48 protein-coding genes and 1 tRNA gene are annotated in these 56,844 nt (G+C 70.1%); 28 read left to right on the top strand and 21 right to left on the bottom strand.

The annotated features are described in order from the left end of the window. Nucleotides 1–50: 50 nt before the first annotated feature. From ACFY1E_RS42475 to ACFY1E_RS42440, 8 genes are all read left to right on the top strand, one after another. On the top strand, nt 51–539 hold the full coding sequence (locus ACFY1E_RS42475; RefSeq protein WP_389086483.1) for a PaaI family thioesterase: 489 nt from the start codon (nt 51–53) through the stop codon (nt 537–539). A 48-nt stretch (nt 540–587) separates the two neighbouring features. Beyond that, on the top strand, nt 588–827 hold the full coding sequence (locus ACFY1E_RS42470; protein ID WP_389086481.1) for a hypothetical protein: 240 nt from the start codon (nt 588–590) through the stop codon (nt 825–827). After that, a complete protein-coding gene (locus tag ACFY1E_RS42465; protein WP_389086524.1) occupies nt 824–1,441 on the top strand; it encodes a Tat pathway signal sequence domain protein in 618 nt (205 codons plus the stop codon). The genes ACFY1E_RS42470 and ACFY1E_RS42465 overlap by 4 nt, the downstream gene beginning before the upstream one ends. Nucleotides 1,442–1,727: 286 nt before the next feature. Then, nucleotides 1,728–2,954 carry a branched-chain amino acid ABC transporter substrate-binding protein gene (locus tag ACFY1E_RS42460; protein ID WP_389086479.1) on the top strand — a complete coding sequence of 409 codons (1,227 nt, stop codon included), beginning with the start codon at nt 1,728–1,730 and terminating at the stop codon, nt 2,952–2,954. A gap of 114 nt (nt 2,955–3,068) precedes the next feature. Continuing rightward, nucleotides 3,069–4,001, top strand: a complete 933-nt coding sequence (locus tag ACFY1E_RS42455) for a branched-chain amino acid ABC transporter permease (RefSeq protein WP_389086476.1) — start codon at nt 3,069–3,071, stop codon at nt 3,999–4,001. Nucleotides 4,002–4,006: 5 nt separating this feature from the next. After that, nucleotides 4,007–5,833: a branched-chain amino acid ABC transporter permease gene (locus tag ACFY1E_RS42450; RefSeq protein ID WP_389086474.1), complete on the top strand. Its 1,827-nt coding sequence runs from the start codon at nt 4,007–4,009 to the stop codon at nt 5,831–5,833. Between the two features lie 6 nt (nt 5,834–5,839). Further along, nucleotides 5,840–6,736: an ABC transporter ATP-binding protein gene (locus ACFY1E_RS42445; protein WP_389086471.1), complete on the top strand. Its 897-nt coding sequence runs from the start codon at nt 5,840–5,842 to the stop codon at nt 6,734–6,736. Then, nucleotides 6,733–7,449 (top strand): ABC transporter ATP-binding protein, encoded by a 717-nt coding sequence (locus tag ACFY1E_RS42440; RefSeq protein WP_389086469.1) that lies wholly within the window; start codon nt 6,733–6,735, stop codon nt 7,447–7,449. Before ACFY1E_RS42445 ends, ACFY1E_RS42440 begins: the two co-directional genes overlap by 4 nt. A gap of 85 nt (nt 7,450–7,534) precedes the next feature. On the opposite strand, the gene ACFY1E_RS42435 is transcribed toward ACFY1E_RS42440, so the two are convergent. After that, nucleotides 7,535–8,191 carry a response regulator gene (locus tag ACFY1E_RS42435; RefSeq protein WP_115908746.1) on the bottom strand — a complete coding sequence of 219 codons (657 nt, stop codon included), beginning with the start codon at nt 8,189–8,191 and terminating at the stop codon, nt 7,535–7,537. A gap of 103 nt (nt 8,192–8,294) precedes the next feature. Here ACFY1E_RS42435 and ACFY1E_RS42430 point away from each other — a divergent pair. Further along, nucleotides 8,295–8,367 (top strand) — tRNA-Leu (locus ACFY1E_RS42430). Between the two features lie 105 nt (nt 8,368–8,472). Beyond that, a complete protein-coding gene (locus tag ACFY1E_RS42425; protein ID WP_389086466.1) occupies nt 8,473–9,231 on the top strand; it encodes a transcriptional regulator in 759 nt (252 codons plus the stop codon). A 10-nt stretch (nt 9,232–9,241) separates the two neighbouring features. Here the strand turns inward: ACFY1E_RS42425 and pyk are convergent, their stop codons facing one another. Next, entirely contained in the window at nt 9,242–10,678 is a 1,437-nt protein-coding gene (gene pyk / locus ACFY1E_RS42420) for a pyruvate kinase (protein WP_389086464.1), read from the bottom strand. Nucleotides 10,679–10,821: 143 nt separating this feature from the next. Continuing rightward, on the bottom strand, nt 10,822–11,538 hold the full coding sequence (locus ACFY1E_RS42415) for an SIMPL domain-containing protein (RefSeq protein ID WP_389086462.1): 717 nt from the start codon (nt 11,536–11,538) through the stop codon (nt 10,822–10,824). Nucleotides 11,539–11,687: 149 nt separating this feature from the next. Between ACFY1E_RS42415 and ACFY1E_RS42410 the strand changes: the two genes are divergently transcribed. Beyond that, the gene (locus ACFY1E_RS42410) at nt 11,688–13,502 is read left to right on the top strand and encodes a bifunctional metallophosphatase/5'-nucleotidase (protein ID WP_389086459.1); all 1,815 of its coding nucleotides are present in this window, start codon (nt 11,688–11,690) and stop codon (nt 13,500–13,502) included. Here the strand turns inward: ACFY1E_RS42410 and ACFY1E_RS42405 are convergent. The 7 genes from ACFY1E_RS42405 to ACFY1E_RS42375 all read right to left on the bottom strand — a co-directional run bounded on the left by ACFY1E_RS42405 (nt 13,499) and on the right by ACFY1E_RS42375 (nt 21,854). Continuing rightward, nucleotides 13,499–14,656 carry a GDSL-type esterase/lipase family protein gene (locus tag ACFY1E_RS42405; protein WP_389086457.1) on the bottom strand — a complete coding sequence of 386 codons (1,158 nt, stop codon included), beginning with the start codon at nt 14,654–14,656 and terminating at the stop codon, nt 13,499–13,501. The genes ACFY1E_RS42410 and ACFY1E_RS42405 overlap by 4 nt on opposite strands. Nucleotides 14,657–14,706: 50 nt before the next feature. Continuing rightward, a complete protein-coding gene (locus ACFY1E_RS42400; protein ID WP_389086455.1) occupies nt 14,707–16,140 on the bottom strand; it encodes a lysine N(6)-hydroxylase/L-ornithine N(5)-oxygenase family protein in 1,434 nt (477 codons plus the stop codon). Between the two features lie 95 nt (nt 16,141–16,235). Further along, complete coding sequence (locus tag ACFY1E_RS42395; RefSeq protein WP_389086453.1) at nt 16,236–17,606, bottom strand: pyridoxal phosphate-dependent decarboxylase family protein; 1,371 nt, start codon at nt 17,604–17,606, stop codon at nt 16,236–16,238. 100 nt (nt 17,607–17,706) lie between these two features. After that, complete coding sequence (locus tag ACFY1E_RS42390) at nt 17,707–18,126, bottom strand: NmrA family NAD(P)-binding protein (RefSeq protein ID WP_389086522.1); 420 nt, start codon at nt 18,124–18,126, stop codon at nt 17,707–17,709. Between the two features lie 133 nt (nt 18,127–18,259). After that, the gene (gene pepN / locus ACFY1E_RS42385) at nt 18,260–20,755 is read right to left on the bottom strand and encodes an aminopeptidase N (RefSeq protein WP_389086450.1); all 2,496 of its coding nucleotides are present in this window, start codon (nt 20,753–20,755) and stop codon (nt 18,260–18,262) included. Nucleotides 20,756–20,811: 56 nt separating this feature from the next. Beyond that, entirely contained in the window at nt 20,812–21,363 is a 552-nt protein-coding gene (locus ACFY1E_RS42380; RefSeq protein WP_389086448.1) for a two-component system response regulator, read from the bottom strand. Nucleotides 21,364–21,503: 140 nt separating this feature from the next. Further along, on the bottom strand, nt 21,504–21,854 hold the full coding sequence (locus ACFY1E_RS42375) for a chorismate mutase (RefSeq protein WP_389086446.1): 351 nt from the start codon (nt 21,852–21,854) through the stop codon (nt 21,504–21,506). A 325-nt stretch (nt 21,855–22,179) separates the two neighbouring features. Here ACFY1E_RS42375 and ACFY1E_RS42370 point away from each other — a divergent pair, with 325 nt between their 5' ends. Together ACFY1E_RS42370 and ACFY1E_RS42365 are read left to right on the top strand one after the other, a co-directional pair. Then, a complete protein-coding gene (locus ACFY1E_RS42370; RefSeq protein ID WP_389086443.1) occupies nt 22,180–23,928 on the top strand; it encodes a beta-galactosidase family protein in 1,749 nt (582 codons plus the stop codon). 103 nt (nt 23,929–24,031) lie between these two features. Then, complete coding sequence (locus tag ACFY1E_RS42365) at nt 24,032–24,913, top strand: hypothetical protein (protein WP_389086441.1); 882 nt, start codon at nt 24,032–24,034, stop codon at nt 24,911–24,913. Nucleotides 24,914–25,076: 163 nt separating this feature from the next. On the opposite strand, the gene ACFY1E_RS42360 is transcribed toward ACFY1E_RS42365, so the two are convergent. Next, complete coding sequence (locus ACFY1E_RS42360; protein ID WP_389086439.1) at nt 25,077–26,522, bottom strand: MFS transporter; 1,446 nt, start codon at nt 26,520–26,522, stop codon at nt 25,077–25,079. A 133-nt stretch (nt 26,523–26,655) separates the two neighbouring features. Here ACFY1E_RS42360 and ACFY1E_RS42355 point away from each other — a divergent pair, with 133 nt between their 5' ends. Further along, nucleotides 26,656–27,180: a MarR family winged helix-turn-helix transcriptional regulator gene (locus ACFY1E_RS42355; RefSeq protein WP_389086436.1), complete on the top strand. Its 525-nt coding sequence runs from the start codon at nt 26,656–26,658 to the stop codon at nt 27,178–27,180. A 6-nt stretch (nt 27,181–27,186) separates the two neighbouring features. Here the strand turns inward: ACFY1E_RS42355 and ACFY1E_RS42350 are convergent, their stop codons facing one another. After that, the gene (locus ACFY1E_RS42350) at nt 27,187–28,092 is read right to left on the bottom strand and encodes an SDR family oxidoreductase (protein ID WP_389086434.1); all 906 of its coding nucleotides are present in this window, start codon (nt 28,090–28,092) and stop codon (nt 27,187–27,189) included. A gap of 1 nt (nt 28,093) precedes the next feature. Next, a complete protein-coding gene (locus tag ACFY1E_RS42345; protein ID WP_389086431.1) occupies nt 28,094–28,852 on the bottom strand; it encodes an SDR family oxidoreductase in 759 nt (252 codons plus the stop codon). A gap of 99 nt (nt 28,853–28,951) precedes the next feature. Here ACFY1E_RS42345 and ACFY1E_RS42340 point away from each other — a divergent pair, with 99 nt between their 5' ends. From ACFY1E_RS42340 to ACFY1E_RS42325, 4 genes are read left to right on the top strand one after another with little or no spacing between them, the layout of a single operon-like run. Then, entirely contained in the window at nt 28,952–29,740 is a 789-nt protein-coding gene (locus ACFY1E_RS42340; protein ID WP_389086429.1) for an enoyl-CoA hydratase family protein, read from the top strand. Further along, nucleotides 29,737–30,573, top strand: coding sequence for a CoA transferase subunit A (locus tag ACFY1E_RS42335; protein WP_389086427.1), 837 nt, complete (start codon nt 29,737–29,739; stop codon nt 30,571–30,573). The genes ACFY1E_RS42340 and ACFY1E_RS42335 overlap by 4 nt, the downstream gene beginning before the upstream one ends. Beyond that, nucleotides 30,570–31,289: a CoA-transferase subunit beta gene (locus tag ACFY1E_RS42330; protein ID WP_389086425.1), complete on the top strand. Its 720-nt coding sequence runs from the start codon at nt 30,570–30,572 to the stop codon at nt 31,287–31,289. Before ACFY1E_RS42335 ends, ACFY1E_RS42330 begins: the two co-directional genes overlap by 4 nt. Beyond that, nucleotides 31,289–32,347 carry an NAD(P)H-dependent flavin oxidoreductase gene (locus tag ACFY1E_RS42325; protein WP_389086519.1) on the top strand — a complete coding sequence of 353 codons (1,059 nt, stop codon included), beginning with the start codon at nt 31,289–31,291 and terminating at the stop codon, nt 32,345–32,347. Before ACFY1E_RS42330 ends, ACFY1E_RS42325 begins: the two co-directional genes overlap by 1 nt. Here ACFY1E_RS42325 and ACFY1E_RS42320 read toward each other — a convergent pair. The 3 genes from ACFY1E_RS42320 to ACFY1E_RS42310 are packed head-to-tail and all read right to left on the bottom strand — an operon-like array spanning nt 32,331 to nt 34,944. After that, on the bottom strand, nt 32,331–33,488 hold the full coding sequence (locus ACFY1E_RS42320) for an acetyl-CoA C-acetyltransferase (RefSeq protein ID WP_389086422.1): 1,158 nt from the start codon (nt 33,486–33,488) through the stop codon (nt 32,331–32,333). The two genes, ACFY1E_RS42325 and ACFY1E_RS42320, sit on opposite strands and share 17 nt — an antisense overlap. A 26-nt stretch (nt 33,489–33,514) precedes the next feature. Continuing rightward, complete coding sequence (locus ACFY1E_RS42315; protein WP_389086420.1) at nt 33,515–34,126, bottom strand: TetR/AcrR family transcriptional regulator; 612 nt, start codon at nt 34,124–34,126, stop codon at nt 33,515–33,517. 26 nt (nt 34,127–34,152) lie between these two features. Beyond that, entirely contained in the window at nt 34,153–34,944 is a 792-nt protein-coding gene (locus ACFY1E_RS42310; protein ID WP_389086417.1) for an SDR family oxidoreductase, read from the bottom strand. A gap of 48 nt (nt 34,945–34,992) precedes the next feature. Here ACFY1E_RS42310 and ACFY1E_RS42305 point away from each other — a divergent pair, with 48 nt between their 5' ends. Both ACFY1E_RS42305 and ACFY1E_RS42300 read left to right on the top strand, forming a co-directional pair. After that, nucleotides 34,993–36,132, top strand: coding sequence for an acyl-CoA dehydrogenase family protein (locus ACFY1E_RS42305; protein WP_389086415.1), 1,140 nt, complete (start codon nt 34,993–34,995; stop codon nt 36,130–36,132). Nucleotides 36,133–36,313: 181 nt separating this feature from the next. Further along, nucleotides 36,314–37,297: an acyl-CoA dehydrogenase family protein gene (locus tag ACFY1E_RS42300; protein WP_389086412.1), complete on the top strand. Its 984-nt coding sequence runs from the start codon at nt 36,314–36,316 to the stop codon at nt 37,295–37,297. On the opposite strand, the gene ACFY1E_RS42295 is transcribed toward ACFY1E_RS42300, so the two are convergent. Beyond that, complete coding sequence (locus tag ACFY1E_RS42295) at nt 37,272–38,921, bottom strand: cytochrome bc complex cytochrome b subunit (RefSeq protein ID WP_389086410.1); 1,650 nt, start codon at nt 38,919–38,921, stop codon at nt 37,272–37,274. The two genes, ACFY1E_RS42300 and ACFY1E_RS42295, sit on opposite strands and share 26 nt — an antisense overlap. A gap of 104 nt (nt 38,922–39,025) precedes the next feature. Continuing rightward, nucleotides 39,026–39,751 (bottom strand): vWA domain-containing protein, encoded by a 726-nt coding sequence (locus tag ACFY1E_RS42290; protein WP_389086408.1) that lies wholly within the window; start codon nt 39,749–39,751, stop codon nt 39,026–39,028. Nucleotides 39,752–39,885: 134 nt separating this feature from the next. On the opposite strand from ACFY1E_RS42290, the gene ACFY1E_RS42285 reads away from it, so the two are divergent. Further along, nucleotides 39,886–40,797: a rhomboid family intramembrane serine protease gene (locus ACFY1E_RS42285; RefSeq protein WP_389086405.1), complete on the top strand. Its 912-nt coding sequence runs from the start codon at nt 39,886–39,888 to the stop codon at nt 40,795–40,797. Nucleotides 40,798–40,838: 41 nt separating this feature from the next. Further along, entirely contained in the window at nt 40,839–41,741 is a 903-nt protein-coding gene (locus ACFY1E_RS42280; RefSeq protein WP_389086403.1) for a chitosanase, read from the top strand. Between the two features lie 122 nt (nt 41,742–41,863). On the opposite strand, the gene ACFY1E_RS42275 is transcribed toward ACFY1E_RS42280, so the two are convergent. The 3 genes from ACFY1E_RS42275 to ACFY1E_RS42265 form a co-directional block, all read right to left on the bottom strand. Further along, nucleotides 41,864–43,327, bottom strand: coding sequence for a glutamate synthase subunit beta (locus ACFY1E_RS42275; protein WP_389086400.1), 1,464 nt, complete (start codon nt 43,325–43,327; stop codon nt 41,864–41,866). Further along, entirely contained in the window at nt 43,320–47,921 is a 4,602-nt protein-coding gene (gene gltB, locus ACFY1E_RS42270; protein ID WP_389086398.1) for a glutamate synthase large subunit, read from the bottom strand. Before gltB ends, ACFY1E_RS42275 begins: the two co-directional genes overlap by 8 nt. 403 nt (nt 47,922–48,324) lie before the next feature. Next, nucleotides 48,325–49,056 (bottom strand): VIT1/CCC1 transporter family protein, encoded by a 732-nt coding sequence (locus ACFY1E_RS42265; protein ID WP_389086395.1) that lies wholly within the window; start codon nt 49,054–49,056, stop codon nt 48,325–48,327. Between the two features lie 273 nt (nt 49,057–49,329). Here ACFY1E_RS42265 and ACFY1E_RS42260 point away from each other — a divergent pair, with 273 nt between their 5' ends. The 6 genes from ACFY1E_RS42260 to ACFY1E_RS42235 are packed head-to-tail and all read left to right on the top strand — an operon-like array spanning nt 49,330 to nt 56,815. Beyond that, nucleotides 49,330–50,445, top strand: coding sequence for an ADP-ribosylglycohydrolase family protein (locus ACFY1E_RS42260; RefSeq protein WP_389086393.1), 1,116 nt, complete (start codon nt 49,330–49,332; stop codon nt 50,443–50,445). Beyond that, entirely contained in the window at nt 50,442–52,124 is a 1,683-nt protein-coding gene (locus ACFY1E_RS42255) for an ADP-ribosylglycohydrolase family protein (RefSeq protein ID WP_389086391.1), read from the top strand. Before ACFY1E_RS42260 ends, ACFY1E_RS42255 begins: the two co-directional genes overlap by 4 nt. An 8-nt stretch (nt 52,125–52,132) precedes the next feature. Next, complete coding sequence (locus ACFY1E_RS42250) at nt 52,133–53,299, top strand: ADP-ribosylglycohydrolase family protein (protein ID WP_389086388.1); 1,167 nt, start codon at nt 52,133–52,135, stop codon at nt 53,297–53,299. Continuing rightward, nucleotides 53,287–54,738 carry an ADP-ribosylglycohydrolase family protein gene (locus tag ACFY1E_RS42245; RefSeq protein WP_389086386.1) on the top strand — a complete coding sequence of 484 codons (1,452 nt, stop codon included), beginning with the start codon at nt 53,287–53,289 and terminating at the stop codon, nt 54,736–54,738. The genes ACFY1E_RS42250 and ACFY1E_RS42245 overlap by 13 nt, the downstream gene beginning before the upstream one ends. After that, nucleotides 54,735–55,628, top strand: coding sequence for a ribokinase (gene rbsK, locus ACFY1E_RS42240; RefSeq protein ID WP_389086383.1), 894 nt, complete (start codon nt 54,735–54,737; stop codon nt 55,626–55,628). Before ACFY1E_RS42245 ends, rbsK begins: the two co-directional genes overlap by 4 nt. Beyond that, nucleotides 55,625–56,815, top strand: a complete 1,191-nt coding sequence (locus tag ACFY1E_RS42235; protein WP_389086381.1) for a CaiB/BaiF CoA transferase family protein — start codon at nt 55,625–55,627, stop codon at nt 56,813–56,815. The genes rbsK and ACFY1E_RS42235 overlap by 4 nt, the downstream gene beginning before the upstream one ends. Nucleotides 56,816–56,844 lie beyond the last annotated feature (29 nt).

The following is a 56,844-nucleotide window of genomic DNA, read 5'->3' as shown; positions in this document are numbered from 1 at the left end:
GTTTGCTCAGGCAGGCTGGACGAGTGACCAGGACGAACGGAGCAGGGCCCATGGGCGAGCAGCAGTACGTGAAGTTCCCGCAGGAGGTCATCGACGAGTACGCCGCGCTCGGCGTCGACCTCCTGGCCCTCTTCTCCGCCGGACACCTCGGCACCCGCATGGGCGTGGAGATCCTCGAGGCCTCCGCGGACCGCGTCGTCGGCACCATGCCCGTCGAGGGCAACACCCAGCCGTACGGCCTGTTGCACGGCGGCGCCTCCGCCGTCCTCGCCGAGACCCTCGGCTCCGTCGGCTCGATGCTCCACGGCGGCAGCTCCAAGATCGCAGTCGGCGTCGACCTGAACTGCACCCACCACCGCGGCGTACGCTCCGGTCTGGTCACCGGCGTCGCCACGCCGGTGCACCGCGGCCGCTCCACCGCCACGTACGAGATCGTGATCAGCGACGAGGACGGCCGGCGCGTGTGCAGCGCACGCCTGACCTGCCTGCTGCGCGATGTGCGGCCCGGCGACGGGGCACACATCGGCACCGCCGACTGACCCTCCCGCCTCTGGCCCGACCCGCCGATCAGGCCATAGCGTCATGCCATGAGAACGGGAGGAGCCCTGCGGGCGGGGGCGGTGCCGGGCTGCGCCTACGGGGGTTACCGGACGATGGACCCGCCCGACGGCCGGCACGACATCCTGCGGGACGTCGTGAACACGACCACAGCCACCAGGAAGCGCCAACGCGCCCAAGCAGCCCACGAGTTGATCGGGCGTCGGGCGGCCGAGGGCTGCCGGGACCGGTACCGCTCCGGCAGTCCGAGCAGAAGGGCGTGGCAGTGAGCGGCGTGGGCCCCGTCGAACCGGGCGAGGGCACCCGCTCCTGGGACGCCCCGGAGGCACGCACCACCTTGCCTTCCCGCCGCCCGCGCGGACGCCTCCCGCAGTGGTACGACCGGCACCGGCGCGCCACGCTCAGCGCCGTCATGGCCGCCGTCCTGCTCGCGACCGGCGGCTACCTCTATCTCACCAGGCCGCGCAAGCCACCGGCCCCCGCCCCGCCGTACCCGTCCCAGGTCGTGGACATCACCTACATCGACCCCGTGACCGCACCGAAGCCGGCGCAGCCCGACAGCTTCAGCTTCGCGGTGGACCTGAGCGTGCTGTCGGGCCCGCCGGTCACCGTCAGAGACATCGACCAGTCCTATGCCGGCCTGTCCCTGACCACGCAGCCCCACACACCGTTCCGGACACAGGCGGGAAGAAGCCGCAGGATCGTGATCACCATGCACGTCACGCAGTGCCGGAAAGCACCGGAAAGCGCCGGACTCCCTTTCCTGGACGTAACTCTGCGTAATACGCGCGCAATAGAGGTCCACAGTTTCATCCTGGGGCAGCGTTACGCACAGCACCTCACAACCGCCCTGCAAGCCATCTGCAACCACAGCTCCAGGTAATTACCAAAACACTTGAAGCACCTGACAGCACCCGGTGAGTCCTGCATGTTCTCAGAATGCGGACAGGGCGAATCGGCTGGAATTCCGCTGTTCCACCCACCCAGCACCGCTCTGCATTACGCGATGTCATAACAAGACAGTCACAGCCTCACCCAGACCCTCCTCCAGACTTCCTCAACCCGCTTAGAGTCACGGCCAGTCACCGTGCTGCCGGAGTGTCACTCCGACCCGGCGCCACGACTCGGCCACTTCCAGGAGGGAGTGCCGTCCAGGGAAAGGACTGACCGTGCGTCAACGTTCGCTCATCGCCATAACCGCCACGCTGGCAGCGGGAGCACTCACCCTCACCGCCTGCGGCTCGCGCGACAGCAGCGACAAGGGGGGCTCCAGCGGCGGCACCACCGTCACCATCGGTGTCGACGCCCCGCTGACCGGCGACCTGTCCGCTCTGGGCCTGGGCATCAAGAACTCCGTGGACCTGGCCGTCAAGACGGCCAACAAGGAAAAGATGGTCGACGGCATCACCTTCAAGATGGTGGCCAAGGACGACCAGAAGCAGGCCTCCGCCGGACAGCAGAACGCCACCGCCCTGGTCGCCGACAAGAGCGTCCTCGGCGTGGTCGGCCCGCTGAACTCCGCCGTCGCCCAGGCCATGCAGAAGGTCTTCGACGACGCCAAGCTGGTCGAGGTCTCCCCGGCCAACACCAACCCCACCCTGACCCAGGGCACCAACTGGCAGACCAAGAAGGTCCGCCCCTTCAAGTCGTACTTCCGCACCGCGACCACGGACGCCATCCAGGGCCCCTTCGCCGCGCAGTACGTCTACAACACCAGCAAGAAGACGAAGGTCTTCGTCATCGACAACAAGGGCACCTACGGCGTCGGCCTCGCCGCCACCTTCACCGACGAGTTCAAGAAGCTCGGCGGAAAGGTCGTCGGCACCCAGCACATCAACGCCGACACCAAGGACTATTCCTCGGTCGCCACCCAGGTCAAGAACTCCGGCGCCGACGTCGTCTACTTCGGCGGCGAGTACCCGAACGCAGGCCCGCTCAGCAAGCAGATCAAGGCAACGGGCGCCAACATCCCCGTGGTCGGCGGTGACGGCATCTTCGACCCGACCTACATCAAGCTGGCCGGCCCCAAGAGCAACGGCGACCTCGCCACCTCCGTCGGCGCGCCCGTCGACACCCTCCCCTCCGCCAAGAAGTTCGTCGAGGACTACAAGGCCGGCGGCTACTCGGAGGACTACGGCGCCTACGGCGGCTACTCCTACGACTCCACCATGGCCATCGTCCAGGCCGTGAAGAAGGTCGTCGCCGACAACGGCGGCAAGCTGCCCTCCGACGCACGCGCCAAGATCACGGCAGCCATGCAGAACGTCTCCTTCGACGGAGTGACCGGCAAGGTCTCCTTCGACGAATTCGGTGACGCCACCAACAAGCAGCTCACCGTCTACGCCGTCAAGAACGGTGCCTGGGCGGCCGTCAAGTCCGGTACCTACACCGGCTGACCCTCACCCGCACCACTCACGAGCCGCGCGGGGCGCTGTTCCACAAGCGCCCCGCGCGTTCTCGCATCCGGCCCCATCCGTCGAAAACATCCGAATAGTCTCGGAGGACATGCGGTGAACGAACTGCCGCAGCAGCTGGTCAACGGCCTGCTACTGGGATCCATGTACGGGCTGGTCGCCATCGGCTACACGATGGTCTATGGCATCGTCCAGCTCATCAACTTCGCCCACGGTGAAATCTTCATGACCGGCGCCTTCGGCGCTCTGACGGTCTACCTGTACGTCCTGCCGGACGGCACATCCATGTTGATCGCCCTGCCACTGATGCTCATCGGCGCCATCATCGTCTCCGTCACGGTCGCCGTGGGAGCGGAACGGTTCGCCTACCGCCCTCTGCGCACTGCCCCCCGCCTCGCGCCCCTCATCACCGCCATCGGCCTCTCCCTCGCCCTCCAGCAGGCGGTCTGGGCCTGGTACCCGCACGCCAAGTCCTCGATCACCTTCCCCGAGATCGACGGCGGGCCCTTCCACATCGGCGACATCACCATCCAGACCGGCGACATCTTCCTGCTCATCGCCGCCCCCATCAGCATGGCCGTCCTCGCCTACTTCGTCATGAAGACCCGCACCGGCCGCGGCATGCAGGCCACCGCCCAGGACCCCGACACCGCCAAGCTCATGGGCATCAACACCGACCGCATCATCGTGGTCGCCTTCGCCCTCGGCGCCACCTTCGCCGCCGTCGGAGGCGTCGCCTACGGCCTCAAGTACGGCGAGATCGACTTCCGCATGGGCTTCATCCTCGGCCTCAAGGCCTTCACCGCAGCCGTCCTCGGCGGCATCGGCAACATCTACGGAGCCATGATCGGCGGCGTCGTCCTCGGTGTCGCCGAAACCCTCGCCTCCGCATACATCTCCAACATCCCCGGCATGGAAAAGTTCGGCAGCCAGTCCTGGGCCGACGTCTGGGCCTTCGTACTCCTCATCCTCGTGCTCCTCTTCAGGCCCCAGGGCCTGCTCGGCGAGCGCGTCGCGGACAGGGCGTGACACCGATGACAACACAGACCACCGCACCCGAAACCCCGGGCACCCCCGCCGCGTCAACCCCGACCGGCCTCATCGGCATCCCGACACCCATCGGCCGCGCCCTCGCCACCGGCGGCGGCATACTCACCGTCATATCCACGTTCATGTCCTGGACATGGACCGCCAAATTCCCCGGCGACCTCACCGTCTACGGCTACCCGGGCGGCCTCCAGGTCCTCGTCCTCATCGGCGGCGCCCTCACCACCCTCCTCGGCCTCGCCGGCTACGGAATCAAGGGCCTCCGCCACCTCGTACCCGCCGGCGGCGACGCCGCCCTCAGATTCGCCGCCCTCGGCTCCTTCGCCACCGCCTGGTACACGGTCATCGCGATCAGCGACGAACTCGGCGGCCTCGTCAACCTCGACCCAGGCGGCTTCCTCGTCGCCATCGCCACACTCGCCGCGCTCATCGGCGCCCTGGCACTGCCCTTCCAGCACCCCGAGCCCGACCCGATCGACCCGGACGACGAAGCCTGGGAAAAATTCAGGAACAAGGCCGCCCACAAACGGGACACCATCAAGGCCGCCTTCGCCGCAGGCTCCCCCCGCCCCGTCGGCAAACTCCCCGCCTACGTCGAGATCCTGATCATCGCCGGCGTCCTCGCCCTCAGCCTGCTCGTCTTCACCTACGGCATCGGCACCGAGTACGACGAACTCTTCATCGGCTTCCTCATCACCGCCGGCTTCGGCTTCGCCGCCCTCAACAAGGCCGGTCTCGTCGCCCAGGCCACCCAGATCACCGCCCGGCACCAGAACATCACCGTCTGCGGCGCCTTCGTCGCAGCGGCCCTGTTCCCCTTCACCCAGACCGACGACCAGTACGCGACCCTCGGCGTCTACATCCTGATCTTCGCCACCGTCGCCCTCGGCCTCAACATCGTCGTCGGCCTCGCCGGCCTCCTCGACCTCGGCTACGTCGCCTTCCTCGGCGTCGGCGCCTACGCCGCAGCCCTGGTCTCCGGCTCCCCCAGCTCACCCTTCAACGTGCACTTCCCGTTCTGGGCAGCCGTCCTCGTCGGAGCACTGGCCTCACTCGTCTTCGGCGTCGTCATCGGCGCCCCCACCCTGCGACTGCGCGGCGACTACCTGGCCATCGTGACACTGGGCTTCGGAGAGATCTTCCGCATCACCGCCAACAACCTCGACGGCACCTCCGGCCCGAGCCTCACCAACGGCTCCAACGGCATCTCCTCGATCCCGAACCTGAAGATCCTCGGCTGGGACCTCGGCGCCCCCCACGACATCCTCGGCTTCACCATCGGCCGGTTCGCCAACTACTTCCTGCTGATGCTGATCATCACGGCCGTCGTCGTCCTCGTCTTCCGACGCAGCGGCGACTCCCGCATCGGCCGCGCCTGGGTCGCCATCCGTGAGGACGAGACCGCCGCCCTCGCCATGGGCATCAACGGCTTCAAGGTCAAACTCATCGCCTTCGCCGTCGGCGCCTCCCTCGCCGGCCTCGCCGGCACCGTCCAGGCCCACGTGACCTACACCGTCACCCCCGAGCAGTACCAGTTCGCCGGACCCATCCCGCCCAACTCCGCCTTCCTGCTCGCCGCGGTCGTCCTCGGCGGCATGGGCACCATCGGCGGCCCCCTCATCGGCGCCTCCCTGCTCTACCTCATCCCCAACAAGCTCCAGTTCCTCGGCGACTACCAGCTCTTCGCCTTCGGCCTCGCACTCATCCTGCTGATGCGCTTCCGCCCCGAAGGCCTCGTCGCCAACCGGCGCCGCCAGCTGGAGTTCCACGAAGAGGCCGAAGCTCCCACCGTCCTGAGCACGACAGGGGCCTGACCACACATGACCACCGACACCACCACCCAGGACAGCACCCCCGGCGCCACCACCCCCGGCGAAACCGTCCTCGACGCCCGCGGCGTCACCATGCGCTTCGGCGGCCTCACCGCCGTACGAGGCGTCGACCTCACCGTCAACAGCGGCGAAATCGTCGGCCTCATCGGCCCCAACGGCGCAGGCAAGACAACCTTCTTCAACTGCCTGACCGGCCTCTACATCCCCACCGAGGGCGAAGTCCGCTTCAAAGGCAACGTCCTGCCACCGAAGTCCTTCAAGGTCACCGCCGCAGGCATCGCCCGCACCTTCCAGAACATCCGCCTTTTCGGCAACATGACCGTCCTGGAAAACGTCCTCGTCGGCCGCCACACCCGCACCAAGGAAGGCTTCTGGTCCGCCGTCCTGCGCGGACCCGGCTTCCACCGCGCGGAAAAAGCCTCCCGCGAACGAGCCATGGAACTCCTCGAGTTCATCGGCCTCCAACACAAGGCCGACCACCTCGCGCGCAACCTGCCCTACGGCGAACAGCGCAAGCTGGAGATCGCGCGCGCCCTCGCCAGCGAGCCCGGCCTGCTCCTCCTCGACGAGCCGACAGCCGGCATGAACCCGCAGGAGACGCGCGCCACCGAGGAACTCGTCTTCGCCATCCGCGACATGGGCATCGCCGTCCTCGTCATCGAGCACGACATGCGGTTCATCTTCAACCTCTGCGACCGCGTCGCCGTACTCGTGCAGGGCGAGAAGCTGGTCGAGGGCGACAGCGCAACCGTCCAGGGCGACGAACGCGTCATCGCCGCCTACCTCGGAGAACCCTTCGACAACGCCCCCGGCGACGCAGAAGCCGCCGAGGTCGAAGCAGCAGAGAACCAGGCCGACGCGCCCGGCAAGGAGAACGACCGATGACCGCACTCCTGGAGGTCGAGGACCTCCGCGTCGCCTACGGCAAGATCGAGGCCGTCAAGGGCATCTCCTTCAAGGTCGAAGCGGGCGAGGTCGTCACCCTCATCGGCACCAACGGCGCCGGCAAGACGACCACCCTGCGCACACTCTCCGGCCTGCTCAAGCCGGTCGGCGGCCAGATCAAGTTCGACGGCAAGTCGCTCAAGAAGATCCCCGCCCACCAGATCGTCTCCCTCGGCCTCGCGCACTCCCCCGAGGGGCGGCACATCTTCCCCCGCATGACGATCGAGGACAACCTCCGCCTCGGCGCGTTCCTGCGCAGCGACAAGGCGGGCATCGAGAAGGACATCCAGCGGGCCTACGACCTCTTCCCGATCCTGGGAGAGCGCCGCAAGCAAGCCGCGGGCACCCTCTCGGGCGGCGAACAGCAGATGCTGGCGATGGGCCGCGCGCTCATGTCCCAGCCGAAACTGCTGATGCTCGACGAACCGTCCATGGGCCTCTCCCCGATCATGATGCAGAAGATCATGGCGACGATCGTGGAACTCAAGGCCCAGGGCACGACCATCCTCCTGGTCGAGCAGAACGCCCAGGCAGCACTCTCACTCGCCGACCACGGCCACGTCATGGAAGTCGGCAACATCGTCCTCTCCGGCACCGGCCAGGACCTCCTCCACGACGAATCCGTACGCAAGGCATACCTCGGCGAGGACTGAGTCCGGTCTTCACGGTGGTACGACGAGGCCCGCGCCCCTGGTTCCCCAGGGACGCGGGCCTCGATCTGTGTGCGGTCGCCGGAGGTCAGCCCTTCGCGGCCTTCTTCTCGTCCGCGTCCTGAATGACCGCCTCCGCAACCTGCTGCATCGACATCCGACGGTCCATCGACGTCTTCTGGATCCACCGGAACGCCGCCGGCTCCGTCAGCCCGTACTCCGTCTGGAGGATCGACTTCGCCCGGTCCACGAGCTTGCGGGTCTCCAGGCGGAGGGTGAGGTCGGCGACCTCCTTCTCCAGCTCCTTCAACTCCGTGAACCGCGAGACAGCCATCTCAATGGCCGGCACGACATCACTCTTGCTGAACGGCTTCACGAGGTACGCCATCGCGCCCGCGTCGCGGGCCCGCTCCACGAGGTCTCGCTGCGAGAAGGCCGTAAGCATCAGGACGGGGGCGATGCGCTCCTCGGCGATCTTCTCGGCCGCCGAGATGCCGTCCAGCTTGGGCATCTTCACGTCGAGGATCACGAGGTCGGGCTTGTGCTCGCGGGCCAGCTCGACGGCCTGCTCGCCGTCACCGGCCTCGCCGACGACGCTGTAGCCCTCTTCCTCCAGCATCTCTTTGAGGTCGAGCCGGATCAGGGCCTCGTCCTCGGCGATGACGACACGGGTCGTCAGCGGAGGCACGTGCGACTTGTCGTCGTCGGGCGCGTCTACGGGCTGGGGCGACTCGGGGGCGGTCACGGGGGCTCCTCGTTCACGGGCAGGGGTGCTGCTGACAAGAGCCTACCTAGCTGCGATAAGGTAGGAGCACAGCGGGTGACCGCTGACCTTTGTTTTAGAGGAAGCCCCGGTAGTCCAGCGGAAGAGACACGGTGCTCAAACCACCGACAGCGTGGGTTCGAATCCCACCCGGGGCACTTTTCCTTCGATTCGAAGGCGCCACCTGAAAGCGGATGTCCACGTTCTCGTGAACATCCGCTTTTTGCTGCGTGTCGTCACGATCACTCCCGCACGGTGTTCACATGTACGACATCAGCACGCGCAGGCGAGCACTGGCGCTGGTCTCCCAAGGGCGCAGCCTGAACTCCGTGAGCAAGGAGACGGGCATCTCGCGTGCCGCGATCCGCTCTTGGCAGGACCGTCTCGATCCCCTGCCACGCATGACGCCCCCGGCCCCCGAGACTCCCGCTGACGACATCGCGTACGCCTACCTGTTGGGCCTCTATCTCGGCGATGGTTGCATCAGTGCCCACCCACGCGGCACGGGGTACTACCTAAGGATCGCGTGCGCCGACGCGTGGCCCGGCCTCCTCCGGGAGTGCCGCGAGGCCATCCTGAAAGTGATCCCCGGCATCGGGGTCTGCATACTCCAGAGACAGGGCTGCGCAGCGGTGACGAGCTACTCCCGGCAGTGGCCCCATCTCTTCCCCCAACACGGCCCCGGCAAGAAACACGAGCGTCCGATTACCCTCGTGCCATGGCAGCGGGAAATCGTCGACGCCCACCCTTGGGAATTCATCCGCGGCCTCATCCACTCCGACGGCTGTCGCATCACCAACTGGACGACCCGCCTCGTAGCCGGTGAACGCAAGCGCTACGAATACCCGCGGTACTTCTTCACCAACGTCTCGGAAGACATCCGCCGACTCTATACCGACACCCTCGACAGGCTCGGTGTCGAATGGACCCAATGCACGCGCAACGGCACACCGTTCAACATCTCGGTAGCCAAGAAGGCCTCCGTCGCCCTGCTCGACGCCCACGTAGGCCCCAAGTACTAACTTCAGCCCCTTACTTGGGACTGTCGTCCTCCCCAATGTGATGCACCCGCACCATGTTCGTCGACCCCGAAACCCCCGGAGGCGACCCCGCCGTAATCACCACGACGTCACCCTTCTGGCAGCGGCCGTACTTGAGCAGCAACTCGTCCACCTGCTCGACCATCGCATCCGTCGAGTCCACATGCGGCCCGAGGAACGTCTCCGCACCCCACGTCAGACTCAGCTGCGACCGCGTCGCCGGCTCCGGCGTAAAAGCCAGCAGCGGGATAGGTGAGCGATAACGTGAAAGTCGACGAGCGGTGTCGCCCGACTGGGTGAAGGCGACCAGGAATTTCGCGCCCAGAAAGTCGCCCATTTCCGCCGCCGCCCGGGCGACCGCGCCGCCCTGGGTGCGGGGCTTGTTCCGTTCCGTAAGGGGTGGGAGGCCCTTCGCTAGGATGTCCTCCTCCGCCGCCTCGACGATCTTGGCCATCGTCTGGACCGTCTCGGTGGGGTATTTGCCGACGCTGGTCTCGCCGGAAAGCATCACCGCGTCCGTGCCGTCGATGACGGCGTTCGCGACGTCGCTGGCCTCCGCGCGCGTGGGGCGGGAATTCTCGATCATCGAGTCGAGCATCTGGGTGGCCACGATGACCGGCTTGGCGTTGCGCTTCGCCAGTTTGATGGCGCGCTTCTGGACGATCGGGACCTGCTCCAGGGGCATTTCCACGCCCAGATCCCCACGCGCGACCATGATGCCGTCGAAGGCGGCGACGATGCCGTCGATGGCGTCCACCGCCTGCGGCTTCTCCACCTTGGCGATGACGGGGAGCCGGCGCGCCTCTTCGTCCATGATGCGGTGCACGTCTTCGATGTCGCGGCCGCTGCGGACGAAGGACAGCGCGATGACGTCGAAGCCCGTGCGCAGGGCCCACCTGAGGTCTGCTTCGTCCTTGGGCGAGAGGGCGGGGACCGAGACCGCGACGCCCGGCAGGTTCAGGCCTTTGTGGTCGGAGACCATGCCGCCTTCGATGACGCGGGTGTGGACGCGGGGGCCGTCGACGTCGGTGACTTCGAGGCAGACTTTGCCGTCGTCGACGAGGATGCGTTCGCCGGGGGTGACGTCGGTGGCGAGGCCGGGGTATGTGGTGCCGCAGGTGTGGCCGTTGCCTTGGACGCCTTCTTCCACCGTGATGGTGAAGGTGTCGCCGCGTTCAAGGAGTACGGGGCCTTCCGTGAAGTGGCCGAGGCGGATCTTCGGGCCTTGAAGGTCGGCGAGCAGTCCGACGCTGCGGCCGGTTTCGTCGGCGGCCTTTCGCACGCGCTGATAGCGCTCCTCGTGTTCGGCGTGGGATCCGTGGCTGAGGTTGAAGCGGGCCACGTCCATTCCGGCTTCTACCAGGGCTTTGATCTGGTCGTACGAGTCGGTGGCGGGCCCTAGTGTGCAGACGATCTTTGCTCGGCGCATGGTTCGAGCGTAGGCCTTACCGGCGGGTAGAGAATTTGGCGTGCGTGACTACTCAACAACCTTTGGATGAAGGCTTGTTGACAAGTATTGAATTGTGCAGATGCATGCTCTGATGAGCATTCGAACGGCTTCGGAACGGACTTCTACAGCCGTGGCGGGGTCATGGTGAATCGGGCATTGACGGCGGCGTGGACATGTTGGCGTTGGGGTTCGAGGTCGAGGGGTGCGGCGGTGTCTTCGGCGGCTGCACCGTAGGCCATGGAGCGCATGCGGGTGCCGGGGGCGGGTGGGTAGGGCTGGGGGTTTTCGGCTCCGATGTCGGCGAGTTCGACGAGGGCCGCGAGTGAGGTGCCGAGGGCCTCGGCGTACTCCCTGGCTCGTTGGACTGCTTCTTTGACCGCTTGTTGGCGGGCTTGGCGGTGGGCGGGTGAGTCGGGGCGCAGGGCCCACCAGGGGCCGTCGACTCGGGTGAGGTCCAGGTCGGCGAGGCGGGTGGTGAGTTCGCCCAGGGCCGTGAAGTCCGTCAGTTCGGCGGTGATGTGGACGCGGCCGTGGTAGGCGTGGATGCGTTCGCCGCGGCCTTTTTCCTTGAGTTCGGGGCTGATGGAGAAGGCGCCTGTTTCGAGGTGTTCGACTGCGTCGCCGTAGGTCTTGATGAGGTCGAGGGCGGTGGTGTTGCGGCGGGTGAGGTCGTCGAGGGCGGTGCGGCGGTCTTTGCCGCGGGAGGCGACGGTGATGCCGAGGCGGGCGATTTCGGGGTCGACTTCGAGGCGGGCTTCGCCGCGGACGGCGATGCGGGGGGCTTCGGGGGTGCCGTAGGGGACGGCGGGCTGGGGGGCTTCCGGTGAGGGGGTGGTCATACGCCCCACTCTGTCACTTCTTGGTCGGCTGGAGTCGTGTGGTTGACCGCTTCGGTCATCCAATCGCAACCTGCCGGACCTGTTGCGGTCGGTCATGCGCAGGTCAGAATCTACGCGCGTTGTTGACTCTTCCCATAGGAGACCTAGACATGCCCTTGAACCGCCGGAAGTTCCTGCAGAAGTCCGCGGCGACCGGAGCGGGGGTGGCGGTGGCGAGCGCCGTCGCGGCTCCGGCGGCACGGGCGGCCGAGGCCACGGCGGCGGACAAGCCCGCCAGGCGGTACTCGCTCACCGTGATGGGCACGACCGATCTGCACGGCCACGTCTTCAACTGGGACTACTTCAAGGACGCGGAGTACGCCGACAAGGCGGGCAACGCGCAGGGTCTGGCGCGTATCTCGACGCTGGTGAACCAGGTGCGCGCGGAGAAGGGCCGCTGCAACACGCTGCTGCTGGACGCGGGCGACACGATCCAGGGCACCCCGCTGACGTACTACTACGCGAAGGTGGATCCGATCACCGCGGAGGGTGGTCCGGTGCATCCGATGGCGCAGGCGATGAATGCGATCGGGTATGACGCGGCGGCGCTGGGCAATCACGAGTTCAACTACGGTATCGAGACGCTGCGGAAGTTCGAGGAGCAGTTGCATTTCCCGCTGCTGGGTGCGAATGCGCTGGATGCGAAGACGCAGCGGCCGGCTTTCCCGCCGTATGTCATCAAGAAGTTCCGGGTGCCGGGGCTGCCGTCGGTGAAGGTGGCGGTGCTTGGTCTGACGAATCCCGGTATTGCGATCTGGGACAAGGCTTATGTGCAGGGCAAGTTGGAGTTTCCGGGTCTGGAGGAGCAGGCCGCGAAGTGGGTGCCGAGGCTGAAGTCGATGGGCGCTGATGTGGTGGTCGTCTCGGCGCACTCCGGTTCCTCGGGTACGTCCTCGTACGGTGACCAGTTGCCGTATGTGGAGAATTCGGCGGCGCTGGTGGCTCAGCAGGTGCCGGACATCGATGCGATTCTGGTGGGTCACGCGCATGTGGAGATCCCGGAGTTGAAGGTCACCAATGCCAGGACCGGGAAGACGGTGGTGCTGTCCGAGCCGCTGGCGTACGCGGAGCGGCTGTCGCTGTTCGACATCGAGCTGGTCTTCGCGAAGGGCCGGTGGAGCGTGGAGTCCGTGTCGTCGAAGGTGCTCAACTCCAACACCGTCGCCGACGACCCGAAGATCACCAAGCTGCTGTCGGACGAGCATGCGAAGGTCGTCGAGTACGTCAACCAGGTCGTGGGTACGGCGACTGAGACGCTGACGACGGTCGAGGCGCGGTACAAGGACGCGCCGATCATCGACCTGATCACGAAGGTGCAGGAGGACGTCGTCAAGGCGGCGCTGGCGGGCACGTCGTACGCCTCGCTGCCCGTGATCGCGCAGGCCTCGCCCTTCTCCCGTACCTCGGAGATCCCGGCCGGCGAGGTGACGATCCGGGATCTGTCGAGCCTGTATGTGTATGACAACACGCTGGTCGCGAAGGTGCTGACGGGTGCGCAGCTCAGGGCGTATCTGGAGTATTCGGCGGAGTATTTCGTGCAGACGGCGCCGGACGCGGTGGTGGACGTGGAGAAGCTGACGAACGCGAACGGCCGCCCGGACTACAACTACGACTATGTGTCGGGTCTGTCGTACGAGATCGACATCGCCCGGGCGGCGGGGTCGCGGGTCAGGAATGTGACCTACAACGGTGCCGCGCTGGACGATGCGCAGAAGTTCGTGTTCGCGGTGAACAACTATCGGGCCAACGGTGGTGGTGCGTTCCCGCATGTGGCGTCCGCGCCGGAGGTGTGGTCGGAGTCGACGGAGATCCGTACGCGGATCGCGGAGTGGGTGACGGCGGAGGGTGTGCTGGATCCGAAGGACTTCGCGTCGGTGGACTGGCGGCTGACGCGGGCTGGTGTGCCGGTTTTCCAGGGCTTCTAGGGCTTCTGGAGCTTGAGCAGTGACAGGTCCACGGCGTCGGCGACGGCTTTTGCGCCGGCGTCGTTGATGTGGAGGCCGTCGCCGCTGTTGAACTCGGGGCGGATGCGGTCCGGGGCGGTGGGGTCGGCGACGGCGGCCGCGATGTCGATGACGGCGTCGAAGGGGTGGTCGGTGCCGAGGAGCCAGGCGTTGACGTCGCGGCGTACGGTCTGGCCGGTTTCGGTGTCGTAGCCCTCGTAGACGGTGCCGCGGTAGGGGCCGATCGTGGAGCCGATGACGGTGAGTCCGGCGGTGTGCAGTCGGTCGGCGAGGGTGGTCAGGCCTGCGGTGAATGCGGCGGCGGTGGGGCCTTCGGCGGGTTCGGGGTGGGCGATGAGGCCGGGGAGCCCGAAGTCGTTGAGGCCGATGTGGATGAGGACGTGGCTGACGCCGGGCACGGCGAGGACGTCGTGGTCGATGCGGGCGAGGAGGTGTTCGCCGATCTCGTCGGTGAGGAGGCGGTTGCCGGAGATTCCCTGGTTGACGATCCAGCCGCGGGTGAGTCGGCGGCTGAGCTGGGCGGGGAAGCTGTTGTCGGTGCCGGGGGTGGTGAAGGCGCCTTCGATCCAGGAGTCGCCGAAGGCGACGGCGATGCGGGTGTCGGCGGGGGCGAGGACGTCGATGCCGGTGAGGAAGTGGCCGGTGGGCAGCTCTTCGGCGTTGTGGAGGAGTTCGGCGGAGAGGTGGTTGCCGGGGACGGCGTGTCCGGTGTCGTAGGGCACTGCGCTGTAGGTGCTGAGTCCTGTGTCGCCGGGGAGGTAGAGGCTGATGGTGAGTTCTTCGCCGGCGCTGACGGGGAGTTCGACGGGGTCGCTGGTGATGTCCTCGCCGACGGGGACGGTGACGGTTTCGGCGCCGGAGAAGTGCAGGGGTGTGTCGCTGGTGGGGTCGATGCCGCTGCCGTGGGTGCGTACGGCGAGGTGGGCGCCGCCGATGTCGAGGGGTTCCTTGCCGTAGCGGTTGCTGAGCCGTAGTCGTAGTGCTTCGCCGCCGCCGGCGAGGCGGATGGACTGTCTGACGGTCTGGTCGGAGAAGCCGCGGGGTTCGAGGAGGTGGAAGGCCTCGTGAGGGTTGATGACGGCGCTGCGGTGGGCTGCGATCCAGGTCGTGGTCATGGCTGGCTCCAACGTCACCGCCGCCGGAGTTCTTCCTGCCTGTGTGTGGCTCATTGCCTGTCGTCGACGAGGGGGGTGAGGACGGGTGCCCGGCGGGCGCGTGGGATGTGCGGGTGTTGCTGCTGGTCGAGTCCGAAGGTGGTGAAGGCGGTCCGGGCGGGGAGGGGGTAGGTCTCCTTTCCGGTGAGGGAGTTGAGGATGGTGGCGGAGCGCCAGGCGGCGAGGCCGAGGTCGGGGGTGCCGACTCCGTGGGTGTGGCGTTCGGCGTTCTGGACGTAGATGTGGCAGTCGGCGGCGCTGATGGCGGGGTCGAGGGCGAGGCGGAAGCGTTCGTCGATGCGGGGGCGGTGGCGGCTGTCGCGGCGCAGGTAGGGGTCGAGGCCGGCGAGGAGGCGGTCGAGGGGGCGTTCGCGGTAGCCGGTGGCGAGGATGACCGCGTCGGTGGTGAGGCGGGAGCGGGAGTCCTGCTGGGTGTGCTCCAGGTGGAGTTCGACCTTGGTGGTGGCGAGGCGGCCTGCGGTGCGGACGCGGACGCCGGGGGTGAGGACGACGTCGGGCCAGCCGCCGTTCAGGGTGCGGTGGTAGAGCTCGTCGTGGATGGCGGCGATGGTGTCGGCGTCGATGCCTTTGTGGAGTTGCCACTGGCTGGTGACGAGGCGGTCGCGGACGGCTTCGGGGAGGGCGTGGAAGTAGCGGGTGTAGTCGGGGGTGAAGTGTTCGAGGCCGAGTTTGGAGTACTCCATGGGGGCGAAGGCCTCGGTGCGGCCGAGCCAGTGGATTCTTTCGTGGCCGGCGGGGCGGGCGCGGAGCAGGTCGAGGAAGATTTCGGCGCCGGACTGTCCTGATCCGATGACGGTGACGTGGTCGGCGGTGCGGAACGTGTCGCGGTGGGCGAGGTAGTCGGCGGAGTGGACGACGGGTACGCCGGGGGCTTCGACGAGGGTTTTGAGTGGTTCGGGGATGTGGGGTTCGGTGCCGATGCCGAGGGCGATGTTGCGGGTGTGGGTGCGGCCGAGGGCTTCGGCTTCTCCGTCGGGGCCGAGTTGGGTGTAGTCGACTTCGAAGACGTCGCGTTCGGGGTTCCAGCGGACGGCGTCGATCTGGTGGCCGAAGTGGAGTCCGGACAGGCCCGCTGCGACCCAGCGGCAGTAGGTGTCGTATTCGGCGCGCTGGATGTGGAAGTGCTCGGCGAAGTAGAAGGGGAAGAGGCGGTCGCGGGATTTGAGGTGGTTGAGGAAGGTCCAGGGGCTGGTGGGGTCGGCGAGGGTGACCAGGTCGGCGAGGAAGGGGACTTGGATGCGGGAGCCGTCGATGAGCAGGCCGGGGTGCCAGGCGAAGGAGGGGCGCTGGTCGTAGAAGGCGGTGTCGAGTTCGGTGAGGGGGTGGGCGAGGGCGGCGAGGGAGAGGTTGAAGGGGCCGATGCCGATGCCGACGAGGTCGCGGGGCGCGTCGGGCTCGTGGTGTGGGTGCGGGGGCGTGCTCATCGGGGTGGTTCCTTCCACGGGTCTTCGGCGGAGTCTGCGGAGTCTTGGGTGGGTGCTTCGACTTCGCGGGCGGCTTTCGTCTCGGGCGGCTTTTCTCAGGCGGGTTCGTCGGCGGCCTTTTCGACGAGGGCGAGGAGGGTGGCGACGTCGTCGGGGCGGGTGTCGGGGTTGAGGAGGGTGGCTTTGAGCCAGAGGCGGCCGTCGAGGCGGGCGCGGCCGAGGACGGCGCGGCCCTGGTGGAGGAGTGTTCGGCGTACGGCGGCGACGGCGTCGTCGGTGGTGTGTGCGGGCCGGAACAGGACCGTGCTGATGGTGGGGCGGTCGTGGAGCTCGAAGCCCGGATGGTCCTGGACGAGGGCGGCGAACTCCTCTGCCCGGTCGCAGACTTGGTCGACGAGTGCGCCGAGGCCGGTGCGGCCGAGGGTTTTGAGGGTGACGGCGATCTTGAGGACGTCGGGGCGTCGGGTGGTGCGCAGGGAGCGGCCGAGGAGGTCGGGGAGGCCGGCTTCGGTGTCGTCGTCGGCGTTGAGGTAGTCGGCGTGCTGGTGGAGGGCGGTGAGGTCGTGGGGGTCGCGTACGGCGAGGAGACCGGCTGCGACCGGCTGCCAGCCGAGTTTGTGCAGGTCGAGGGTGATGGTGTGGGCGTGGTCCAGGCCGGTGAGTTTGGTGCGGTGGCGGTCGCTGAGGAGGAGGCCTCCGCCGTAGGCGGCGTCGATGTGCAGACGGGCGTGGTGGGCGGTGCACAGGGCGGCGATCTCGGGGAGGGGGTCGATGAGTCCGGCGTCGGTGGTGCCGGCGGTGGCGGCGACGAGGTGGGGGCCGGGGAGGGTGGTGAGGGCCTCGTCGAGGGCGGTGGGGTCGAGGGTGCCGGTGGGGGCGGGGATGGTGACGGGGTCGGGCAGGCCGAGGAGCCAGGCGGCGCGGGGCAGTGAGTGGTGGGCGTTCGCGCCGCAGATCAGGCGGAGGCCGGTGCCGTGTTTCTCGCGGGCGAGGAGGAGGGCGAGTTGGTTGGATTCGGTGCCGCCGGTGGTGATCAGGGCGTCGGCGGGTCCTGCGTAGACCTCGGCGGCGAGGCCGCGGGTGACGAGCGTTTCCAGCTCGGATGCCGCGGGGGCCTGGTCCCAGGAGTCGAGGGAGGGGTTGAGGACGCTCGCGGCGAGGTCGGCGGCGGTGGCGACGGCGAGGGGCGGGCAGTGCAGGTGGGCGGCGCACAGCGGGTCGGCGGGGTCGGCGGCGCCTTCGGCGAGGGCGTGCACGAGCGTGTGCAGGGCGTCGGGGTCGCCGTGTTGTGGCAGTACGTCGCCGAGGGCGGCCCGTAGGCGCGCGGCGACGGCGGCGGGTCCACCGGCGGGCAGGGGGCCGCCACGTGCGTGTGCGCCCTGGTGGAGTGCTTGGAGCACGGTGTCGAGCAGCGGCCGCAGGGCGTGGGGGCCTTCGGGGCCGGAGGCCAGGCTCTGTGTGCTCATGGGTTCCTCCCGGGCGCGCGGGCAGAGGGGGGTTCCAGCTTGTCGGTGGATGCGTGCGCGTGCCCGAGAGGTTCAACGATCGGAACCCGAAAGGGTGTCCTTACGGGTTTCCAACGGGGGAAACGTGTTGCGGTTCAGGTGTTTTGTGGGGTGTTGGGGTATTGGGGGCCGTTGAGGTAGGGGGGCCTTTGCCCGATGTCAGGTGGTGCTCTCCCCCATGGGTGTGCCACCAGCGGGCGTTGGTGGCGAACGCGTTGGGGCGCAGAGGAGAGCAGGACGACGCGCCGGACGCCGGCCGCGCGGGCCGCCGCCGGCAGGTCGGTGCCGGCCTGGATGTAGAGGAAGAGCTTGGTCGCTCCCTCGAAAAGGGCCTGCGGCCGGTCGTGCTGGAGCCGCACCACCTCGGTCCCGGCGGGAGTGCGGTCCGCTGCGGATCACGGGTCAGGGCCCGCACCGGCCGCCCGTCGGCGACGAGGCGTTCGACGAGGGCACAGCCGACGTTGCCCGTGGCGCCGGTCACCACGATCACGGGGTTGGCTCCGGAGGAGATTTCGGGCTGATCGTCCTTCGCCCGGTCGGGCCCGGGAAGGACGATCAGCTCCCCGCATCATCGTCAGGGACCGCCGCAGCCGCGACGTCGTACGTTCCCGGTCCTATGCCTGCCTCACCCGCAACGCCCGTGCCAGGTCGTCGAGTTCGTCGGCCAGGGTGCGGCGCAGGGCGGGGATCGGGTCGGCGGTGTCGAGGCACTCTTGGCCGAGGTGCAGGTTTCCGGTGTCGACGGCGTGGGCGGGGAAGGCCCAGCGGCCGACGGCGGTGGCGATGGCGGGGCCGCGGCGGGCGGCGACGGCGACGGCGTCCTCGTAGTAGCGGGGCACGTACTCGCGCACCAGGTCGGCCTGTTCGGGCTGCCAGAAGCCGCGGGCGGTGGCGATGAAGAGGTAGTTCGACAGGTCGGTGCGCTCGTCCGTGCCGAACATGGCCTGCCAGGCCGTGGCCTTGGCCTCGGCGTCGGGCAGGGCGGCGCGGCAGCGGGCGGCGCCCTCCTGGCCGGTGGCGGAGGGGTCGCGGTCGAGTTCGGCGGCGATGGCCTGCTCGTCGGTGGCGCCGAGGACGGCGAGGCGGGCGAGGACGCGCCAGCGCAGTTCGGGGTCGAGTTCGGGGCCGCCGGGGACGGTGCCGTCGGCGAGCCAGGCGGCGATGGTGTCGGGGTGGGCGGCGACGTCGATGAGGTGGCGTACGGCGATCAGGCGCAGGCCGGGGTTGTCGCCGTCCTCGGTGCGGCGGATGAGGTCGCGGCACAGGGAGGTGAGGGTGGTCAGTGCTGCCGGGCGCTGTTCGGGGGTGAGGTAGCGGTCGGCGACCCTGGTGGTGGCGAAGGCGAGGACGCCCTGGACGAGGGCCAGGTCGGTTTCGTACGGGAGGTGGGTGCGGGCGGTGTCGAGGTAGGCGGTGGGCGGGAGCTGGCCGTCGCGGACGGCGTCGCGCAGGGCGTTCCAGACGACGGCGCTGGTGAGGGGGTCGGGCAGGCCGGAGAGGCTGGTGCGGACGGCGTCGAAGGACTCGGGGTCGAAGCGGATCTTGGCGTAGGTGAGGTCGCCGTCGTTGAGGAGGAGCAGGGCGGGGCGTTTACCGAGGGGCTCGGGCGTGGTGTGGGGGATGTCGAGGTCGAGGCGGTCGCGCAGGACGAGATGGCGGCCCTCGTCGGCGACGTCCGGGTCGTAGAGGCCGACGGCGATGCGGTGGGGCCGGCTGCCGGTGTGTTCGACGGTGAGGGTGCAGGTGCCGTCGTCGCCGGGGGTGACCACGGGGGTGAGGGTGTCGACGCCGGTGGTGCGCAGCCAGGCGTCGGCCCAGGCGTGGACGTCACGTTCGGTGGCGGAGGCGAGGGAGTCGATGAAGTCGGCGAGGGAGGCGTTGGCGAACCTGTGGCGGGCGAAGTGGGTGTTGATGCCGGCGAGGAAGTCCTTCTCGCCGAGCCAGGCGACGAGTTGGCGTAGTGCGGAGGCGCCCTTGGCGTAGGAGATGCCGTCGAAGTTGAGGAGGGCGGAGGCCGTGTCGTTGACGTCCTCGGGGGCTACGGGGTGGGTGGACGGGCGCTGGTCGGCGTCGTAGCCCCAGGCCTTGCGGGCGACTCCGAAGTCGGTCCAGGTGTCGGTGAAGCGGGTCGCTTCGGTGAGGGTCTGGTAGCCCATGTACTCGGCGAAGGACTCGTTCAGCCAGATGTCGTCCCACCAGCGGAGGGTGACGAGGTCGCCGAACCACATGTGGGCCATCTCGTGGGCGATGACCATGGCGCGGGTCTGGCGTTCGGTGTCGGTGACGGCGGAGCGGTAGACGAACTCGTCGCGGAAGGTGACCAGGCCGGGGTTCTCCATGGCGCCGGCGTTGAACTCGGGGACGAAGGCCTGGTCGTAGGAGTCGAAGGGGTAGGGCTCCTCGAATTTTTCGTGGTAGCGGTCGTAGCACTGCTTGGTGATCTCGAGGAGTTCCTCGGCGTCCGCGTCCAGGTGGGGGGCGAGCGAGCGGCGGCAGTGCAGGCCGAAGGGCAGGTCGCGGTGTTCGGTGCGCACGGAGTGCCAGGGGCCGGCGGCGACGGCGACGAGGTAGGTGGAGATCAGGGGGGTGGTGGCGGCCTGCCAGCGGCCTTCGCCGAGGTGGTCGGTGATGCCGTTGGCGAGGACGCTCCAGCCTTCGGGGGCGGTGACGGTGAGGTCGAAGACGGCCTTGAGGTCGGGCTGGTCGAAGGCGGCGAAGACGCGCTGGACGTCGTCCATGAACAGCTGGGTGTAGACGTAGGTCTCGCCGTCGGTGGGGTCGGTGAAGCGGTGCATGCCCTCGCCGGTGCGGGAGTAGCGCATGCTCGCGTCGAGGCGCAGTTCGTGCTCGCCGGCGGTGAGGTTCTTCAGGGGCAGGCGGTTGCCGTCGAGGGTTTCCGGGTCGAGGGGCTGTCCGTCGAGGGTGGCGGTGCGCAGGTGGGCGGGCTTGAGCTCGACGAAGGTGTCGGCGTCCGTGCGCGCGGTGAAGCGGATGACGGTGCGGGAGTCGAAGGTCTCGTCGCCGGTGGTCAGATCGAGATCGATCGTGTAGCGGTGGACGTCGAGGAGCTTGGCACGGGTCTGCGCTTCGTCGCGCGTCAGAACGGACATGCAGGTAATGCTGCCCGATGGCACTGACAAGGCACAGGGGCGGACCGGTACGCGCCCTATGTCCGCTCCTCTTCGAGCTCCCCGCCCCGCGCCTGGCTCAGGCGCTGGGCAGGAAGGCGGGCGTCGGGGTGGGGCAGGGCGGCCGGGCGGTGGGCGGGGTCGTCGGCGTCGGTGTGGTCCTTGACGAGGGCACGCAGTTCGCGGACCTCCTGCTCGAGGGCGAGGTGGCGGCGGTGGGCGTCGTACAGGTAGCGGACCTTGGTGCGCAGCGACCAGGGGTCTATGGGTTTCATGACGAGATCGGCGACGCCGAGGGCGAAGGCGCTGGAGGTCAGTAACTGGTCGGGGCCGAAGCCGGTGAGGAGGATGACCGGGATGTGCTGGGTCTGCTCCACGCGGCGCATGTAGCGCACCACGTCCAGGCCGCTGACGCCGGGCATGCGGACGTCGAGCAGCAGGAGGCCGACCTGTCCGCGGAGGACCTGCTTGAGGGCCTCGTCGCCGTTGGTGGCGCGGCCCAGCTGATAGCCCAGCGGGGCCAGGGCGCTCTCCAGGGCGTACAGGGTGTCCTCGTGGTCGTCGACGATGAGGATCTTGGCTTCCGGCATGGCCCGTCGTCCCTCCCGCGTGGACAACCAGCTTATGTCCGAGGTGCTGACGTGCCGTGGCCGTCAGCTGACAAGGAGTGCACAGCGCAGCATGCCCCGTGCGGGCCCTTCTGTCACGTCCTCGGCGGCATCCATCGAGGTCAATTCGCCGTTTTTGCGGAGCCGTTCACGGTGTCGTCCGCGATGCGTTCGTGGTGGCGGATCACTTCGGCGATGATGAAATTCAGGAACTTCTCAGCGAATGCCGGGTCCAGTTTGGCGCTTTCGGCGAGGGCGCGCAGCCGTTCGATCTGGCGGGCCTCTCGGGCGGGGTCGGCGGGCGGCAGTCTGTGGGCGGCCTTGAGGTGGCCGACCTGCTGGGTGGCCTTGAAGCGTTCGGCGAGCATGTGGATGACGGCTGCGTCGATGTTGTCGATGCTGTCGCGCAGCCGGGCGAGTTCCTCGCGGACGGCGGGGTCGACGTCGCGGGTGCCGGTGTTGCTGGTGGTCATGGGCGCCCAGCCTACGTGGCGTGCGTGGGTTCGATCATCGGTGGATCGTCGGGGTCGGGGATGCGGTTGCTCCAGCCGCCGGGGACGGCGCGGTACTGCTGGGAGGCCGAGGCGGTGGTGGGCCGGTCCGGGCGTGGAGAAGCGCATCCAGGTGTGGGACATCGGCGTGCTCGTCCCGGCGTCGTCCGGGCCGCTGCCGGCCGTTGTGCACCCCGTCGGCGAACGCCGTCGTCCGGGTCGTCGACCGCCGGGTCGTGTTTCCGTCCGAGCAGCGCTGATCTTTGTCCATGGACGTGATCGGTGCCGAGGGGTGAGGCTGGGGTGCATGACCGAGTTCGAGGTGGGGGAAACGGATTTCCTGCTGGACGGGCGGCCGGTGCGGCTGCTGTCCGGGGCACTGCACTACTTCCGGGTGCACGAGGAGCACTGGGGTCACCGGCTGGCGATGCTGCGGGCGATGGGCCTGAACTGCGTGGAGACGTATGTGCCGTGGAACCTCCACGAGCCGGCGCCGGGCACGTACGACGACGTGGAGGCCCTCGGCCGTTTCCTGGACGCGGCCCGCAAGGCGGGGCTGTGGGCGATCGTGCGGCCAGGGCCGTACATCTGCGCCGAGTGGGAGAACGGCGGGCTGCCGCACTGGCTGACGGGCGAGCTGGGCACGCGCGCGCGTACCCGTGACGAGCGGTTCCTGGCCCACCTGGAGCGCTGGTTCGGGGTGCTGCTGCCGGGGATCGTGGACCGGCAGATCGACCGCGGCGGCCCGGTGGTCTTGGTGCAGGTGGAGAACGAGTACGGCAGCTACGGCTCGGACGCCGAGTACCTGCGCCGCCTCACCGACCTGCTGCGGGAGCGGGGCGTCACAGTGCCGCTGTGCACGTCGGACGGCCCGGAGGACCAGATGCTCAGCGGCGGCTGCGTCCCTGGGGTGCTCGCCACGGTGAATTTCGGCTCCCGCGCGCGTGAGGGCTTCGGGACGCTGCGCCGGTACCGCCCCGAAGGGCCGCTGATGTGCATGGAGTTCTGGTGCGGCTGGTTCGACCACTGGGGCGGCGAGCACATCACCCGTGGCGCCGACGACGCCGCTGCCGCCCTGCGGGAGATCCTGGAGTGCGGGGCCTCGGTCAATCTGTACATGGCGCACGGCGGGACCAGCTTCGCCGGCTGGTCCGGCGCCAACCGGGGCGGCGGCGCGCTGCACGAGGGGCCGCTGGAGCCGGATGTGACGTCGTACGACTACGACGCCCCGATCGACGAGTTCGGCCGCCCGACGCAGAAGTTCTGGCGGCTGCGTGAGGTCCTCGCCGAGTACGCCGAAGGTCCGCTGCCCGAACTGCCGCCCGCGCCCGCGCGGTTGGGGGCGTCGGCCGGGGTGAGCCTGGACGGGTGGGCTCCGTTGGGTGTCGTACTGGAGGCCCGGGGAGGGCCGGAGACCTCGGGGCCCGTGCCGCCCACCTTCGAGGAGCTGGACGTGGACCGGGGGCTCGTGCGGTATGCGGTGACGGTGCCCGGGCCGCGGCAGCCTTACCCGCTGACCGCGCGCGGCCTGCGGGACCTGGCGGTGGTGTACGTCGACGGCGAGCGGGCCGGTGTGCTCACCGAGGGCGACGAGCGGCTCAAGGAACCGATCGCCGGGCACGCGCGCGTGGAGCTGTGGGTGGAGTCCCTGGGGCGCGTCAACTACGGGCCGCGCAGCGGGGAGCCCAAGGGGATCACCGGGGGGCTGCTGCACGAGCGGCAGTATCTGCACGGGGTACGCGCGCGTGGGCTGCGCCTGGATGCGCTGGACGACATCGGGGACGTCCCCTTCCAGCCGCTTGCCGGGGACGGTGCTCCGGGGCTGTACCGGGGCTCCGTCACGGTGCGGGGCGCCGGGGACGCGCGGCTCGAACTGCCGGGCTGGACCCGCGGATTCGTCTGGGTCAACGGGTTCAACCTGGGCCGCTACTGGTCGGCGGGCCCCCAGCGCTCCCTGTACGTGCCCGGTCCGGTGCTGCGCGAGGGCGAGAACGAGGTGTGGCTGCTGGAGTTCGAGGAGGCGGCAGCGGGGGCCGTGCTCCTGCGGGACCTCTAGCGATCTTCAGGGCGGGCGGGTCGACGGGGCGGGCGAGCGGGGGAAAATCCGCTCACCTCCCCGTACAGTGGAATCGGGTTCAGGGCGTCTTGGGGGTTCGGGCGTGGCGAACGGCGGACCGGTCGAGCACGGCTACCCACACCTGGAGACGGTGCGGGCCGCCATCACCGCGCTCTACAAACGGTTGTCGTACGACACCATCCAGACCTTCTCCACCAGCGTCCTGCCCGTCGACGTGGCCTTCTGCGACACCGACGACCTCTATCTGGGCGCACAGCGGGTGGCCCGCGAGCTGGTGCGGCACTACCGGCTGCCGGACGCCCGGCTGATCGTCAGCTTCCGCGAGATGCAGCACGCGGCGAACGTCGAACTCGCCGCGGGCCCCGAGTACTTCGTCGAGCTGAACGACCGCTTCCGCACCCACCGCCGTGACATCGGCGCGGCCCTGGCGCACGAGATCATGCATGTGTATCTGCACCGCCTGGACCTGTCCTTCCCCGGCACCCGCGACAACGAGATCCTCACGGACACCGCGACGACCTACCTGGGCGCGGGCTGGCTGCTGCTGGACGCCTACCGGGAGGACTCGGCCTCCTCGCAGAAGCTCGGCTATCTGACCCCCGAGGAGTTCGGCTACGTCCTGGCGAAACGCGCGCTGGTCTTCCACGAGGACCCGTCGGTCTGGTTCACCAGCCCCCAGGCCTACGAGGCCTACACCCGGGGCATGGCCGAGGCCCGCCACGACGAGCAGCAGCCGCCGCTGACGGCCGCCGGCTGGGCGGGCCGCCGCCGCTACGCCCGCGACCGCCGCCACGCCCCGGGGCCGCAGCCCGGCGTGCCCTACACCTTCACCCCGGACGGCGGCGGCCGACTGCGTGTCTCGTTCCCCTGCCCGACCTGCCATCAGAAGATCCGGGTGCCGGTACGGGGACGCGTCCGCGCGCGGTGTGCGCTGTGCCGGACGGTGCTGGAATGTGACACCTGAGGGTGCTGTTCTGCCGCCGGCACGGGAGGGGGTGGGGGGGGGGGGGGGGGGGGGGGGCGCGGCGGGGGGGGGGGGGGGCGGGCCCCCCCCCCCCCCCCCCCCCCCACCCCCGCTTTTCGGCCTGAACGGCCTCGTCCTCAAACGCCGGACGGGCTGAAATGCCTCACGCCCCGGACGGACTGGAGGACACCGCCCGCCGCGGCAGTCCTGCGCAGAGCACCGCGCACACCACGAACACCGCGGTCACCCAGGGCATCGCCGCCGTCAGTGCGTCCGTCAGGCCGTTGCCCGCATGGTCGAAGAACACCGTGCCGACCGTGGCCGCCCCGAGCGCGCCGCCGAACTGCTGTGCCGTGGAGAAGATCCCGGACGCCCCGCCGGCCAGCTCGGCCGGCACCGCGGACAGCACCACGTTCACCAGGGGCACCACCAGGAAGCCCAGTCCGGCCCCCGCGATCACCAGGCCCGGAACCATCGGCCAGGCGCCGGTGTGTGCGGCGGGCGCGTCGGTGACCGCTGCCCACACCCAGCCCAGACCGGCGGCCATCAGCAGGGCGCCGGCCCCGAGCACCAGGCGCCCGAAGCGCACCGCGAGTGTGTCCGCGGCAGGCGCCGTGAGGAAGCTGCCGGCCGAGAAGGCCACGGTCACCACTCCGGCCTGCATCGGCGTGTACCGCTCGCTGCCCTGCAGCCAGAGCGCGAAGACCAGGAAGAAGCCCTGCATGCCGACCGAGAACAGCAGTTGCACCAGCACGCCCACGGAGAACGCGGGCAGCCGGAACGCCCGCGCCGGCAGCAGCGGCACCGTCCCCGCACCGCGCCGGCGCGCCTCGAACACCCCGAGCCCGGCGACGGCGCAGACACCAGCGGCGAGGCAGAACCAGCCCCACACCGGCCATCCGTTCCCCCGGCCCTGCACCAGCGGCAGCACGATCGCCACCAGCCCGGCCGCCAGCACCACGCTCCCCAGCAGATCCGGCCGACCTGCCGACCGCTCCTTCGTGGACGGCACCAGCACCAGGCCCGCGATCAGCGTGCCCACCGCCACCGGAACGTTCACCAGGAACACCGAGCGCCAGCCCCAGCCGAACAGATCGGCATCGGTCAGCAGCCCGCCCAGCAGCAGCCCCACCGCCGAGGCGAACCCGGCGACGGCCCCGTACATCCCGAACACCGCACCGCGCTCCTTGCCCGCGAACAGAGTGCGGAACGAGCCGAGCACCTGCGGAATCAGCACCGCCGCCAGCACACCCTGCACGGCCCGCGCGGCGATCAGCTGGCCGGGCGTCTGGGCGAGGCCGCACCCCAGGCTCGCCAGGCCGAAGCCCGCCGTGCCGGCGAGGAACAGTCCGCGGCGCCCGAAGCGGTCCCCGAGGTGCCCGGAGACGATCAGCGTGGCGGCGAAGCCCAGCAGATAGGCGGAGACCAGCCACTGCAGCTCGCTCTGCGTGGCGTGCAGGTCACGGCCGATGGACGGGATCGCCACATTGACGATCGTGACGTCCAGCAGGTCCATCAGCGCCGCGATCATCATCACGACGGCGGCGGCCCAGCGGCGCGGATGCGGATCCGCTTGCGTGGGCGGGGACATGGCAAGAGTGGTGGTCATGGCGTCTCCCGTTGGGTCCGGACGTCGTCGAGTCCAGATTTATTTCGTTCGGACGAACGAAAGACTTGCACCGACACCGCCGTGATCGCAAGTACTTAGTTCGACCGAACGAAATATTTGCTATGCTGACGCCATGAGCGGCAGCGAGACGGGATCCGAACGGCGGCCGGTGCCGAACCTCGAGGCGGCCGTCCCCACGGACGACAAGCGGCGGGCCGAGACACTGTTGCGGCTGTTCGCCGCGGGCCGGGAGAACAGCGGGGCCACCGTGATGTTCCACTCCGCGGTCTCCGCCAGGCAGGGCCTGATCCCGAGCGAGGAGAAGGCACTCGACCTCCTGGAGCGGCACGGCCCGCTCACCGCGAAGGAACTCGCCGAGCACACCGGTCTGGCTCCCGCATCCGTCACCGGGCTGGTCGACCGCCTCGAAGCCAAGGAATTCGTACGCCGGGTCAAGCATCCGACGGACAAGCGGCGAGTGCTCGTCGAGCTGAACCGGGAGAAGATCGCCGATCTCTTCGCGTTCTTCGAGGAGTGGGCGCGCGACATCGCCGCGGCGTGCGAGCAGTTCAGCACGGACGAGCTGGACACCGTGATCCGCTTCCTGCAGGTGATGACAGAGGAGCAGCGCAAGGCCGCCGCCCGTCTCAGCGGCTGAGCGCGCTCAGGCCCCGTACACCGCGCCCGGCTCCGCTGCCTCCGCCAGCAGTTTCAGCGCCGTCTCGCCCGCCTCGCCGGGGCTCCAGCGCGCCCCCTTGTCGGCGCTCGGCCCCGGCCGCCAGCCCTCCATGACCGTGATCCGGCCGCCCTCCGCCTCGAACACGCGCCCGCTCACCCCGGCGCTTGCGGCGGAGCCGAGCCAGACGACGAGCGGGGAGACGTTTTCGGGGGCCATCGCGTCGAAGCCGGCGGCGGGCGCCGTCATCGTCTCAGCGAAGGTGCGTTCCGTCATCCGCGTGCGGGCAGCGGGCGCGACGGCGTTGACCTGGATGCCGTAGCGGCGCAGTTCGGCCGCGGCGACCAGCGTCAGGGCGACGATGCCGGCCTTCGCGGCGCTGTAGTTGCCCTGTCCCACCGACCCCAGCAGTCCGGCGCCGCTGCTGGTGTTGACGATCCGGGCCACCGGCACACGGCCCGCCTTGGCCTCGGCCCGCCAGTGCGCGGCGGCGTGCTTCAGTGGCAGGAAGTGGCCCTTGAGGTGGACGCGCAGGACGGCGTCCCAGTCGTCCTCGTCGAGGTTGACGAGCATCCGGTCGCGCAGGAAGCCGGCGTTGTTGACGAGGGTGTCGAGCCGGCCGTACGTCTCCAGGGCCGTCGCGATCAGGGAGGCCGCCCCTTCGGTGGTGGCGATGTCGCCGCCGTGGGCGATGGCCTCGCCGCCCGCCGCACGGATCTCGTCCACCACCCGCCCGGCCGGACTGTCGGGGCCCGGCGCCCCGTCCAGGCCCACCCCCAGGTCGTTGACGACCAGCCGGGCGCCCTCCGCCGCGTACGCGCGCGCGTGCGCTCGGCCGAGGCCGCGGCCGGCTCCGGTGACGACCACGACCCGCCCGTCGCAGATTCCGCTCATCTCACGTCTCCTTGTTGGCAGTTGCCGCATCCAGGAACACCGGCCGCTCCCCTCCCCCGTGCACCAGCAGGCTCGCCCCGCTGATGTAGGCGGCCGCGCCTGAGGCCAGGAACACGGCGGCCGAGCCCACGTCGGAGGGGGTGGCAAGGCGGCCCAGCGGCACCGTGCGGGAGACCGCCTCGATACCGTCCTCGCCGCCGTAGTGGAGGTGGGCCAGCTCGGTGCGGACCATGCCGACGACGAGGGTGTTGACACGTACCTCGGGCGCCCACTCCACGGCCATCGACCGGGCGAGGCTCTCCAGGCCCGCCTTGGCCGCCCCGTAGGCGGCAGAACCGGGCGAGGGGCGGCTCCCGCTGACGCTGCCGATCATCACCACCGAGCCCTGCGCCCGCCTGAGGTGTTCGTACGCGGCGAGGGAGGCCGTCAGCGGCGCGAGGAGGTTCAGCTCCAGCACGCGCGCGTGCCGCTCGGCTTCCGCGTCGGCCAGCAGCCGGTAGGGCCCGCCACCCGCGTTGTTGACCAGGACGTCCAGCCGGGGAAGGGCGGCGAAGAAGGACCGTACGGCGGGCGGATCGCGCAGATCGAGGGGTGCGAACTCGACGCCTTCCAACGGAACTTCGGGCGGCCTGCGCGCGCACGCGACGACGTCGGCACCGGCCTCGGCGAAGGCCTGCGCGATCCCGGCTCCGACACCGCGGGTGCCGCCGGTGACGACGACGGTCCTGCCGCTCAGCTGCGGCCGGGGCAAGTTATCCACAGGCCTCCCGCTCCGATCCGAGGGCTGCTAGCTTCGAAGCCTTGCACCTAACAAATGTTTGGTGGAAAGGCGTTGGTTGGAAAGGTAGCTGATGTGCTCATGGGTGTCTCCACCTCGTCCCCGGAAAAGGGGCCCGAAAAAAGTGGCGTCGCCGTCGTGACGGTCGATTTCCCGCCGGTCAACGCGCTGCCGGTGGACGGCTGGTTCGCCCTGGCCGACGCGGTGCGCGCGGCGGGCCGCGATCCGCAGGTGCGGTGCGTGGTGCTGGCCGCGCAGGGGCGGGGGTTCAACGCGGGCGTGGACATCAAGGAGATACAGGCGCAGGGGGCGAGCGCGCTGACCGGCGCCAACCGCGGCTGCTTCGAGGCGTTCGCGGCGGTGTACGAGTGCGCGGTGCCCGTGGTGGCGGCGGTGCAGGGCTTCTGTCTGGGCGGCGGGATCGGGCTGGTGGGGAACGCGGATGTGATCGTGGCGAGCGAGGACGCCACCTTCGGGCTGCCCGAGCTGGACCGGGGCGCCCTGGGCGCGGCCACGCACCTGTCCCGGCTGGTCCCGCAGCACCTGATGCGCGCGCTGTACTACACCTCCCGCACCGCGACCGCCGCCGAACTGCATGCGCACGGCTCGGTGTGGCGGGTGGTGCCGCGGGAGGAACTGCAGTCCGCCGCCCTGGAGCTGGCGGGCGAGATAGCCGCCAAGGACGGTGAGCTGCTGCGGCTGGCGAAGGCCGCCATCAACGGCATCGATCCGGTCGACGTGCGCCGTAGCTACCGCTTCGAGCAGGGCTTCACCTACGAGGCGAACGCGGTCGGGGTGGGCGACCGGGTCCGCGACACCTTCGGCAAGGAGAAGGACAAGCGGGACGAGAGGGAGGGTGCACAGGCGTGAGTGACAAGACGATGACCGCCGAGCAGGTCGTCTCCCGTCTGCACAGCGGCATGACCCTCGGCATCGGCGGCTGGGGTGCACGGCGCAAACCGATGGCCCTGGTCAGGGCGCTGCTGCGGTCCGGCATCGGCGACCTCACCGTCATCTCGTACGGCGGCCCGGACGTCGGCATGCTCGCCGCCGCCGGACGGATCCGGAAACTGGTGGCGCCCTTCGTCACCCTCGACTCCATCCCCCTCGAACCGCACTACCGCGCGGCCCGCGAGGGCGGTGCCTTCGAGCTGATGGAGATCGACGAGGCGATGTTCATGTGGGGTCTGCACGCGGCGGCCAACCGGCTGCCGTTCCTGCCGGTGCGGGCCGGGATCGGCTCGGACGTGATGCGGGTCAACCCCGGGCTGCGGACGGTGACCTCTCCCTACGAGGACGGGGAGACGTTCGTGGCGATGCCCGCCCTGCGGATGGATGCGGCCCTGGTGCACCTGGGCCGCGCCGACCGGCTGGGCAACGGGCAGTATCTGGGCCCCGACCCGTACTTCGACGACCTGTTCTGCGAGGCGGCGGACGCGGCGTACCTGTCGTGCGAACGCATCGTCGACACCGCCGAGTTGACGAAGGAGGCCACACCGCAGACGCTGCTCGTCAAGCGCCATACGGTGACCGGGGTCGTCGAGGCCCCGAACGGCGCCCACTTCACCTCCTGCGCACCCGACTACGGGCGGGACGAGGCCTTCCAGAAGCAGTACGCGTCCACGCCCTGGCCGGAGTTCGCCGCCCGGTTCCTCGCCGGGGACGAACAGGCCTACCAGTCGGCGGTCAGGGAGGCGACATGAGCGAGGTCAGCCGCGCCGAGTACTGCGTGATCGCCTGCGCCGAGGCCTGGCGGGGCAACGGTGAGGTGCTCGCCAGCCCCATGGGACTGATCCCGTCCATCGGCGCTCGCCTCGCCCGGCTCACCTTCTCCCCGGACCTGCTGCTGACCGACGGCGAGGCGATGCTGGTCCGCCCGGACGGAACTCCGGAGGGCTGGCTGCCGTACCGGCAGCATCTCGCCCTGGTCTCCGGTGGCCGCCGGCACGTGATGATGGGCGCGAGCCAGATCGACCGGTTCGGCAACCAGAACATCTCGTGCATCGGCGACTGGAAACGGCCCGCGCGGCAGCTGCTCGGGGTGCGGGGGGCACCGGTCAACACCCTGAACAACCCGACGAGTTACTGGGTGCCGAGACATTCACGGCGCGTGTTCGTCGAGAAGGTCGACATGGTCTGCGGGGTCGGATACGACCGTGCGGCCGGTGCCCGCTACCACCGCATCCCGTGTGTCGTCTCCGATCTGGGCGTCTTCGACTTCGCCACCCCCGACCACTCGATGCGGCTGGCCTCCCTGCACCCGGGTGTGACGGTGGAGCAGGTCAGGGAGGCGACGGGCTTCGATCTGGCCGTCCCGGACGAGGTGCCGCCGACGCGTGAGCCGACCGCCGAGGAGCTGCGGCTGATCCGTGAGGTGATCGACCGGGGCGGCAGCCGTGCCAGGGAGGTCGGTTCGTGATGGAGACGGCTCTGACCCGGCTGGTCGGCGTCCGGCAGCCGATCGTGCAGACGGGCATGGGGTGGGTGGCGGGCCCACGTCTGGTCTCCGCTTCGGCGAACGCGGGCGCGCTGGGCATCCTGGCTTCCGCGACCATGACCGCCGACCGGCTGCGTGAGGCGATACGGGAGGTCAAGTCCCGTACGGACGCTCCGTTCGGGGTCAATCTGCGGGCCGACGCCTCGGATGCGGGCGACCGGGTGCGCATCCTGGTCGAGGAGGGCGTGCGGGTGGCCTCCTTCGCCCTCGCGCCTTCCGCCGAGCTGATCGCGGAGCTGAAGGAGGCGGGCGTGGTCGTCATCCCCTCCATCGGGGCCCGCCGGCACGCCGAGAAGGTCGAGGCGTGGGGTGCGGACGCCGTGATCGTGCAGGGCGGCGAGGGCGGCGGGCACACCGGCGAGGTCGCGACGACGGTGCTGCTGCCGCAGGTCGTGGACGCGGTGCGGATACCGGTGGTGGCGGCGGGCGGCTTCTTCGACGGTCGGGGGCTGGTCGCGGCGCTGGCGTACGGGGCGGCCGGGGTGGCGATGGGCACACGGTTCCTGCTCACCTCCGACTCGACGGTGCCGGACGCGGTGAAAGCCAGGTACCTGGCGGCGACGGTCAGGGACGTCACGGTGACCACGGCCGTGGACGGGCTGCCGCACCGGATGCTGCGCACGGACCTGGTGGCCGCGCTGGAGAACTCCGGCCGGGCGAGAGCGCTGCTGCACGCCGTGCGCCGGGCGGCCAGGTTCCGGAGGCTGTCGGGGCTGACCTGGCGGCAGATGGTGCGCGACGGGCTGGCCATGAAGCATGGCAAGGACCTCAGCTGGAGTCAGGTGCTGCTCGCCGCCAACACCCCGATGCTGCTCAGATCGGCCATGGTGGACGGCCGTACGGACCTCGGGGTGATGGCGTCCGGGCAGGTCGCCGGGGTGATCGAGGACCTGCCCGCGTGTGCGGAGCTGGTGGAGCGGATCATGAAGGAGGCGGAGGGGATCCTGGAGTCGCTGGAGTCGCTCAGATCCGTTCGATGATCGTCACATTGGCCTGGCCGCCGCCCTCGCACATCGTCTGCAGTCCGAACCGGCCGCCGGTGCGCTCCAGTTCGTGCAGCAGGGTGGTCATGAGCTTGACCCCGGTCGCGCCGAGGGGGTGGCCGAGGGCGATGGCGCCGCCGTTGACGTTGACCTTGTCCGGGTCGGCGCCGGTCTCCTTCAGCCAGGCCAGGACGACCGGCGCGAAGGCCTCGTTGATCTCGACCAGGTCGATGGCGTCGATGGTCAGGCCGGTCTTCTTCAGGGCGTGGGCGGTGGCCGGTATCGGAGCGGAGAGCATACGGATCGGGTCCTCGCCGCGCACGGAGAGGTGGTGCACGCGTGCGCGTGGCGTCAGTCCGTGCTCGCGCACCGCCCGCTCCGAGGCGAGCAGCATCGCCGCCGCGCCGTCGGACACCTGGGAGGAGCAGGCAGCGGTGACGGTGCCGCCGTCGAGGACCGGTTTGAGGCCGGCCATCTTCTCCAGGGAGGTGTCCCGGCGCGGGCCCTCGTCGACGGCGACCGGGCCGTGGGCGACGGTCTCGCGGTCGAAGCGGCCCTCGTCGATGGCGCGCAGCGCCCGCTGATGGGACCTGAGTGCGAACTCCTCCTGGTCCTGGCGGCTGATGCCCCACTTGGCGGCGATCATCTCGGCGCCGACGAACTGGTTCACCGGCTGGTTCCCGTACCGTGCGCGCCAGCCCTCGCTGCCCGCGAAGGGGCCTTCGGTGAACCCCAGGGGCTCGGCGGCCTGGCGGGTCGCGAAGGCGATCGGGATCTGCGACATGTTCTGCACGCCGCCCGCGACCACCAGGTCCTGTGTGCCCGACAGCACGGCCTGCGCCGCGAAGTGCACGGCCTGCTGCGAGGAGCCGCACTGCCGGTCAATGGTCACGCCCGGCACCTCCTCGGGCAGTCCGGCCGCCAGCCAGCAGGTCCGCGCGATGTCCCCGGCCTGCGGCCCCACCGCGTCCAGACAGCCGAACACGACGTCCTCGACGGCGGCCGGATCCACGCCGGAGCGGGCCATCAGCTCCTTCAGCACATGGGCGCCGAGGTCGGCCGGGTGGACGCCGCTCAGTCCGCCTCCGCGCCGCCCCACAGGCGTACGGACCGCTTCGACGACATAGGCCTCGGCCATGGCAACTCCCCAGCCTTCCCGTTGGGTTACGTGCGTACGGCGATCCCGTCCAGCACCATCGACAGGTACTGCCGGGCGATCTCCTCCGGGCTGTGCTGCCCGCCGGGCCGGTACCAGGACGCGGCCACCCACACGGTGTCGCGCACGAACCGGTAGGTGAGGCGGACGTCCAGGTCGGCCCGGAAGACCCGGGCGGCGACCCCGCGCTCCAGCGTGGACAGCCACGCCTTCTCGAACTTGCGCTGCGACTCGGCGAGGAACGCGAACCGTTCCTGCGCGAGCAGCTGCTTGCTCTCCTTCTGGTAGATCGCGACGGCGGCTCGGTGCCGGTCGATCTCCCGGAACGACTCGGTGACCAGGGCCTCCAGGGTCTCCCGCGGTCCCAGCTCGGCGTCCAGGACGGTGTCGTAGCCGCCCCAGAGCTCGTCGAGGAAGGTGCGCAGGATCTCCTCCAGCATCGATTCCTTGGAGTCGAAGTGGTAGTAGAGGCTGCCCGCGAGCATGCCCGCGTGGTCGGCGATCTTGCGTACGGTGGTGGCGTTGTAGCCCTGCTCGGCGAAGACCTCGGCGGCGGTCTCGAGGAGTTCGCGCCGCCGGGCGGGTGCGGCGGTCACCTGGGGCTTCTTCTTGGTCGGCACGGGTCCATTGTCGTCCGCTCCGGTCCTCAGGCGTGCTGGCTGCTGACGGAGACGACTTCTCCGGTCAGGTACGAGGAGTAGCCGGACGCCAGGAACACGATCACGTTGGCCACCTCCCACGGCTGCGCGTACCGCCCGAAGGCCTCGCGTGCGGTCAGTTCCTCCAGCAGTTCCGGCGTCGTCACCTTCACCAGGTGCGGGTGCATGGCGAGGCTCGGTGAGACGGCGTTGACCCGCACCCCGTAGTCGGCGGCCTCGATCGCCGCGCACCGGGTCAGCGCCATCACGCCCGCCTTCGCCGCGGCGTAGTGGGCCTGGCCGGCCTGGGCGCGCCAGCCGACCACGGAGGCGTTGTTGACGATCACGCCGCCGCGTCCGTCCGCGCGCATCAGCCGCAGCGCCGCCCTTGTGCACCGGAAGGTGCCGTTCAACGTCACGTCGAGGACGCGGGACCACTGCTCGTCGCTCATGTCGACGAGGTCCGCCGTGCCGCCCAGCCCGGCGTTGTTGACCACCACGTCCAGCCGCCCGTGCTCCCGCACGGCGGCCTCGAACAGCGCCTGCACCTGGCCCTCGTCGGTGACGTCGCACGGCAGGGCGGCGACCGACGCGGCCCCGAACTCGCCGGCTAGCTCGGCCTCGTACTCCTTGAGGCGCCGCACATGCGCGTCACCGATCAGCACGCGCGCGCCCTCCTCCAGGAACCGCCGCGCGGTGGCGCCGCCGATGCCCGCTCCGGCCGCCGCGGTGACGACGGCGGTGCGTCCCTTCAGCAGCCCGTGCCCCGGCTCGTACACGGGACTCTCGACGACTGTCATAGCCCCACGCTAACCTACCAAACACTTGTTAGGGAAGGATGGCAGCCGATGGATCTCGCCTTCACGCAGGAAGAGGAGGCCTTCCGCGCCGAGGCCCGGGCCTGGCTCGCGGACCGGGTACCGCGCGCTCCCCTGCCGTCCCTGGAGACCGCGGAGGGCTTCGCGGCCCACCGCGCCTGGGAGGCCGAACTGGCCGCGGACCGCTGGTCGGTCGTCAACTGGCCGACGGCGTACGGCGGAAGGGCCTCCGGCCTCATCCGGTGGCTGATCTTCGAGGAGGAGTACTGGGCGGCGGGAGCCCCGGGCCGGGTCGGTCAGAACGGGATCAGTCTGCTCGCCCCGACCCTCTTCGACCACGGCAGCGAGGAGCAGAGAGCGCGCGTGCTGCCGCCCATGGCCACGGGCGAAGTGGTGTGGGCGCAGGCCTGGTCCGAGCCGGAGGCGGGCTCGGACCTGGCGTCCCTGCGGTCGAAGGCGGTGCGCACGGACGGCGGCTGGCTGCTGAGCGGGCACAAGACGTGGTCGTCGCGAGCCGCCTTCGCGGACCGAGCCTTCGGCCTGTTCCGCAGCGACCCGGAGGCCCCGAGGCCTCACCAGGGCCTGACCTACCTGATGTTCGACCTGCGCGCGCCCGGGGTCACGGTCCGCCCGATCGGCCGCCTCGACGGGAAACCGGCGTTCGCCGAGCTGTTCCTGGACGAGGTGTTCGTGCCGGACGAGGACGTGATCGGCGCGCCCGGCGAGGGCTGGCGGATCGCGATGTCGACGGCGGGCAACGAACGGGGCCTGATGCTCCGCTCCCCCGGCCGTTTCCTGGCGGCGGCGGAGCGGCTGCACCGGCTCTGGCAGCAACAGGGCTGCCCGCCCGCCGCCCAGGCCCAGGTGGCGGACGCCCTGATCGGCGCCCGGGCCTACCGCCTCTTCACCTTCGCCGCTGCCTCCCGCTTCCTGGAGGGCGGCTCCATCGGCCCGGAGTCCAGCCTGAACAAGGTCTTCTGGTCCGAGTACGACATCGCGCTCCACGAGACGGCCCTCGACCTGCTCGGCGAACAGGGCGAGGCGGCGGACTCGGAGTGGGCCGAGGGCTACGTCTTCTCCCTCGCCGGCCCGATCTACGCGGGCACGAACGAGATCCAGCGCGACATCATCGCCGAGCGGCTGCTCGGCCTGCCGAAGGGGCGCCGCTAGTGGCTCCGCCGGGTGGGCCGCGATGGGTGGTGTGTCGGCGGCGGCGCCGTCGTGGCTTGTCGCGCCCGCGTGGCGGTAGCCGCATGTTCAACACAGTCCCGCGCCCCTTCTGGGCGCCGCCGAGCCGCACCGCGATTCCCGCGCCCCAAGGTATGCCGACGGTTTCGAAGGGACGGCACTGATGCACTTCCTCCTCGACGCCGAGCAGCGGGCCTTCGCCGCCTCCCTCAATGCCATGCTTGCGGCCGCCGACACGCCTTCCGTCGTACGGGACTGGAGCCGCGGCGACCACAAGAGCGGCCGTGCCCTGTGGTCCCGTCTCGCGGAGGCGGGCGTCTTCGCGCTGGCTGTCCCCGAGGAGTACGGCGGCCTGGGGCCCCGTACCGTGGAACTGGCCGTCGCGTTCGTCGAGTTGGGGCGGTATGCGGTGCCCGGCCCGGTGGTGGAGACGGTCGCGGCGGCCGCCGTGCTCGCCGCGCTGGACGACACGGGCCCGGCCAAGCGCCTGCTGCCCGCGGTGGCCTCCGGCGAGTCGGCGGCGACGCTCGCGACGGGGCCGTATGCGCTGGACGCGGACATGGCGGACGTACGGCTGACCGTGGCGGCAAGGGGCGACGAGCTGCGCCTCGCTCCCCCGCCCGGCCGACCACGCCCCTCCCTGGACCCCGCCCGCCGCCTCTTCGCGCCGGCGCCCGGCGGAGAACTGCTCGCCGCCGGAGCGCGGGTAGCCGAGGCCGTCGCCCAGGGCCTGACCTGGGGTCGCCTCGCCGCTGCCGCCCAGTGCCTAGGCCTCGGACTGGCGCTCCTGGACCGAACCGTCGCCTACGCCCGGCAGCGCACCCAGTTCGGCGTCCCCATAGGCTGCTTCCAGGCCGTCAAGCATCGACTGGCCGACGCGAAGATCGCATTGGAGTTCGCCCGCCCCCTGCTGTTCGGTGCCGCGCTCACCATGACCCCTGCCGATGTCGCCGCTGCCAAGGTCACGGCCTCCGAGGCGGCGTACGCCACCGCCCGCACGGCGCTGCAGCTGCACGGCGCGATCGGCTACACCGCGGAGTACGACCTGTCCCTGTGGCTGACCAAGGCCCGCGCCCTGCGCACCGCATGGGGTGGGCCCGAGGAGTGCCGGGCCCTGGTCCTCAGTGGTGGTGATCGCCGCTGGTGAGTTCCCGGTACTCCTCCACCGTCGGCTTCGGGATGTGCGACTCCGAGCCGAACATCACCCGGGCCAGCCGGGCGCGCACCCGCTGCCCCGGCCTGACCGGCCGCCGTACGCCGTTCGCGTCGACGAGCGGGCCGATCTCGTAGGGCGGGTTCTGCTCGTGCTGGGTGAGGGTGAACAGCTGGTCCTGCGCGAGGGGCTCGTGGACCTCGACGAACTCGCCGTGCGGCAGCCGTTTGATGGTGCCGCTCTCCCTGCCGTGCAGCACCTTGTCCCGGTCCTTGCGCTGCAGGCCCATGCAGATCCGTTTGGTGACGAGGAAGGCGACGACCGGCGCCACGAAGAAGGAGACCCGTACGAACCAGGTGATCGAGTTGATGGACAGATGCAGGTGAGTGGCCACGATGTCGTTGCCGCCGCCGATCAGCAGCACGACGTACAGGGCCAGCCAGGCGGCGCCCAGGCCGGTGCGGACCGGCATGTTGCGCGGCCGGTCCAGGATGTGGTGCTCGCGTTTGTCGCCGGTGATCCAGGCCTCCAGGAAGGGATAGAGGCCGAGTGCGAGCAGCAGCAGCGGGAAGAGCGTGAAGGGGATGAAGACGCCGAGTTCCAGGGTGTGGCCCCAGAAGTTGAGCTCCCATCCCGGCATCACCCGGATCAGGCCCTCGGAGAAGCCGAGATACCAGTCGGGCTGGGCCCCCGTGGTCACCAGGTCCGGGCGGTAGGGACCGAAGGCCCACACGGGGTTGATGCTGGCGATGCCGCCCATGAGCGCCAGCACGCCGAAGACGAGGAAGAAGAAGCCGCCCGCCTTGGCCATGTAGACCGGCAGGAAGGGCATGCCGACGACCGTCTTCTGGTCCCGGCCGGGCCCCGGGTACTGGGTGTGCTTGTGGTAGAAGACCAGGATCAGATGCGCGACGACCAGCCCCAGCATGATCCCCGGCAGCAGCAGCACATGGACCGGGAAGAGCCGCGAGATGATGTCGTGCCCCGGGAACTCCCCGCCGAACAGGAAGAAGGACAGATACGTCCCGACGATCGGGACGGACAGGATCGCGCCGTCGGCGAAGCGGATGCCGGTGCCGGACAGCAGGTCGTCGGGGAGCGAATAGCCGGTCAGACCGGTGATGATGCCGAGGAACAGCAGGGTCCAGCCGAACAGCCAGTTGAGCTCGCGCGGCTTGCGGAACGCGCCGGTGAAGAACACCCGCATCATGTGCACGAGCATGCCGGTGACGAAGACCAGCGCCGCCCAGTGGTGGATCTGCCGGATCAGCAGCCCGCCGCGCACATCGAAGCTGATGTCGAGGGTGGACTCGTAGGCCCGGGTCATCGGGACGCCGTTGAGCGGGACGTACGAGCCGTGGTAGATCACCTCGGTGCCGCTCGGCTCGAAGAACAGGGTGAGATAGATGCCGGTCAGGATCAGGATGAGAAAGCTGTAGAGGCAGACCTCCCCCAGCATGAAGGACCAGTGGTCCGGGAAGACCTTGCGCATATTGGCCTTGGCCAGCCCGTACAGCCCCAGCCGCCCGTCGGCCCAGTCCGCCAGTTTCTCACCCGTGCCCGCCCGCTCCCTGCGCGTGGAGCCGGCCGCCTGGTTCCCCGATCGTGCGCCGTCCATACGTTCGTCGCCTCCCCGTCGGATCATCCTCAGGGTGGCACGGCGTCCCGGGTAAGCCAACGGTGAGAGCAGCCGTACGAGTGACTCGCGCCCCTCACGGGCTCTCAGACCGACCGTACGATCCCCTGGGCCCGGGCGGCGGCCAGCCAGGTCGGGAACTCCCCGACCAGCCGGTCGTACAGCTCGGCGTCGGTCACCCGCGACGGATCCGATCCGGCGTGGAAGAAGCCGGCGTTGTCGACGACCCGCTTCTGCGGCACCGCAAGATCGTCCAGCTTGCGCAGGAAGTCGAACTGCTTGCTGTCCGGGTCCCCGAAGCCCACGAACTGCCAGAACAGCGGGAGGCGGGCCGCCTTGCACAGATAGCGTTCCGCGGCCAGTTTGTTGATCGGGCCGCCGCCGGTCTGGAAGACGACCAGGGCGGGGGCGGTCGAGCCGCTGTCGAGGTAGTGGTCGATGACCGCGTCCATCGCCAGGTGGTAGCTGGTCTTGCCCATGTGCCCGAGCCCGGCCACGATCTTCTCGATCCGGCCCTCGTGGCCGGCGAGCGCGATGTCGGTCTTGGCGTCCACGTCCGTCGAGAAGAAGACCACCGGCACGCGCCCGTCGTCGTCCAGATGCGCGGACAGCCCCAGCACCCGGTCGGCGAGGGCCTGCACACTGCCGTCCTTGTAGTACGGCTTCATCGAGCCGGAGTAGTCGACGACGAGGTACACCGCCGCCCGCACCCCCTCCAGCCCGTGCTTGTGGAGCGACACCCCGGCGCTCTTGTACAGGCTGACCAGCGCGGGCGCGCTCTCCTCGATCTTGCGGAGACTGATCGCGGCCATGCTCCCCCCTTCGTCCGTGCCGAGGTTACGTCACGCCCACCCCACCCCTCCCACCAGCCACAGCCGTTCGCTATTTTGTTCGCCGCCGTCCCCACCGGCTCGCCGCCCGTCCCACCCCCTCCGAGGAGCCGGCTGTGGAATCCGAGTCCACCGTCACCACCTGCTACCGCCATCCCAAGGTGGAGTCCCATGTCCGCTGCACCCGCTGCGACCGGTACATCTGCCCGGACTGCATGCGGGAGGCGGCCGTCGGCCACCAGTGCGTGGAGTGCGTGAGGGAGGGCGCGCGGTCGGTACGGCAGGCGCGTACCGCGTTCGGCGGCCGGATCACCTCGGCGCCCACGGTGACGTACGTCCTGATCGGGCTCAATGTGCTCGCGTATCTCGGCGAGTTGGTGCGTCCGTCGATCGTGGACAGATTCCAGATGCTGGGCCGGGGACTGCTCGGACCCGACGGCGGCCACTACGGATGGATCGCCGACCACCCCGCCGACTACCACCTCGAAGGGGTGGTCGGCGGTGAGTGGTACCGCCTGCTCACCGGGGCGTTCCTGCATCTGCCGCCCACCGGCGGGACGTTCGGGATCGCGCACATCGTGATGAACATGGTGGCGCTGTGGAACATCGGCCGGGTGGTCGAGTCCCAGCTCGGCCGGGTCCGCTACCTCGCCCTGTACGTCCTGTCGGCGCTGGGCGGCTCCGTCCTGGTCCTGCTGATCGCCCCCGACCAGGCCGCGGTCGGCGCCTCGGGCGCGATCTTCGGGCTCGGGGCCGCGTACTACGTCATGGCCCGGCGGCTGGGCGCCGACATGAGGTCCGTCAACCAGTACATGGGCGGCCTGCTGCTGTGGCTGGTGATCTCCGCGTTCATCACGTCCTGGCAGGGCCACCTCGGCGGGCTGCTGGCCGGCGGTGTGGTGACCCTCGCCTACGCGTACGCACCCCGCGACCCGCGCCGCAACCTTGTCCAGGCGGGCGCATGCGTCGCCCTGCTGGCGCTGCTTGTGATCCTCACGGCCGCGAAGGTCACAGAACTGGCGGCCTGACCGGGAATCACCCGGGAATCACCCGGCCGTACCCTCTCGCTATGAAACGTGCCGGTTTCCTCCTGTTCGCGGCCCTCCCCGCGGTCGTCACGGGCGTGGTCTACGTCCTCTCGCCCGCCGGCTCCTTGAGCGGGAGCAGGACGCCGACCACCGCCGCGCAGAAGGCCCGCCAGAGCGCCAAGAGCCGGGCCGAGCACGAGAGCGCGGAGGACGCGGAGGTGATCGCCGACCTGCCGGCCGGCCTCGCCGCCCCCGCCAAGAAGGAACTGGCCCAGGAGCTCGTGGCCAGCGCCGAGAACTCGACGCTGAACTGGCGCAGTGCCTACGGCTACATCGAGGACATCGACGACGGCCAGGGCTACACCGCCGGCACCGTCGGCTTCTGCACGGGCACCCACGACCTGCTCGCGCTCGTCGAGCGCTACACCGAGGACCATCCCGACAACGGCCTCGCCGACTACCTGCCCGCCCTGCGCGAGGTCGAGGGCACGGACTCCCACGAGGGCCTGGACCCGGGCTTCACCGCCGCCTGGAAGGCCGAGGCGGAGCTGCCCGCCTTCCGTAAGGCCCAGGACGAGGAGCGCGACCGCGTCTACTTCGACCCGGCCGTCCGCCTCGCCAAGCTCGACGGGCTCGGCACACTCGGCCAGTTCGTCTACTACGACGCCATGGTCCAGCACGGCCCCGGCACCGGCCCGAACAGCTTCTACGGCCTGCGCGAACGCGCCATGGACGAGGCGGACCTTCCCTCACAGGGCGGCTCCGAGAAGAACTACCTGGACGTCTTCCTCGACATCCGCGTCGAGGCCATGCGGAGCGAGCGTCCGGACATCGACACCACCCGCGTCGACACGGCCCAGCGGCAGTTCCTGTACGACGGGAACCTGGCCCTGAAGACGCCGCTGACGTGGAAGGTGTACGGGGAGACGTACAAGGTGCCGTAGCCCACCCTGCCCGGCGGCCGACCGCAGACATGCGACGGCGCCTGCCATCGTCCGGTCGGGGACAGGGCAAGCGCCGTTGCGGTGTTCCGTACGCCTTTGTACGGGACGTATATGAGGGACCGTCAGGCCATCAGGGCACGGTCCGTCGGGCGGATCGGGGCCGGCAGGTCGCTGGCGCCCGTCAGGAAGCGGTCGGTGCCGCGGGCGGCCGAGCGGCCCTCCGCGATCGCCCACACGATGAGCGACTGGCCGCGGCCCGCGTCACCGGCGACGAACACGCCGGGCACGTTGGTCTGGAAGTCGGCGTCGCGGGCGATGTTGCCCCGCTCGTCGAGCTCCAGGCCGAACTGCTCGACCAGGCCGTTCTCCCGGTCGGTGCCCGTGAAGCCCATCGCCAGGGTGACCAGCTGGGCGGGGATCTTGCGCTCCGTGCCCGGCTTCGGGGTCAGCTTGCCCTCGATGAACTCCACCTCGGTCAGGTGCAGCCACTGGACGTTGCCGTCCTCGTCGCCCTCGAAGTGGGTGGTGGAGACGGAGTAGACCCGCTCGCCGCCCTCCTCGTGCGCGGACGTGACCTTGTAGAGCATCGGGAAGGTCGGCCACGGCTGGGTGACGTTGTTCCGCTCGTCGTTCGGGCGGGGCATGATCTCCAGCTGCGTGACGGAGGCCGCGCCCTGGCGGTGGGCGGTGCCCACGCAGTCCGCGCCGGTGTCGCCGCCGCCGATGACCACGACGTGCTTGCCCTCGGCCGAGATCGGGGGGGTGACGTAGTCGCCCTCCTGGACCTTGTTCGACAGGGGCAGGTACTCCATCGCCTGGTGGATGCCCTTGAGCTCGCGGCCGGGGACCGGGAGGTCACGGGCGGTCGTCGCACCGGCGGCGATGACGATCGCGTCGTAGCGCTTCTTCAGGTCGGTCGCCTTGAGGTCGCGGCCGATCTCGATCCCGGTACGGAAGCGGGTGCCCTCCGCGCGCATCTGCTCGATACGGCGGTTGATGTGCCGCTTCTCCATCTTGAACTCGGGGATGCCGTACCGGAGAAGGCCTCCGATGCGGTCCGCGCGCTCGTAGACGGCGACGGTGTGGCCGGCCCGGGTCAGCTGCTGGGCGGCGGCCAGGCCCGCGGGGCCCGAGCCGATGACCGCGACCGTCTTGCCCGAGAGGCGCTCGGGGATCTGCGGGGCGACGTCCCCGGTCTCCCACGCCTTGTCGATGATCGAGACCTCGACGTTCTTGATGGTCACCGGCGGCTGGTTGATGCCCAGCACACACGCCGACTCGCACGGAGCGGGGCACAGCCGGCCCGTGAACTCCGGGAAGTTGTTCGTCGCGTGCAGACGCTCCGACGCGGCCGACCAGTCCTCGCGGTAGGCGTAGTCGTTCCACTCGGGGATGAGGTTCCCGAGCGGACAGCCGTTGTGGCAGAAGGGGATGCCGCAGTCCATGCAGCGGCTGGCCTGCTTGCTGATGATCGGCAGCAGGGAGCCGGGGACGTAGACCTCGTTCCAGTCCTTCAGGCGCTCCTCGACCGGACGGGACTTGGCGACCTCACGGCCGTGGTTCAGGAAGCCCTTCGGGTCAGCCATTGATCGCCGCCTCCATCATCTTCTCGGTGATCTCGGACTCGGAGAGTCCCGCCTGCTCGGCGGCGTCCTTGGCGGCGAGCACTGCCTTGTACGTACTGGGGATGATCTTGCTGAAGCGCTCGACCGCGGTGTCCCACTCGGCCAGGAGCCTCTCGGCGACCGTGGAGCCGGTCTCCTCCTGGTGGCGGCGCACCACGTCGTGCAGCCACTGCTTGTCGGTGTCGTCGAGGGCCTCGACGGCGCTGACGTTGCCGGCGTTGACGTTGTCGACGTTCAGGTCGATCACGTAGGCGATACCGCCGGACATACCGGCCGCGAAGTTGCGGCCCGTCTCGCCGAGGACCACCGCGCGACCGCCGGTCATGTACTCGCAGCCGTGGTCGCCCACGCCCTCGGAGACGACCGTGGCACCGGAGTTGCGGACGCAGAACCGCTCGCCGGTGCGGCCGCGCAGGAACAGCTCGCCGCCGGTCGCACCGTAGGCGATGGTGTTGCCCGCGATCGTCGAGTACTCGGCGAGGTGGTCGGCGCCCCGGTCCGGGCGGACGATCACACGGCCGCCGGAGAGGCCCTTGCCGACGTAGTCGTTGGCGTCGCCCTCCAGGCGCAGCGTGACACCGCGCGGCAGGAAGGCGCCGAAGGACTGGCCCGCGGAGCCGGTGAAGGTGATGTCGATGGTGTCGTCGGGCAGGCCGGCGCCACCGAACTTCTTCGTCACCTCGTGGCCGAGCATGGTGCCGACCGTGCGGTTGATGTTGCGGATCGCGACCTGGGCGCGCACCGGCTGGGCGTCGGTCGCGGAGTCCGCGGCCAGGGCGTCGGCGGCGAGCTTGATCAGCTCGTTGTCGAGCGCCTTCTCCAGGCCGTGGTCCTGCGCGATGACCTGGTGGCGCACCGCGCCCTCGGCCAGCTCCGGCACGTGGAACAGCGGCTCCAGGTTCAGGCCCTGTGCCTTCCAGTGGTCGACGGCACGCGTGACGTCGAGCGCCTCGGCGTGGCCGACGGCCTCCTCGATGGAGCGGAAGCCCAGCTCGGCGAGGATCTCTCGGACCTCTTCGGCGATGTACTGGAAGAAGTTGACGACGTACTCGGCCTTGCCGGAGAACCGGTCCCTGAGGGTCGGGTTCTGGGTGGCGATGCCGACCGGGCAGGTGTCCAGGTGGCAGACGCGCATCATGACGCAGCCTGAGACGACGAGCGGCGCGGTCGCGAAACCGAACTCCTCGGCGCCGAGCAGCGCGGCGATGACGACGTCACGGCCGGTCTTCAGCTGACCGTCGGTCTGGACGACGATACGGTCGCGCAGGCCGTTGAGCAGCAGCGTCTGCTGGGTCTCGGCGAGACCGAGCTCCCAGGGACCGCCCGCGTGCTTCAGGGAGGTCAGCGGGGAGGCACCCGTGCCACCGTCGTGACCGGAGATCAGGACCACGTCCGCGTGCGCCTTGGAGACACCTGCGGCGACCGTGCCGACGCCGACCTCGGAGACCAGCTTGACGTGAATCCGCGCCTGCGGGTTCGCGTTCTTCAGGTCGTGGATCAGCTGGGCCAGGTCCTCGATGGAGTAGATGTCGTGGTGCGGCGGCGGGGAGATCAGGCCCACGCCCGGCGTCGAGTGACGCGTCTTGGCGACCCACGGGTAGACCTTGTGGCCGGGCAGCTGGCCGCCCTCGCCGGGCTTGGCACCCTGGGCCATCTTGATCTGGATGTCGTCCGCGTTGACCAGGTACTCGGAGGTCACGCCGAAGCGGCCGGAGGCCACCTGCTTGATGGCGCTGCGCCGGGCCGGGTCGTAGAGACGGTCCGGGTCCTCGCCGCCCTCACCGGTGTTGGACTTGCCGCCCAGCTGGTTCATGGCGATGGCGAGCGTCTCGTGCGCCTCGCGCGAGATGGAGCCGTACGACATGGCGCCGGTGGAGAAGCGCTTGACGATCTCCGAGACCGGCTCCACCTCGTCGATGGAGATCGACGGGCGGTCGGACTTGAAGCCGAACAGACCGCGGAGCGTCATCAGGCGCTCGGACTGCTCGTTGACGCGCTGGGTGTACTTCTTGAAGACGTCGTAGCGGCCGGTGCGCGTCGAGTGCTGGAGGCGGAAGACCGTCTCCGGGTCGAACAGGTGCGGCTCACCCTCGCGGCGCCACTGGTACTCGCCGCCGATGTCCAGCGCACGGTGCGCGGGCGCGATGCCGCTCGCCGGGTACGCCTTCGCGTGGCGGGCGGCGACCTCCTTGGCGATGACGTCGATGCCGACGCCGCCGATCTTGGTGGCCGTGCCGTTGAAGTACTTCTCCACGAAGGCCTCGTCGAGACCGACGGCCTCGAAGACCTGGGCACCGCGGTAGGAGGCGACCGTCGAGATGCCCATCTTGGACATGACCTTCAGAACACCCTTGCCGAGGGCGTAGATCAGGTTGCGGATGGCCTTCTCGGGCTCTATGTCCGAGAGGAAGGTGCCCGCGCGGACCAGGTCCTCGACGGACTCCATCGCCAGGTACGGGTTGACGGCCGCGGCACCGAAGCCGATGAGCAGCGCGACGTGGTGGACCTCGCGGACGTCGCCGGCCTCGACCAGCAGGCCCACATGGGTGCGCTGCTTGGTGCGGATGAGGTGGTGGTGGACGGCCGCGGTGAGCAGCAGCGACGGGATCGGCGCGTGCTCGGCGTCCGAGTGACGGTCCGACAGGACGATCAGCCGGGCGCCGTTCTCGATGGCCGCGTCGGCCTCGGCGCAGATCTCCTCGATGCGCGCGGCGAGGGCGTCGCCGCCGCCGGAGACCCGGAACAGGCCGGAGAGCGTCGCGGCCTTGAAGCCGGGCATGTCGCCGTCGGCGTTGATGTGGATGAGCTTGGCCAGCTCGTCGTTGTCGATCACCGGGAACGGCAGGACGACGCTGCGACACGAGGCGGCCGTCGGGTCGAGCAGGTTGCCCTGCGGACCCAGCGAGCTGCGCAGCGAGGTCACGAGCTCCTCGCGGATCGCGTCCAGCGGCGGGTTGGTGACCTGCGCGAACAGCTGGGTGAAGTAGTCGAACAGCAGCCGCGGACGCTCGGAGAGAGCGGCGATCGGACTGTCGGTACCCATCGAACCGATCGGCTCGGCACCGGCCTTGGCCATCGGCGCGAGGATGACGCGCAGCTCCTCCTCGGTGTAACCGAAGGTCTGCTGGCGGCGGGTGACCGAGGCGTGGGTGTGGACGATGTGCTCGCGCTCGGGCAGGTCGCCCAGCTCGATCTCACCGGCCTCGATCCACTCGGCGTACGGCTGCTCGGCGGCGAGGGCCGCCTTGATCTCGTCGTCCTCGATGATGCGGTGCTCGACCGTGTCGACGAGGAACATCTTGCCGGGCTGCAGGCGGCCCTTGCGGACGACCTTGGAGGGGTCGATGTCGAGGACGCCGACCTCGGAGCCGAGGACGACCAGGCCGTCGTCGGTGACCCAGTAGCGGCCGGGGCGAAGGCCGTTGCGGTCGAGGACCGCGCCGACCTGGGTGCCGTCGGTGAAGGTGACGCAGGCCGGGCCGTCCCAGGGCTCCATCATCGTGGAGTGGAAGTTGTAGAAGGCGCGGCGGGCCGGGTCCATGGAGTCGTGGTTCTCCCACGCCTCCGGGATCATCATCAGCACGGAGTGCGGCAGCGAACGGCCGCCCAGGTGCAGGAGTTCGAGCACCTCGTCGAAGGACGCGGAGTCGGAGGCGTCCGGCGTGCAGATCGGGAAGACGCGGTCCAGGCCCTTGTCGCCGAAGAGGTCGGAGACCAGCTGCGACTCGCGGGCGACCATCCAGTTGCGGTTGCCCTTGACGGTGTTGATCTCACCGTTGTGCGCGACGAAGCGGTAGGGGTGCGCGAGCGGCCACGACGGGAAGGTGTTCGTGGAGAAGCGCGAGTGGACCAGCGCGATGGCCGACGCGAAGCGGCGGTCGGAGAGGTCCGGGAAGAAGGGCTCCAGCTGGCCGGTGGTCAGCATGCCCTTGTAGACGATGGTGCGCGCGGAGAGCGACGGGAAGTAGACACCGACCTCACGCTCGGCGCGCTTGCGCAGCACAAAGGCCTTGCGGTCGAGGGCGATACCCGTAGCAGGCACAGCGGCGCTGTCGGCGACGAAGATCTGCTGGAAGGCAGGCATCGTCGAACGGGCGGTGGCGCCGAGCAGTTCGGGCGCGACCGGCACCTCGCGCCAGCCGAGGACGGTGAGGCCCTCGTCGGCGGCGATCGTCTCGATCTGCGAGACGGCCTCGGTCGTTCCGTCCTCCGGCAGGAAGGCGATGCCGACGGCGTAGGCACCGGATGCGGGCAGCTCGAATCCGGCCACCTCACGGAAGAAGGCGTCGGGGACCTGGGAGAGGATGCCGGCGCCGTCGCCCGAGTCGGGCTCGGAGCCGGTGGCCCCGCGGTGCTCGAGGTTGCGCAGCACCGTCAGGGCCTGCTCGACCAGGGTGTGGGACGCCTCGCCGGTGAGGGTCGCCACGAAGCCGACGCCGCACGCGTCGCGTTCGTTGCGGGGGTCGTACATACCCTGCGCAGCAGGGCGAGCATCCATGAAGGACCAGTTCTGGCCATTCGCGGAGTGCTGGGACGGCTGGCGCGGCGTACGCATCGGCTCTCCCGTCGTCGTCTCAAGTGGCTGGGGGCGCCTCCCAGGCTCTTGAGGCTCTGGGGGCGCATATTGCCGAGGGACGACGTTGGCCCTCTGCTGGGTGCAAAATTTCGTGCAGGTTACATGATGGAGCGGTTCTCGGGAACCGGGATATTCCGTTCCAACATGCGGACACCGCGCGGCTGCAGTGCGGGTACCGCGCCTGCGGTGGAAGCTATGGGGACCGAATGAGACAGATCGATGTCCATCGGCCCGAAAGACGGGGAGGGCTGCGTCGCCCTTCCCGCGGGTGCGCGGCAGGCCTCATTGCTCACAGCGCTTACGGCTCATGCCCGGTGGTTAAGCATCCGAAACCAGCGAGTAACGGCTAGTTATGCGGCCCAACGCATAACTTGTAGCCGCCCTATCCTACGGCCGTTCCGAACACGATGCCCAGGGCGTACGTCACACCGGCCGCCGCGGCACCCAGTGCGAGCTGCCTGAACCCACTGAACCACCAGCTCCGCGCGGTCACCTTGGCCACCACGGCACCGCAGGCGAACAGCCCGAAGAACGCGAGCAGCAGGGCCGGCCACAGCGCGGTCGCACCCAGCAGATACGGCAGTACGGGCAGCAGGGCGCCCAGCGCGAAGGAACCGAACGAGGACACGGCGGCGACGAGCGGCGAGGGCAGGTCCCCGGGGTCGATGCCGAGCTCCTCACGAGCGTGTATCTCCAGGGCCTGCTCGGGGTCCTTCGACAGCTGCCGGGCCACTTCCCGCGCCAGCTCCGGCTCGACACCCCGGGCCTCGTAGAGCGCCGCGAGTTCGGCCTCCTCGTCCGCCGGGTGCTTCCTCAGCTCGGCCCGCTCCACATCCAGCTCGGCCTCGACGAGCTCACGCTGCGAGGCGACGGAGGTGTACTCACCGGCGGCCATGGAGAACGCGCCGGCGGCGAGCCCCGCGAGCCCGGTCAGCACGATGGTCTGCTGGCTCACGGCCCCGCCCGCGACGCCGGTCATCAGCGCGAGGTTGGAGACCAGCCCGTCCATCGCACCGAAAACCGCGGGCCGCAGCCAGCCGCCGTTCACATCCCGGTGCGTGTGGTTGTCGCGGTGCGCCACGTGCAGCGCGGCCTCGGTCTCGATGATCGCCATTACGGGGTCCCCCAGGGAAGCTAAGCCAAAGCTAACTTTGGACACGTTCTACTCTTCGACAACAGCAAACCTACGCCCCGAATTCCGGCCCCGCCAGCAAGGAAAGGCTCGGCTAACCTGCAGCTTTACCTCTCCGTGCGCTGCGCGCCCTCACCCACAGATGGCGACCGGGTGACATGGCTCTGCCCCAGGGGCAGGTCAACCGCCGACGGTGGGACACATGGGCAAAGGGTTTCGCGCCCTGTGCGAACCCCGCTCCCGGAGAGGCCGCGTATGGCATCGATCGCCTGCACTCCCCCGGTCCCGTCACCCGGGAACGCCACCGGCCTCCGCGAGCGGGCACGCGGAGCGCTGCTGGGCCTGGCCGTCGGCGACGCCCTTGGAGCCCCGGCCGAGAACTTGAAGCCGTCGGACATCCGTGCCCGCTGGGGCCGCATCACGGGTTATGTGACGGACGAGCCTGCCGGCACGGACGACACCGAGTACGCGATCTTCTCCGGCCTGCTGCTGGCCCGGCACGGCTCGGCACTCACCCCCTCCCATGTGGAGGCGGCCTGGCACAAGTGGATCGCGGACCGCGACGAAGGTCCCTTCCGGGGCGCGGGATTCAGCGAACGCGGCACCCTGGAGAACCTCCGCCGCGGCCTCGCCGCCCCCATCTCGGCCCAGCACCGGCATGCCTGGAGCGACGGCCTGGCCATGCGCGCGGCCCCCTTCGGCGTCTTCGCCGCGGGCCGCCCCGCCGAGGCGGCCCGGCTGGTGGCGATCGACGGCTCGGTGAGCCATGACGGCGAGGGCATCTACGGCGGCCAGGCGGTCGCGGCGGGTGTGGCCGCGGCGATGGCGGGCGCACCGACGTTCGCCGTCGCGGCCTCCGCCCTGGCGGTCGTCCCGGACGACTCCTGGACGGCCCGCTCGCTGCGCCGGGCCGTGGCGGTGGCCCACCGCGGCGAACGGGCGGTCCGCTCGGCGGTCGTCATCGGCGGCTACCCCTGGACCGACCTGGCCCCCGAGGCGGTCGCCCTGGCCTTCGGCGCCTACGCGGCGGCGGACGGCGACTTCCGCGACGCGGTGCTCACGGCGGTCAACATGGGCCGGGACGCGGACACGACGGCAGCGGTGGCGGGCGCACTGGCCGGAGCGACCCAGGGGGTCTCGGCCATCCCCCCGGCCTGGGCAACTGCCATCGGCCCGGCCCGGGGCAGCTGTCTGCCGGCCATGGCGGGCCACCACGTACTGGAGGTGGCGGACCTACTCATCCCGGACGAGGGCGCGGCGGCGCCCCCGAGGAGACCCGCACCGGACGTGCTGGGGCGCACGAGCTTCCCGCTCCCGGATCCCACCGCCTTCACCCTGGCCGCGACCGACGAGACGGAGACGCCCGGATGAGCCCACCCGCCCCCTGGAACGAGGGAACGACGGAGCCGACCGACCCCACCCCCCAGGGCCCCCGTGCCTCCGAGACGGAAGCCCACCCAGCCGCCCCCACGGCGAACGACACCAAGCCCCCTCGACAGGGACCACCCGCTCCCACCAACGACGACAGCCCCACACAGGGGCCACCCACACCCGACCCCAAACCACACACATCCGACCGCGCAGCCGCCGACGACGAGAACCCCCCACAGGGATCACCCGCACCCAACCACAAACCACGCACGGCCGACCGCGCAGCCGCCAACGACGAGAACCCCCCACAGAGATCACCCACACCCAACCACAAACCACGCACGGCCGACCGCGCAGCCGCCAACGGCGAGAACTTCCCACAGGGGCCACCCGCACCCGACGACGAAAGTCGCACGGGTGGTGCGGGTGGGAGCCGATCCGCCGATGGCGAAGCCGAGGCGGCCGAGCCCCGGCACCCGCAGGGCACCGCAAGGGCGGGGAAAGCCCCGCACCGCCAGAGCCCCGCCGAGGCGGCCGAGCCCCGGCACCCGCAGGGCACCGCCCGGGCCGGGAGAACCGTCGGGCTGCTGCTCGGCCTCGCTGCGGGCGACGCGGCCGGCTGGCCCGCCGCCCGCCACCGGGCCGCCCGTATGCCCGAGTGGACACGCCGCCTCACCCGCGAACTCGACACCTTCGCCGAACAGAACGCCACCACCACCCTCCCCGTCCCCATCGCCCTGAACCAGCCCCCCGAACCCCTCCGCCTGGGCCCCTCCGACGACGCCGAGTGGGCGGCCTTCGCCGCGGAGGCACTCCTGCGCGCCGGCGACGACACCGCCCTGGCCGACCTCAGCCGACAGCGCCGTACAAGAGCCGCCATCGACCTCACCTGGAACGCCCTCGCAAGCGAAGTGGCCGCCGCCGCGGACCGCGCCCCGGAGGTCGAGTCCGCCGTCCTCCCCCTCCGCGCCCGTATCTCCGTACGCGCCGGCCTCGGCAACCTCGCCACCGGCCTGCGCCCGCCCGCCACCGGCCACGACAACCCCCACTACTTCGACGACGCGGCCTGCGTGCGGGCCTGCGTACTCGCCGTGGCCCACCCCGGCGCCCCCCGACTCGCCGCCGACCTCGCCGAGTTCGACGCCCGCTACACCCAGGACGGCGACGGAGTGCACGGCGCCCGGGCCATGGCGGCGGCACTCGCACTGGCCCTGGTCGGCGCGGACGTCGAGACCTGCGTCGACGCGGCCCTCACCGAACTCCCCGAGACCACGGAGATCGGCCGCAACGCCCGCCACGCCCTCGGGCTGGCCGCCACCGCCGAGTCCGCCTTCACCCTGGTCCCCCTCCTGGAACACCAGATCGTCGACCACGTCTACAGCTACGGCATCGCCGCAGCCGAAACGGTCCCGGTGGCCCTGGCCCTGACCGCCGCGTCGAACGGCCGTATCGCCGAAGCGGTACCGGCCGCGGCCTGCCTCTCCCGAGTCGCCGACTCGGCCCCGGCCCTGGCAGGCGCCCTCACCGGCGCACTGGGCGGCGGCGCGTCGATCCCCGCCACCTGGCGGGAAGCGTGCCGCACCCTCTCCGGCTGCGCACTCCCCCGCCTCACGGGAACCGACCTGGTGGAACTCGCCGAACTCCTGGAAGCCGCACAACCGGCCCCACCAGGAGGATGATTCGGGCCATGAGGCCCAAAAACCCCAGAACCAGCCTCGAGGACCGGATCACCGGGGCCCTCGTGGGCGCGGCGGTCGGCGACGCCCTCGGCGGCCCCGTCGAGGGCTACTCCCCCGACCAGATCCTCGAACGCCACAGCGGCCGCGTCCACGGCGTCGTCGGCCCCTGGAACGGAGAGGCCTGGCGCACGGCCCGGCCCCTCGCGCCGTACCACAAGGGCGACGGGCACGTCACCGACGACACCCTGATGACGCACGCCCTGATCCGGGTCTACGACCGGGTCCGCGACCACCTCGACGCCTACGCGCTCGCGGACCACCTGGTCCCCGACCTGATGACGACCCCCCGCTGGATCCCGGAACTGGAGCAGGAAGCCCTCCCCCTGCACCGCATCTTCCTCGCGGAGAAGTGGCTGGTGGCCCGTCTCCACTACGGCCATGTCGACCCCCGAGAGGCCGGCGTCGGCAACATCGTCAACTGCGGTGCGGCGATGTACATGGCCCCGGTCGGCCTGGTGAACGCGGCCAACCCCACGGCCGCCTACACCGAGGCGATCGACGTCGCGGGCGCCCACCAGTCCTCGTACGGCCGCGAGGCGGCAGGCGTCTTCGCGGCGGCGGTGGCTGCGGCGACCACCCCCGGTGCCACCTCGGACTCGGTCGTCACCACGGCCCTCTCCCTCGCGAAGGACGGCACCCGCACGGCGATCGAGAAGGTCTGCGAAGAGGCGTCCCGCCACACGGACTTCGAATCGGCCCTGATTCCGCTACGGGAAGCAGTCGCCCCCTACGACACGGTCGGCCCTGACTACCGCACCCCGTCCCTCGGGGCCCGCCGCCCCTCCCGCCTGCACTCCATCGAGGAACTCCCCGTAGCCCTGGGCATGCTGCTGGTGTCCCGCGGCGACTACCGGCACGCGGTCCTGGGCGCGGTGAACTACGGCCGCGACTGCGACTCGATCGCGACGATGACCGGCGCGCTCGCCGGGGCTCTGGGTTCCCCGGTCCCGGAGGACTGGTCGAAGCAGGTGGCGGAGGCGAGCCGCCTGGACCTGTGGCAACCGGCGGCGACGCTCACCGCCGTGACCCGCGAGATCTTCGAACGGGACGTCCACCGCCGCAGGGCCCACGAGTCGGCGTTCCTCGACCTCGGAGTCCCAAGATGCTCCGACTGACCTGGGTCCAGCCGGAGGACCTCATCGGCCACGAACTGCGCCAGGCGGCCCTGGACGGCCGAGAGCCGTCGGCGATCGCGGCGAGGTGGAGGGCAGCGGGCGGCACGCAGGCCCCCCTGCGCGCAGGCGCATCACCGAGACCGGCGTCACGTTACCTACGGCTGCTGGCGAAGGACCTGCTGGACGAACTTGCGGACCTGCCAAGCAAGTTGGCGGACACCGAACCAACGGACCTGGCACGGATCAAATCCCTGTGCCCAGCCTGGCCGAACGCCGTCACCCCCCTCAGCCTGCGGGCGGTAGTGCCGCTTGGGGCGGCTCCCGACCCAAGGAGACGCGGCACCTTGCCGGCGCCAGTAAGCGCCGCCCCTACCGCACCACTCACCCAGGCCCGCCTGGAAGCCGCCTGGCTCGGCAGAGCCGTCGGCTGCCTCCTCGGAAAACCCGTGGAAAAACTCCCCCTCGAAGCCATCCGCGCACTGGCACAGTCCACCGGCAACTGGCCCCTGAACACCTACTTCACCGCCCACGGCGTCCCAGAAGAACTCCTCTCGCAACACCCCTGGAACCGCCGCTCGGCGCCAACCTCCCTCGCCGAGAACATCGACGGCATGCCCGAGGACGACGACCTCAACTACCCCCTGCTCAACCTCCTCCTGCTGCAACGCCACGGAAAGCACTTCACCACCACCGACGCAGCCGAGCTCTGGCTCGCAGAACTCCCGGCCGGCCGCACCTTCACCGCCGAACGCATCGCCTACCGCAACCTTCTCCTCGGTCTGGACCCACCCCACACGGCCCGCCACCGCAACCCCTTCCGCGAATGGATCGGCGCCCTCATCCGAGCCGACGTCCACGGCTGGACCAACCCCGGCGACCCGGCCGCCGCAGCGGAACAGGCCCACCGCGACGCCACCCTCACCCACACCGCCAACGGCGTCTACGCGGCGATGTTCACGGCGGCCACCATCGCGCAGGCAGCCACCGCCGCCCATGACATCCACGCCTGCCTCCGCACCGGCCTCACGGTGATCCCGCCCCGCTCCCGTCTGGCCCGAGCCGTCCGCCACGCCATCCGACTCGCCGAGGAACACGCCGACTTCGACACCGTCGTGGACGAGCTCCACGCCACCCACGCCGACACCCACCACTGGGTCCACGCCGTCCCCAACACGGCCCTGATCGCCGCCGCCCTCACCCACGCGAACGGCGACTTCACCGGCTCCATCTGCCGTGCCGTGTCGGGCGGTTGGGACACGGACTCCAACGGCGCCACGGCAGGCAGCATCGCCGCCCTCCTCACCGGTGACCCCCTCGCCCTCCCCGACCGCTGGACCACCCCCCTCAAGAACCGACTGGCCACCTCCATCGGCGACTTCAACGGCATCGGCTTCGACGCCCTGGCCCACCTCACCCTCCGGGAGGCATCCCGCCCATGACCCACATCGTCGTACTGGGCAGCACGAACATGGACCTCGTCACCTACGTCGAGAAGGCCCCGCAGCGCGGAGAGACCGTCACGGGACGGGAGTTCCGTACGATCCCCGGTGGCAAGGGCGCCAACCAGGCGATCGCCGCGGCCCGCGCGGGCGCCACCGTCTCGATGATCGGCGCGGTCGGGAACGACGCCTTCGGCACCCGTCTCCGCTCCACCCTGGAACATTCGGGCGTCGACACCGACCTCCTGCGCACCGTCGAAGGCCCTTCCGGCACCGCCCACATCGTCGTCGACGACAAGGGCGGCAACTCGATCGTCGTGATCCCCGGTGCCAACGGCACCGTCGACCACCTCGTCCCCGGCGACGACGCCCTCATCGCCTCCGCCGACGCCCTGCTCCTCCAACTGGAGATCCCGCTCGCGGCCGTACTGGCGGGCGCGCGGGCCGCCCGCGCCCACGGCATCCGTACGATCCTCACCCCGGCCCCCGCCCAGCCGCTCCCGCCCGAACTGCTCGCCGCCACCGACCTGTTGGTGCCCAACGAGCACGAGGCGACCGTCCTCACCGGCCGCACCGACCCCGCCGCCGCGGCCACGGCCCTGCTGGACCAGGTGCCGGAGGTGGTCGTCACCCTCGGCTCGGAGGGCAGCCTGTACGCGGCCCGCGGCGCCGAACCGCTCGCCGTCCCCGCGCCGCAGGTGACCGCCGTGGACACGACGGGCGCGGGTGACACCTTCGTCGGCGCCCTCGCCGTGGCGCTGACCGAGGGGCGGCCGATGTGGTCCGCGCTGGCCTGGGCGGGGGCGGCCGCGGCGCTCTCCGTCCAGCGGCCCGGAGCGTCGGCGTCGATGCCCTGCCGCCCGGAGATCGAAGCGCAGTTCGCGTCATGAACGAAGCCCCGCTCACCGGCCTGCGTGTCCTCGACCTCGCCACCCTCTTCGCCGGGCCGCTCGCCGCCACGATGCTGGGCGACTTCGGCGCGGAGGTCATCAAGGTGGAGCACCCGGCGAAGCCCGATCCCTCCCGTGGCCACGGCCCGTCGAAGGACGGCGTCGGCCTCTGGTGGAAGCTCCTCGGCCGCAACAAGCACACCATCACCCTCGACCTCTCCAAACCGGGCGGTCGATCCACCCTCCTCCGCCTCGTCGCCGGCGCCGACGTCGTCATCGAGAACTTCCGCCCCGGCACGCTGGAGAAGTGGGACCTGGGCTGGGCGGAGCTGTCCGCCGCCAACCCCCGTCTGATCCTCACCAGGGTCACCGCCTTCGGCCAGTTCGGCCCGTATGCGCACCGCCCCGGCTTCGGCACCCTCGCAGAGGCCATGAGCGGTTTCGCCGCCATCACCGGCGAACCGGACGCACCTCCGACGCTGCCACCCTTCGGCCTCGCCGACTCCATCGCCGGTCTGGCCACCGCCTACGCCGTCATGACCGCGCTGTCCGCCCGTGACCGCACCGGCGAGGGCCAGGTCGTCGACATGGCGATCATCGAGCCGATCCTGACCGTCCTCGGCCCCCAGCCGACCTGGTACGACCAGCTGGGCTACGTGCAGCAGCGCACCGGCAACCGCTCCGCCAACAACGCGCCCCGGAACACCTACCGCACCGCCGACGGCAGCTGGGTCGCCGTCTCGACCTCCGCGCAGTCGGTCGCGGAACGCGTCATGTGCCTGGTCGGCCGCCCGGAGCTGATCGACGAGCCGTGGTTCGCAACGGGCGCCGACCGCGCCCGGCACGCCGACGTCCTGGACGAGGCGGTCGGCAGCTGGATCGCCGGTCGCACCCGTGAGGAGGTCCTCTCGGCCTTCGAGAAGGCCGAGGCCGCGGTCGCGCCCATCCAGGACGTACGGGACGTGATGACCGACCCGCAGTACGCGGCCCTGGACACGATCACCACCCTCGACGACCCCGACCTGGGCCCCCTGCGCATGCAGAACGTCCTCTTCCGCCTCTCCGCCACCCCCGGCACGATCCGCTGGGCGGGCCGCCCCCACGGCGCCGACACGGACACCGTCCTGACCGCCCTCGGCCTGACACCCACCGAGCTGACAACCCTCCGCGAGGAGGGCGCCGTATGAACACCCCCGCTCACCTTGCCCTACGCCCC

Origin of the sequence: Streptomyces sp. NPDC001604 (assembly GCF_042893475.1) — a bacterium.
Lineage (GTDB): Bacteria > Actinomycetota > Actinomycetes > Streptomycetales > Streptomycetaceae > Streptomyces.
The sequence above is the reverse complement of the archived record's forward strand: the minus strand, read 5'-3'. Positions and strand labels throughout refer to the sequence as shown.

Excerpts from the sequence above, each read along its gene's own strand:
- ACFY1E_RS42475 (WP_389086483.1), top strand. The coding sequence starts at position 51 with ATGGGCGAGCAGCAGTACGTGAAGTTCCCGCAGGAGGTCATCGACGAG.
- ACFY1E_RS42470 (WP_389086481.1), top strand. The coding sequence starts at position 588 with ATGAGAACGGGAGGAGCCCTGCGGGCGGGGGCGGTGCCGGGCTGCGCC.
- ACFY1E_RS42450 (WP_389086474.1), top strand. The coding sequence starts at position 4,007 with ATGACAACACAGACCACCGCACCCGAAACCCCGGGCACCCCCGCCGCG.
- ACFY1E_RS42445 (WP_389086471.1), top strand. The coding sequence starts at position 5,840 with ATGACCACCGACACCACCACCCAGGACAGCACCCCCGGCGCCACCACC.
- ACFY1E_RS42440 (WP_389086469.1), top strand. The coding sequence starts at position 6,733 with ATGACCGCACTCCTGGAGGTCGAGGACCTCCGCGTCGCCTACGGCAAG.
- ACFY1E_RS42425 (WP_389086466.1), top strand. The coding sequence starts at position 8,473 with ATGTACGACATCAGCACGCGCAGGCGAGCACTGGCGCTGGTCTCCCAA.
- pyk (WP_389086464.1), bottom strand. The coding sequence starts at position 10,678 with ATGCGCCGAGCAAAGATCGTCTGCACACTAGGGCCCGCCACCGACTCG.
- ACFY1E_RS42415 (WP_389086462.1), bottom strand. The coding sequence starts at position 11,538 with ATGACCACCCCCTCACCGGAAGCCCCCCAGCCCGCCGTCCCCTACGGC.
- ACFY1E_RS42410 (WP_389086459.1), top strand. The coding sequence starts at position 11,688 with ATGCCCTTGAACCGCCGGAAGTTCCTGCAGAAGTCCGCGGCGACCGGA.
- ACFY1E_RS42405 (WP_389086457.1), bottom strand. The coding sequence starts at position 14,656 with ATGACCACGACCTGGATCGCAGCCCACCGCAGCGCCGTCATCAACCCT.
- ACFY1E_RS42400 (WP_389086455.1), bottom strand. The coding sequence starts at position 16,140 with ATGAGCACGCCCCCGCACCCACACCACGAGCCCGACGCGCCCCGCGAC.
- ACFY1E_RS42395 (WP_389086453.1), bottom strand. The coding sequence starts at position 17,606 with ATGAGCACACAGAGCCTGGCCTCCGGCCCCGAAGGCCCCCACGCCCTG.
- pepN (WP_389086450.1), bottom strand. The coding sequence starts at position 20,755 with ATGTCCGTTCTGACGCGCGACGAAGCGCAGACCCGTGCCAAGCTCCTC.
- ACFY1E_RS42380 (WP_389086448.1), bottom strand. The coding sequence starts at position 21,363 with ATGCCGGAAGCCAAGATCCTCATCGTCGACGACCACGAGGACACCCTG.
- ACFY1E_RS42375 (WP_389086446.1), bottom strand. The coding sequence starts at position 21,854 with ATGACCACCAGCAACACCGGCACCCGCGACGTCGACCCCGCCGTCCGC.
- ACFY1E_RS42370 (WP_389086443.1), top strand. The coding sequence starts at position 22,180 with ATGACCGAGTTCGAGGTGGGGGAAACGGATTTCCTGCTGGACGGGCGG.
- ACFY1E_RS42360 (WP_389086439.1), bottom strand. The coding sequence starts at position 26,522 with ATGACCACCACTCTTGCCATGTCCCCGCCCACGCAAGCGGATCCGCAT.
- ACFY1E_RS42355 (WP_389086436.1), top strand. The coding sequence starts at position 26,656 with ATGAGCGGCAGCGAGACGGGATCCGAACGGCGGCCGGTGCCGAACCTC.
- ACFY1E_RS42350 (WP_389086434.1), bottom strand. The coding sequence starts at position 28,092 with ATGAGCGGAATCTGCGACGGGCGGGTCGTGGTCGTCACCGGAGCCGGC.
- ACFY1E_RS42340 (WP_389086429.1), top strand. The coding sequence starts at position 28,952 with ATGGGTGTCTCCACCTCGTCCCCGGAAAAGGGGCCCGAAAAAAGTGGC.
- ACFY1E_RS42330 (WP_389086425.1), top strand. The coding sequence starts at position 30,570 with ATGAGCGAGGTCAGCCGCGCCGAGTACTGCGTGATCGCCTGCGCCGAG.
- ACFY1E_RS42325 (WP_389086519.1), top strand. The coding sequence starts at position 31,289 with ATGGAGACGGCTCTGACCCGGCTGGTCGGCGTCCGGCAGCCGATCGTG.
- ACFY1E_RS42320 (WP_389086422.1), bottom strand. The coding sequence starts at position 33,488 with ATGGCCGAGGCCTATGTCGTCGAAGCGGTCCGTACGCCTGTGGGGCGG.
- ACFY1E_RS42310 (WP_389086417.1), bottom strand. The coding sequence starts at position 34,944 with ATGACAGTCGTCGAGAGTCCCGTGTACGAGCCGGGGCACGGGCTGCTG.
- ACFY1E_RS42305 (WP_389086415.1), top strand. The coding sequence starts at position 34,993 with ATGGATCTCGCCTTCACGCAGGAAGAGGAGGCCTTCCGCGCCGAGGCC.
- ACFY1E_RS42300 (WP_389086412.1), top strand. The coding sequence starts at position 36,314 with ATGCACTTCCTCCTCGACGCCGAGCAGCGGGCCTTCGCCGCCTCCCTC.
- ACFY1E_RS42295 (WP_389086410.1), bottom strand. The coding sequence starts at position 38,921 with ATGGACGGCGCACGATCGGGGAACCAGGCGGCCGGCTCCACGCGCAGG.
- ACFY1E_RS42290 (WP_389086408.1), bottom strand. The coding sequence starts at position 39,751 with ATGGCCGCGATCAGTCTCCGCAAGATCGAGGAGAGCGCGCCCGCGCTG.
- ACFY1E_RS42280 (WP_389086403.1), top strand. The coding sequence starts at position 40,839 with ATGAAACGTGCCGGTTTCCTCCTGTTCGCGGCCCTCCCCGCGGTCGTC.
- ACFY1E_RS42275 (WP_389086400.1), bottom strand. The coding sequence starts at position 43,327 with ATGGCTGACCCGAAGGGCTTCCTGAACCACGGCCGTGAGGTCGCCAAG.
- gltB (WP_389086398.1), bottom strand. The coding sequence starts at position 47,921 with ATGCGTACGCCGCGCCAGCCGTCCCAGCACTCCGCGAATGGCCAGAAC.
- ACFY1E_RS42265 (WP_389086395.1), bottom strand. The coding sequence starts at position 49,056 with ATGGCGATCATCGAGACCGAGGCCGCGCTGCACGTGGCGCACCGCGAC.
- ACFY1E_RS42260 (WP_389086393.1), top strand. The coding sequence starts at position 49,330 with ATGGCATCGATCGCCTGCACTCCCCCGGTCCCGTCACCCGGGAACGCC.
- ACFY1E_RS42255 (WP_389086391.1), top strand. The coding sequence starts at position 50,442 with ATGAGCCCACCCGCCCCCTGGAACGAGGGAACGACGGAGCCGACCGAC.
- ACFY1E_RS42250 (WP_389086388.1), top strand. The coding sequence starts at position 52,133 with ATGAGGCCCAAAAACCCCAGAACCAGCCTCGAGGACCGGATCACCGGG.
- ACFY1E_RS42245 (WP_389086386.1), top strand. The coding sequence starts at position 53,287 with ATGCTCCGACTGACCTGGGTCCAGCCGGAGGACCTCATCGGCCACGAA.
- rbsK (WP_389086383.1), top strand. The coding sequence starts at position 54,735 with ATGACCCACATCGTCGTACTGGGCAGCACGAACATGGACCTCGTCACC.
- ACFY1E_RS42235 (WP_389086381.1), top strand. The coding sequence starts at position 55,625 with ATGAACGAAGCCCCGCTCACCGGCCTGCGTGTCCTCGACCTCGCCACC.